The following is a 57671-nucleotide window of genomic DNA, read 5'->3' as shown; positions in this document are numbered from 1 at the left end:
TTATCAATTCCATGGCTTCGCTGCCATAAGGAGGCACCCTGACGACCAAACTGCCTCAACAACTCTCGATAGTCACTGTTTTTAATGTCCTCACATCGATAAAAACCGGCTTGGTGGAGCTTCTCAAGACTCACCTTCCCCACGCCAGGAATATTCTCTAACGGAAGACTATCGATAACCTCTTGGACTTTCTCTGGCGGAATCACAAACTGACCGTTGGGCTTGTTCATGTCTGACGCGACCTTGGCAAGAAACTTAATCGGAGCAATGCCCGCCGATGCCGTCAACCCAAGTTCACTCCAGATATCACGGCGAATTGACTCTGCGATCAACGTTGCGGAGCCACGGCAAGCTGTCGAGTCCGTGACATCGAGGTATGCTTCATCCAATGAGAGAGGTTCAATGATAGGCGTATAACGCTCAAAAATAGCACGAATCTGCTGAGAGACTTGCTTGTATACATGCATTCTACCGGGCACAACCAACAAATGAGGACAGAGTTGCAGCGCGCGCGCCGTTGACATTGCACTGCGAACACCATATTTACGCGCATCATAATTACAGGTGCTAATCACTCCACGCTGCTTTTCATGTCCGCCAACAGCGAGTGCAATGCCACGGTAACTGGGGTTATCTCTCATCTCTACGGCAGCATAAAAACAATCCATATCGACATGAATAATTTTTCTAATTCGATCTGACATAGCCATCAAAGCACTGTTCAAAAAAACAGTATAAATCAAATCTACCTGAAGAGAAATGGGCGTGTTTAAGCGAACGTCAATCTCGAAGCATTACGTCCAATTGATCGACCAATTCGGCCCAATCTGCATCTTCTTCGATGGCTTGTTTTAGAAAGTTCGCCTGTGACATCGTCCAAAAGCTAGCTTCATGTAAAGGCGCAGAATCTCTTTTGTGTCGATGTTGATTAATAAAATCTTTCATTTCTTGAGGAGAGCTACCGAGGCCCAGTTGTTGAAATAGCTCAGCCATACCATGTTGATGCATTTCCATACTACTTTCTCCCTACGTTAGCTAAACATAATTATATAACTAAGACAGGAATAATGATGTGATGTTAACGGATGCGTGTCAAACATTTGAGTAGTTGTTCTACTTTTGGTTGACATGTGTTTTTTGATGGCGATAAGTTTAATTTTAGTTATCATTGATTTTAAACAATTAATTTTGGGGACTGCGCTTGAGTAATAAGATTCTGGTTGTTGAAGATAGTCGTGCATTTAAAAACTTTCTTTGCCAAACAATAAGCCAAGTTGGTTATGAGGTCATCGCAGCGGAAAGCTACGCGGAGGCAAAGAACTTGTTATCTTCAGCACAGGACCTCTTCTGTGCGGTTTTAGACTATTGTTTACCGGATGCTCAAGATGGCGAGATTATTGACCTCGTTTTGGAACATGGTCATCGTGTCATTGTTTTAACGGCTCGATTTCAAGAAGACACTCGCGAAAAGATGCTTGCAAAAGGTGTCCTCGACTATATTTTGAAAGACAGCATGGCGTCCGTTTCCTATCTATTACCACTCCTCAAGCGACTAACCAACAATCAACAACACAAATGTTTAGTCGTTGATGATTCACACACCGTAAGAAGACACATTGCCCAACTTTTGGAGCATCAATATATTCAGACGTTGGAAGCTGACAATGGGCAAAAAGCCCTAGAGCTTGTCGAGCAAAATCCAGATATCACTCTCGTTTTAACCGACCATGATATGCCCGTTAAAGATGGCATTACTATGGTGCGTGAATTACGTCGGAAGTGGGATAAAAATCAATTAGCCATTCTCGGCTTGTCGGGTAGTAACTCTAAGACCATGACGGCTAGGTTTCTAAAAGCAGGGGCCAATGACTTTTTATACAAGCCATTTAATCAAGAAGAATTTTTTTGCCGTATTCACCAACTGTTAGATATCAAAGACGCAACATCTGAACTGTTTAAAATGGCCAATCAAGATGCGCTAACGGGCTTATGGAACCGCCGCTTTCTGTTTGAGCAACCCCATGTAGAAAACGCTCAAAGAAACATCGCGATGCTTGATATCGATTTCTTTAAGCAAGTAAATGATACACACGGACATGAGGGCGGCGATGCAGTGTTAGTCATGATAGCGAATATTCTAAAAATCTATTTTCCAAATGATATTGTCGCTAGGCTTGGTGGCGAGGAGTTTTGTATTCAAGCCAGTGGCGACTATGACGGCTTTCTAACACGCTTAGAACAAATGAGACAGCGCATAGAAAAAACGCCAATAACTTATTTGGACAAAAACATTCTTGTGACCGCGAGTATTGGTGTAAGCAACATCGAGGGGGAGCTGGAACAACAAATAAAAGTGGCGGATGAGCGACTTTACATGGCCAAAGAGAACGGACGTAACCAAATCATTTCTTCGTCCTAATGACTATCAGTGTGGTCTTGCTCTGTAACATGAGAGAAAGAAACAACAAAACACGGTATTGGGCTCTTTCTCGGACATCTGAGCTTTGGTTAGCTGCCTAAAAATAAAGCTCAGCAGAACGCTGAGCTTTATCACTTTCTTAGTACGATTAACCAATACTAAGCAATTCTATCTTTTTCCCACGCCGCCAATTTCTCAGCACGCGCAGCCTCGCGCGCTTCACGTTTTTTACGCGCATCGCAGGGTTCTGGACAATTACACACTTTTTCGATGCCAACTGCCCCTAAGCCACCACAGCTACCTTTCACGACTTTCTTTTGGAAAATGTATCCGACAGCCATTGCAGTGATTACCGCGACAAACACAGCAAAGGTAATTAGAAATGTATTCATAAAAACATGCTCACTTCTGTTGTTATTTCTTCATGAATGGCTTGTATGCTTCCGAAGCCAACTCTTTAAAACCATCTTCCGTTTTCACAATCATGAAAACAGGAATATTATTTTCGTTCGCAATTGCCATGCCTTTGTCTTCACCTAGCACCATAAGACCAGTTGCAAGACCATCAGCAGTCATCGACGATTTATCTAATACCGTTACAGACACCACTTTATGATGAATTGGTTTGCCTGTTCGTGGATTAATAATATGAGAGTATCTCACACCATTACTCTCAAAGTAATTACGATAGTCACCACTTGTTGCAATTGCCATGTCGCCTGGTTCAATAATTTCTTGAATTGAACGTTCATCAACGGTCGGTTTTTCAATTGCGATACGCCAAGGCACACCTTCACGATTGACACCTTTGAGACGCATTTCACCGCCAACTTCGACCATAAAGTTCTGTACCCCTTCAGATTGAAGGTAGTCAGCAACCACGTCAACCCCCCAACCTTTCGCAATCGTCGATAGGTCGACGTACAAGTTAGGAAGGTCTTTGGACAGTGTATTACCATCAACAGATAGGTGGTGAATACCGGTATTTGCTTTGCGAGCAGCGAGTTCTTCATCGGTTGGAACTACATCTGGACGAGCTTCTGGACCAAACCCCCACAGGTTAACTAGAGGGCCGACCGTCACATCCAATGCACCTAAAGTAAGACCGTTAAGGCGAATTGCTTCTTTCACTACCGTTGCAGTTTGTGTCGAAACTGTAAATGGCTCGCTCGTTTGATGCTGATTAAAACGACTTAACTCTGAGTCGTCACGATAGGTCGACATTTGGTCATTAACCTCTTCCAATAAGCGATCAATTTCTGTCTGCATCGCTTTTGGCGTTGGAATACCATCTTGCTCGATATACTTGATGTTGTAAGAAGTCCCCATGGTAGGGCCACTTAAATGAATTTGATCGGCAGGCTGCTCACAGCCAGCCAAAATCAATAGAGAAGCAAATGCAACAAGCCACTTTTTCACTTGTTAACTCCCAATGTTGTTGAATTGATATGGGAAATAGGATCAATCCTTTCAATCCGATTACCTATATCAACTGTTGAGTATCAGTTTTATGTCTATAAAAAATAATGGCTAGCTCTCTTGGAGAGCTAGCCATAGATTCAATCACTTGGAGGAATTAACCACCGAAGTCATCTAGTAGGATGTTTTCATCCTCTACACCTAGATCTTTTAGCATGCCGATTACAGCAGCGTTCATCATAGGTGGACCACACATGTAGTATTCACAGTCTTCTGGCGCTTCGTGATCACGTAGGTAGTTCTCGTAAAGAACGTTGTGAATAAAGCCAGTGTAACCATCCCAGTTATCTTCTGGAAGTGGATCAGACAGTGCACAGTGCCATACGAAGTTGTCATTCTCAGCTTGTAGCATATCGAAGTCTTCTACGTAGAACATTTCACGCTTAGAACGTGCGCCGTACCAGAAAGACATCTTACGCTTAGAGTGCAGACGCTTAAGTTGGTCGAAGATGTGTGAGCGCATTGGAGCCATACCAGCACCACCACCAACGAATACCATTTCTGCATCTGTATCTTTCGCAAAGAACTCACCAAATGGACCAGAAATAGTACACTTGTCGCCTTCTTTTAGAGACCAGATGTACGAAGACATGATGCCTGGTGGTACGTCTGGGTTGTTCGGCGGCGGAGTTGCGATACGAACGTTAAGCATGATGATACCGTGCTCTTCTGGGTAGTTAGCCATAGAGTATGCACGAATGGTCTCTTCATTAACTTTAGACTCGTAACGGAAAAGGTTGAACTTCTCCCAGTCTTCACGGTATTCCTCAGGAATATCGTAGTCTGCGTATTTCACGTGGTGAGCAGGAGCTTCAATCTGGATGTAACCACCAGCACGGAAAGGTACTGATTCGCCATCTGGAATTTGTAGCTTAAGCTCTTTGATGAATGTCGCTTTGTTATCGTTAGAGATAACAGTACATTCCCACTTCTTAACGCCGAAGATTTCTTCAGGAAGCTCGATATCCATGTCAGTTTTCATTGCAACCTGACACGCTAGACGCTCACCTTCACGCGCTTCACCTTTAGTAATATGGTCAAGCTCGGTTGGTAGGATGTCGCCACCACCTGATTTAACTTTTACGCGACACTGACCACATGAGCCACCGCCACCACAAGCAGAAGATACGAATACGCCAGCACCTGCTAGAGCACTCAGTAGCTTACCACCTGGTTGTGTAACGATCGCCAGAGAAGGGTCATCGTTCACAGAAATTGTAATGTCACCTGTTGGTACAAGCTTAGACTTAGCGAAAAGAATCACTAGTACTAGTGCTAGTACGATCAGAGTAAACATCACTACACCAAGAATAATGTCCATTGACTATTCCTTAATTGTTGCGGTTTACCCGACTTACAGTTGAACACCAGAGAAAGACATAAAGCCTAACGCCATAAGACCTACAGTGATAAATGTGATACCAAGACCACGTAGACCTGGAGGTACGTCAGAGTACTTCATCTTCTCACGGATACCTGCAAGAGCAACGATTGCTAGCATCCAGCCCACACCAGAGCCGAAACCGTAAACGATCGATTCAGCAAAGTTGTAGTCACGTTGTACCATGAAAGATACACCACCGAAGATTGCACAGTTTACTGTGATCAGCGGTAGGAAGATGCCTAGCGCGTTGTACAAAGGTGGGAAGAAACGGTCTAGGACCATCTCTAGAATCTGTACAAGTGCTGCAATTACACCGATAAAGGTGATGAAGTTTAGGAAGCTAAGGTCCACGCCCTCAACTAACGCGTTCTCTCTCAGAACTAGGTTGTATACCAGGTTGTTCACAGGAACAGCGATAGTCAGAACTACCACAACTGCAACACCTAGGCCGAAAGAGGTCTTAACCTTCTTAGATACGGCAAGGAAAGTACACATACCTAGGAAGAAAGACAGAGCCATGTTTTCGATGAAAATCGATTTAACTAACAGACTAATGTAATGTTCCATGACGTCCTTACTCCTTCGCTTCTACTTGTTCTGGTTTCAGAATACGGATTACCCAGATAAGGAAGCCGATTAGGAAGAATGCTGATGGTGCTAGTAGCATTAGGCCGTTAGGCTGGTACCAACCACCGTTGCTCACTAGAGGTAGAACTTCTAGACCAAATAGTTTGCCTGAGCCAAATAGCTCACGGAAGAAACCTACAGTGATAAGAACGAAGCCGTAACCTAGACCGTTACCAATACCGTCAATAAGAGATGGTACTGGCGCAGACTTCATTGCGAATGCTTCAGCACGACCCATTACGATACAGTTAGTGATAATCAGACCAACGAATACAGATAACTGTTTAGAGATATCGTATAGGTAAGCTTTTAGCACTTGGTCTACCACGATTACTAACGATGCGATGATTGCCATCTGAACGATGATACGCACACTGTTAGGAATGTGGTTACGGATCAATGAAACAGAGAAGTTAGACAACGCAGTTACAAATGTTACCGCTAGTGTCATTACAAAAGCTGTTTCTAGTTTAGTTGTTACTGCAAGAGCAGAACATACACCAAGAACTTGTAGCGCGATTGGGTTGTTATCCAACACTGGCGCTAGGATGCTCTTTTTAACGTTTTGTGCACTAGACATTAGTTAAGTTCTCCGTCACGAACTTTTGCTAGGAAAGGACCAAAGCCCATATCACCTAACCAGAAGTCAAATGTGTGTTGAACACCATTACTAGTGAGCGTCGCTCCTGATAGGCCATCAACACCGTGCTCAGAACCTTGCGGTGCGCCGCCTTTCACGACCTTAATCGCTGGCTGGTGATCTTCATTGTACAATTTCTTGCCAATGAATTGATCGCGCCATGAAGGGTTCTCTACTTCACCACCAAGTCCAGGAGTTTCACCTTGCTCGTAGTAAGTAATAGCAGACACAGTGTTACCATCAGTTTCAACGGCTACAAAGGCATACATCATCGACCATAGTCCTTTACCGTGCATAGGCAGGATAACTTTTTGGACTTCATCTTGATCTTTTACAAGGTACACCACTGCTGTATTCGCGCGACGACGGATATCAGCTACGTCTTCTTCTGGTGTCAATGCGATTGAACGTTCTGCATCTTTTGATGCTTCACGTTGATCGTACGTAGATGCATTACCCTCAGTAAAGTTACCTGTTTCAAGGTCTACTAGACGAGGTTCGATGTACTCAGCAAATAGCTCTGGTACTTTCTTACCGTTTGCGTCAATGCCTGCAACTTCAACGATCTTTGATTGCTTATCTAGGACAGCGTTAGCTTTTTGCTTATCACGCAGACCTACTGCTGCTGTTGATACGATGATTGAACAAACAAGGCTCAACCCGATAACAACACCCAGCGTCTTTTTAATGCTGTCGTTATTACTTGCCATAGCGTGCTAGTCTCCGCTTGATGTTCTTCTCAATCACTACATGGTCGAACAGAGGTGCGAATAGGTTCGCGAATAGAATCGCCAGCATCATACCTTCTGGGTACGCTGGGTTAACTACACGGATCATCACACACATTGCACCAATCAGGATGCCGTACCACCATTTACCTTTGCTAGTAAATGACGCTGATACTGGGTCCGTTGCCATGAAGAACATACCGAATGCAAAACCACCTAGAACTAGGTGCCAGTGCCATGGCATATTAAACATTGGATTAGTGTCAGAACCGATCACGTTAAACAGAGTCGATACTGCGATCATACCGATCATCACACCCGCAATGATGCGCCATGAAGCGATTCGCATGTAAACGATCATCGCTGCACCGATCATTAGAGCTAGAGTCGATACTTCACCAATAGAGCCAGGGATGTTACCGATGAACGCGTCCATCCAAGTGATAGGAGCGCCAGTTACTGTGTTAACTAGAGCACCGTTACCACCTTGAGCCCATTGGCTAAGAGCAGTTGCACCAGAGAAGCCGTCAGCTGCAGTCCATACTACGTCACCCGAAATTTGTGCTGGGTAAGCGAAGAATAGAAATGCACGACCTGCAAGTGCAGGGTTAAGGAAGTTACGACCTGTACCACCGAAGATCTCTTTTGCTACAACAACACCAAATGTGATACCTAGTGCCGCTTGCCATAGAGGTAGCGTTGGTGGAACGATAAGTGCGAATAAGATAGAAGTTACAAAGAAACCTTCGTTAACTTCGTGTTTACGCACCATACAGAACAACACTTCCCAGAAGCCACCAACAATAAATACTGTTGCGTAGATTGGCAGGAAGTAAGTCGCACCTAGTAGCATCTTACTGCCAACACCCGCTTCCGCACCGATAGTGCCGCCAAGCATTTCTGTTAGCCAGTAGTGCCAGTTACCTGCGATAACTGTCGCTAGTTGGTCACCAGCGTACATGTGGTTAAGTGCTGCAATAGCTTGGCCACCTGCGTTGTACATACCCCAGAACATTGCTGGGAATACCGCAAACCAAACCATGATCATGATACGTTTTAGGTCAACGCTATCACGAACGTGCGAGCTTTTATTTGTTACGATACCTGGGGTGTAAAAAACTGTTGCTACAGCTTCGTACAGGGCAAACCATTTTTCGTGTTTGCCACCAGGCTCAAAATGATGCTCGATGTCTTCAAGAAACTTTTTAAGAGCCATGAAAATTACCCTTCCTTCTCGATAGTATCTAGGCATTCACGAAGTAACGTACCGTACTCGTACTTACCTGGACATACAAAGGTACACAATGCTAGATCTTCTTCATCCAGTTCAAGCGCACCCAGTGCTTGAGCACTGTCTGTGTCGCCGGCACATAGATCACGAAGCAGCAAAGTAGGCTCCATATCTAGAGGCATTACGCGTTCGTAGTTGCCAATTGGAACCATTGAACGATCACTACCATTGGTCGTCGTTGTCATATTGAACAACTGACCTTTGAATACGTGACCAAGGAAAGAGCGAGTTACCGAGAACTTATTCTTACCAGGCATTGCCCAGCCAAATAGTTCTTTTTCACGGCCTTCACGTAATACAGAAACCTGTTGATGGTAACGGCCAAGGTATGCGTGTGGACCAGTTGCATGTGTACCTGTTAGTACTGAACCAGAGATCACACGAACTTCGCCAGGCATCAGCTCGTTATCTGTTAGGTCATCTAAGCTTGCACCCATTACGGTACGAACTAGACGAGGGTTATTCACAACTGGGCCAGCTAGAGACACAACACGATCTGTGCATAGCTCACCAGTTAGGAACAGCTTACCGAACGCGATAACGTCTTGGTAGTTGATGCTCCATGCCACATTCTCTGCATTTACTGGGTATAGGAAATGCATGTGGGTGCCAGCAAGACCTGCTGGGTGAGGGCCATCGAAGACGTGTTCTTCTACGTTAGACTGTGAAGAGCGTGGCAAGCTAGTGCCAGATTTACATACGTAAACCTTGCCTTCTGTCAGGGCTGAAAGAATGTCTAGACCAGCAATGAATGCTTCTTGTTGCTCATTAATGATCAACTCAGGCTTAGCTGCTAGTGGATTAGTATCCATTGCAGTTACGAAAATAGCCTTAGTAGAAGACTCGATTGCAGGAACCTTGCTGAACGGACGAGTACGTAAAGCGGTCCATAAGCCAGAGTCAACCAACTGAGTCTTGATCACTTCACGATCTAGACCTGAAAGTTGAGCGGCTTCGAACTTATCAAATGTCACCTGCTCTTCACCTGCCACTTCAATCACTACAGATTGAAGGACACGTTTAGCGCCACGGTTAACTTCGATCACTTTACCGGCTGCTGGTGCAGTAAATTTCACGCCTGGGTTCTTTTTATCTTCAAAAAGAACTTGCGCTTTTTTCACTTCATCACCAACGCGGACATGCATGGTAGGTCGCATGCCAACGTACTCTTCGCCAAGCAAGGCGACTTTTTTGATGGTCTTACCATCATTAATCACCTGGGATGGAGTTCCTGCGATAGGAAGATCCAAGCCCTTCTTTATTGTAATCATACGCACTTGCACTACTTTTATCGGGAAAAAGATTCTTTTGATTGCGTAACTTTTAGACACGACATCAGTGTCCGGTTTTGATGTTGTTTTAAACATCAAAATCGCAACATCCTATTAAAAATCTCGTCACAAGGAATACGCGAGATTTATCAGGTGCCGTAGTCTAGCATTTTTTAGGAACTTGATGCCATGATCAATCATTAGAATAGAGGGGTTATTTCGGTAGAATCAGGTCTAAAAGGTCAAAGAATAGTCATAACTTTGACCCATCGCACAAATGCCATATTCCATACATATCTTATGGAAAAGTGATATTCATCGCCTGAAATATTCTGCAATTTCCATTCATTTGTTGAAACACTGTTAACAAATTTTTTAACCAGAATTTGTTCCACGTTAACGTCCCTTAAGAATGTAAAACGAAAAAAGATGGCCTTAAGCCACCTTTTCTCTGCACCTTTATATCTTGCGTTTTTAGTGACCACCACCCATACACATCGGGCTATCAGGGGCGCCATCTTGTTCACGCTTCCACTCTTCATCAGTGTATGTATGAATAGCTAATGCATGAATGTGGTTGTCCAGTTCATCTGCCAAAATTTGATGAACTTGACGATGGCGCCCAATCAAACGCTGTCCCGCGAACGAATCACTCACAACAATCACTTTGAAATGACTCTCTGAGCCTGGTGGCACATTATGCATGTAGCTCTCATTAATGACTTTGAGATAGCTGGGTTGCAGCTCACTGTGTAGTTTCTTCTCTATGATTTCTTGGATCATATTCGTTCCTCATTGATGCGAATTCCATAAGTATATACCTAAGTAAAGCAGACATGCATCACTCAAACGTCACTCTCATTATTGACGCACTTTGTAGACATATTGTCTCAAGGCGCTCGACTCCATGAACATGCCTAGAGAGCAGCCATCACTGAACTCGTAAAATTTGACAGCTTTTTGTATCTCGACACGTCATCATTTGCGACAATAACACTTAATTTCTAAATCAACTTACATTTAGCTATGAAAACCGAACTGAACCTTCACGAGCGAAGCTTAACACTTCATCGTTTCCCAAAACGTAGTAACGAAACGCTACAAGCGTGGGATGCCGGTGATGAGTATCTTATTAATCATGTTGAAGAGCTTGCTTTGCCAGACAATCAAAACATCCTCGTGATTAATGACAGCTTTGGTGCCCTCTCCTGCTGGTTTTCGGAAAAGCACCATGTAACGCTAATGAGTGATTCATTCATCTCACATAAAGGTGCACAGCAAAATCTCGAGCAAAACCAGTGCAATAAAGTAGCGTTTGCCACCACGATGGACCTCGTTCCTGCCAATATTGATCTCGTCTTGCTGCAACTGCCCAAAAGTAACCGCCATCTAGTGTGGATACTAAGCCAATTAAGAAAGGCGCTACCGGCTTCCTGCCCCGTCATTGCAGTCAATAAAGCGAAAGACATTCATACTTCGACGCTAAAACTGTTTGAAAAATACTTAGGCGAAACAAAAACATCTTTGGCCTGGAAAAAGCACAGATTGGTGTTTTCTCAAGCAACAGTTGAGCCTCCGATTGAAGTAATGCCTTTCACGACTTGGCGCGTTGATGGCGAAGATATCGAACTCAAGAACATGCCAAATGTCTATTCAGGAGAAAGTTTAGATTTAGGTGCACGCTTTATGCTGCAGCACCTGCCTCAAGACCCTTCGATAGACAATGTCATCGACCTCGGCTGCGGCAATGGTGTTCTGTCTGTTAAATTTGGTCAGTTGAATCCAAATGCTCGGCTAACATGTGTTGATGAAAGTTTTATGGCGCTTGAATCAGCAAAACAGAACCTACGCGACAACCTTGGTGAAAATAGAGACATACAGTGCATAGCGAACAATTGCTTGGACGGTTTTAAACACAGCAGCAGCTCTATGGTTATGTGTAATCCACCGTTTCATCAACAACAGGCAATCACCGATCATATTGCTTGGCAAATGTTCTGCGATGCTAAACAAGTATTAAGTGAAAATGGCCGTTTACTGGTTATCGGAAATCGTCACCTCGGGTACGACGCAAAACTTAAGCGTCTGTTTGGCGATAAAAATGTGAAACTTATCGCTTCCAACAATAAGTTTGTGATTTTACAGGCTACAAAAAATCCTGCTAAATTAAGCGCAAAATAAGCTTTAGCAAAATAGTTAAAAGGAATAATAAAATGAGAAAATTGGTACTTGCGGCTTCGGTTGCGTTGCTTGCTGCGTGTTCAGCCCCTCAACAACCTCAGCTGAACCTGATGCCAGAAAGCACATTGAGCACCAATCCAATTGTTCAAGGCAAGACTTACAGTTTGACCAGCAAAGATGTACGTGCAGCGCAGTACGTGGCGTTGGTGGATAACGGCCGTTCGAACATTCTTCCTCTTCATGCTAAACAGAATTTACGTATTGCGTTAGAAGAAGCATTAGAGAAGCAATTCTCATCTCAAGGTTTCCATGCGGATCTAAACAGCAACAACGCGATTGAATTGAGCGTTCAAGAAGCGTTGGTCAACGTGAAGCATTCGGTGATGGAAAATGAGATGGATGCTAAAGTTGTGCTGGAAATCACAGCAGAGACACCTGAGGGCAAGCTAGTCAAAACTTATACAGGTACAGCAAAGCGATCTGGCACATTGAGTGCTTCTGATGCCGATATTGAAGAGACATTGAATGATGTGGTGACATTGACGCTTAAAGAGATTGCCAATGACCCTGAGCTTCGTCAATACATGCAGGAGCGTTTCTAATGTTACGCAAAGCGATTCTGTCTTTAGCACTACTCAGCTGCAGCGTTTGGGCTGGACCAAAAGTAGCGTTTGAAACGACACTTGGTTCATTTACGGTTGAGTTAAACGAAGAGAAAGCACCTATCACTGTCGCTAATTTTCTAAAATATGTAGAAGATGGGAGCTACGAGGGTACTATTTTTCATCGTATTATCCCAGGCTTCATGGCACAAGGTGGCGGCTTTAACCAAGATATGCAGATGGTGAAAACATACGCGCCAATCAAAAACGAAGGAAATAATGGTCTAAACAATGACCGTGCTACCATCGCCATGGCACGAACCAATGCACCAAACTCTGCAACTCGTCAGTTTTTCGTCAACTTAGTCGACAATGACTTTCTCAACTATGGCGCTCGACCACCAGGTTATGCTGTATTTGGTGAGGTTACTGAGGGGTTCGACGTTATCCAGAAAATGGCTCAGCAGCCGACCACGACGGTAGGCCGAATGCGTGATGTACCAGAGACGCAAATCGTCATCACCAAAGCTACACTACTTAAATAGCCAAAACGATAAGCCCTTTGAATAATCGAAGGGCTTTCTCTTTCAACGGCTTAATTTTATTGGATTGATTTATGTCTTCATTACCTTCCATCACTTGGTTGGAAACGGTAAAAAGTTACCTCGATAAACGACTCATGTGGGTTTTCATGCTGGGCTGCTCTAGCGGCTTTCCGTGGGTTCTTATCGGTTCAAACATGTCAGGTTGGCTAAAAGATGCCGGCTTGACCCTCTCCGCAATTGGCTATTTTGGTAGCGTTTTTGCGGTCTATGCGATCAACTTTCTGTGGGCACCTCTGGTTGACCGCGTGAAGCTGCCAGTCCTCTTTAGACTGCTGGGGCAAAGACGTAGCTGGATTTTCTTTTGTCAAAGTATCGTACTCGTCGCTACCCTATTTATTGCCGGTGTTAATCCAGCGGAAAACTTGGTGTTTGCGTCACTACTCGCCTTGTGCATTGCAACGGCTTCAGCGACACAAGACATCGCAATTGATGCTTTTCGTATTGATACTTTCCCAAAGTCAGAAGAGTCTAAACTGCCTCAAGCTTCTGCAATGGCGGTCATTGGCTGGTGGACAGGTTATTCACTACCGGGTTATTTAGCGTTTGTTAATGCTGACAGTGTCGGTTGGAATGGTGTGTACTACGGGATGGCGGTGATAGTCGGCATTCTAATGGTCTTTACGATTTTAGTCGGTGAACCGAAGACTCAACGCGAACAACTTCAGTCTGCCGCTGAACAACGCCACAAAGAAGTGGTTGGTTCAAAAGTCGTAGCTTGGTTTACCGTGACTGTTGTAGAACCTTTCCTTGATTTCTTTAATCGCAATGGCGTCCGTGTCGCGATTACTCTGTTGCTGTTCGTTTTCCTATTTAAAATTGGCGAAGCGTTTTTGGGCAGGATGTCGATCGCGTTCTATAAAGATATTGGTTTTAGCAATGAACAAATTGGCTATTACTCCAAACTGATCGGTTGGGGAGCCACCATCTTCTTTACTTTTGTCGGAAGCATGTTCAACGTTAGGTTTGGTATTGTACGTGGATTAATGATCGGCGGTATTGCGATGTCTGCCAGTAACTTGATGTTTGCTTGGATTGCTTCGGTAGGCCCAAACGAGCACTTGTACTTAGCCACGATTATTGTCGATAACTTTACGACTGCTTTCTCAACTGTCGCTTTTGTTTCATTTTTGACGATTCTAACCGGGCAAGCATTTTCGGCAACTCAGTATGCGTTGCTTGCCTCTCTAGGAAACTTCGGACGGACGACTCTTGCTTCTTTCAGTGGCGAGCTAGTGGATTATCTTAATGATTGGAGCACATTCTTCGTGCTTACCGCTGTCATGGTCGTGCCAAGCTTGATTATGTTGTACTCGCTACGACATTACTTTGATGCTCTATTGGAAAAAGCACGTCACAAACATTAACGAAACATATAAAAAACCACCGAATTCGGTGGTTTTTGTTTTGCGAGATATAAGATAAGAGGTCTATGGGTATAACCCTTTACCAAACATATTAAATATACGTGCCACGCCTTGAGTAAAGATCATCGGCTCAGTCAATACGGTTAAACACAAGCAGTCTTCTCCGGCCTTAGTGTAAGGGCTGTGCTTCACTGATGCGTCTCTAATCATCAAATCGCCTTCTTCATATTGGCCATCCTCGTCACTAAATCCACCATGTAGGATCAATGTAGACTCCAGGCCTTTGTGCGTATGTTGAGGAATTTGCACATCTTCCCCGATGTACATTAAGCTGACACGAGCGTCTTCCCCTAGGTCAATCTGAGCACTGAAAACCTTGCCTCCGTAACTTCTCCATGACCCTACGAGGTCAGAGAAACGCGCTAGAGTTTTAGGAAGAGCGAAACTTTTTCCTGCCACATTAACAGCAGCAGAGTCGCGGATCACGATGTTATCAGTCGCTGGCTCCGCGTTGATGATGTCATTAAACATGTCGTCAAATTCAGAAACATACTCAGAAGGTATGTCACTTACGATGTTCGCTTGACTTGCTTCGACTTGGTTCACATAAGCTCGGCACTTGGTGCATGTTTCTAAATGGGTTGCGACCACAAGACCAGAAACTGCATCAATGCTTCCCGAAGCGTATGCTTCTAACAAGCTGTTATCTGGGTGTTTGTTCATAGTTGCTCCGTATGCATTGAATGCCTTAGCTTTTCTACTGCAAGCCTCAGCCTGGATTTTACGGTACCGAGGGGTATATCAAATAATTCCGCGACCTGTTGATGGGGTAGCTCTTCAAGATATACCGCTTGTAAAACATCTCTCTGGTTTTTCGGTAATATATCTAAAAACTTAACCACCTGTTCTTTCAACATATCTTGTTCTGGTGAATAGTGATCAACAAGATCAGGTGGATAATACTCTGACGGCCAAATGTCATCAGAATGAATGTGTAATTCCTTACCTTTCTGTTTTCTCAGCAAATCAAAACAAAGGTTTCGGATTATGGTATATATCCAAGTCGATAACGCGCTCTTTTCACCATCATAGAGGTGCGCTTTCTGCCAAACTGTCGCCATGGTCTCTTGCACCATCTCCATAGCAACTTGCTCATTACCAACATGTTTGTAAGCGAATTGCTTCAGCTTGGGTGCGTAAAAACGGAATACAAAAGCGAACGCGTCTTTGTCTCGAGCCTTCACTTTATCCATGTAATCGTTCCAATCACTGCGCCCCAGTTTTTTCGGGCTATCACTCATCATAATCGGCCTTAATTTGTGGGAGGAGTTTCCTCCTCCCATTCGTCCTAATCGGTCACGTCATCGACCAACAAGTTGAAACCACCGTTGTTCCCATCATCAATGGCAACGACTTGGTACACAACACCGTTCATTACATTGACTGGTGCTGAGTCAACCGCAACAATACTTGGGTTACCAGCCACTGTTACCGTTACATAATATGTACCTTCAGCGACATATAATCCTTGTACACTATTTTTATACGCAAAATTAGCAATAGTTGGATCACTTCCATCTATTCCTGCACTCGTAGTGAGGTAAATATCCACCATTTCCGCTATAGGATTAGCCGCCGCGTGTGTCACATTCAATGTCGCGCTAGTCGCCACAGCGCGTCTCATATCTTCAACAACCAGAGCTTCGATATCAATCGCTGGGCTAACAACACCGACTGCATAAACACTGTAATCCATTCCACCTGCAACCATTAACCCGTCAACATCTATGATCGGATTGGTTGTTGTGCCATCCACGTAAACGTCAATATCGTAATCGCCAGCAGCAAGATCCAAATAACCACGAATCTCTTTGAACGCTAAGTCGGCAAGAGGAGCGAAGGCCGCCCCGTTAACGTTGACATCGACGACTGGCGCTCCATCGACAAGGTGTCCGACTCTTACTTCAGCTTGGCTGCCCATATCTTCAATTATAGAAGAGCCCGAACCGTCCAACACCAAGAGTTTGACAGGTGACGTGCTATTCGAATCTCCTGTGCCGATAGCGGCAATCGTCAAGTTGGAGTTAGCCGCAAGAGATACTTTGCCCGAGTCAAAAGCAACGCTGTCTCCTACGGCAAGTCGAACTTGATACTCACCAACTGGGATGTTCAATACGTCGGTAGAAGCTTTGTAAGCAAGGTTAGTTATTGGAGTCGCGCTAGCAAGAGCAACACCTGGCTCAGTGACATAAAGATCAACAGCAGGAACGCCTGAAGCTGCATGAACAACTTGAACATCTAGACTATTGGCATCAGCCATTGAATCGGCGCTGCGAGTCACAACTAAAGGCTCAACTGGGTTTGGCGAACCATCGGCATCGCCAACAACGAACACGTTATAATTGAGGTCGGAATCAAGATCTAGTTCTGTTTTAGGTATTACGGTCGCGGTTTCATTACCTGGGAGCTGAACATCGACCTGAATCGAATTCATCCCCTCTCGCAATTTAACGTAGCCAGATCCCACACCATAATCAACATTCGTTAATGATGGTTTATCGTTGATCCACACATTTGCAAGCGGCGCATCAGAAGACGCGTGCACTGCTTGTAAATTGGAATACTCGATAGTGTCACTGTCGGAGCCACACGCCGCCAGTCCTAATGTCGCAACAATAGTTAGCGCAGCTTTATTAAATCCTTTCATATCCTTGCCTCTTTGTTAGTCGGGGCTTCTATGGCTTCTGTCAGAAATTGCAACGCAGGAATACAGTCCTCTGCGCCGACTAGCTGTTCGAACAGATTGCAGTCTAGGGGTAGTAACTCAAGCCAACGCTGAGTAACCCAAGCAGAGTCATCGTAAAAACGATGCTGGTAGAGGCTTCCAAGTTGAGGAAACTCTTCATAAACATGGGATAACTGCTGGCTTAAAAAGAAGAAATCTGGTGAGTTGTCTAGATGTTGCCAATTGTCTAACCATTCAACCTCTGCATGACGTAAGCCATCCGCATCTGCACGGACGCGTTTGACAACAAAACGTTGCTCACCAGCAACTGTAATACCAAGAAGGCCATCACTGAGTGTTTCAAAATCAACGATCCTGACCAAAGTTCCGATAGATGAAACGTTACCCACGTCTTTAGGGTCACCTTCACTTCCTACTAGGCAAACTCCAAAGCCCACATTTTGTAGGCTGCATTCCTTTACCATTCGCTTATATCGTGGCTCAAAAATGCGCAGATTCATTTTACCTTCAGGGAGTACAACTGAAGTGAGTGGGAATAACATGACTTCTTTCATTCAAACGTCCTCTTTGATTCACGGATACATACGAATCCCTTATCACTCCGATCACTAACGATTTATGTTGGTTAATCGACTGGCTTAAAAAGTCATAAAATCGCTTACGCAAACGATCCAAATCACATATTTATTGCAATCAAATGCAACAAACAAAAAGTTCCGTAAATAAAGATAATTTCGTGACACAACTCACCAAAAACGTTCAATTTTGCACCCTTTATCACTTTCATTTGGGATTTTTATCGCTATTATTCCCGCCAATTGGAAAGCGCAGCATAGATTGCGTGTTCTGAATCATTACAAACATAGAGAGTCCCCTTATGCGTAAATCACTTTTAGCTCTTAGCCTTCTAGCGGCTACTTCAGCTCCAGTTATGGCGGCAGATTACTCTGACGGCGATATCCACAAAAACGATTACAAGTGGATGCAGTTCAACTACATGTACTCAATTGATGAAATGCCACGAGTTAAAGGCGCTGACGACAACGCTCACGATTACCTAGAAATGGAATTTGGCGGTCGCTCTGGTATTTTCGACCTATACGGTTACGTAGACGTATTTAACCTAGCGACTAAAGATAACCAAGATAAGTCAATTGAGAACGGCGCTCCTGACAAGATGTTCATGAAATTTGCACCACGTATGTCTCTAGATGCCGTAACTGGTAAAGACCTATCTTTCGGTCCAGTTCAAGAGCTATACATTGCATCTCTAATGGAATGGGGCGGTAACAACGGTGGTGTAAACAACCAGAAAATCGGTTTAGGTTCTGATGTAATGGTTCCTTGGTTAGGTAAAATCGGCCTAAACCTGTACAGCACTTACGATGGCAACAACAAAGGTTGGAACGGTTTCCAAATCTCGACTAACTGGTTCAAACCATTCTACTTCTTCGACAATGGTTCATTCATTTCTTACCAAGGTTACATTGATTACCAATTCGGTATGGATGATGATGCTGGTAACAAATTTGGTACTACCGCGTCAAACGGTGGTGCAATGTTCAACGGCATTTACTGGCACTCAGATCGCTTCGCGGTTGGTTACGGCCTGAAAGCATACAAAGAAGTATATGGCGTAAAAGACGGTCTACAAGTCGCTCCAGGTGTTGAGCTAGAATCGACTGGTGTAAGCCACTACCTAGCTGTAACTTACAAGTTCTAATTGAACCACTAAGTTTGCTCAAAAATGGCGCCTTTCGGCGCCATTTTTATTTGCTTTCCTTTTTTCCCTCATTATCCTTGCAGCAAACCTTTTTAATGAGAGCGTTTGGTGAATATCCTTATCCTCGGTCCAGGTGCGGTGGGCTCACTCTGGGCAACAAAATTTCAGCTTGCCGGACACAATGTTTCATTGTGGGGAAGAAGTTCAGAGAGACAACAATCACTTCAGTTGGATGACACACCCGCAACCGCATTCAGTAATCAAGATATTTCCTCCGTAAATAAAGCGGATCTCATTTTGATCACGGTAAAAGCTTGGCAAGTGGAAGACGCCATTCAGCCTTTGCTTCCTCATATCAATACAGACACGATTATCATGCTGATGCACAATGGTATGGGTACTGCCTCTGCCGTGGAGAAGGTTGTGCCAAACAATCCGATAGTGCTCGCAACAACGACGCACGGCGCATACAAACCAGATAACCAACACGTATCGCATACCGGTCACGGAACAACGCAAGCGGGTGGTTATAATGACAAAGGAATGCAGTGCGCTTTTCTGCAAGATGTTATGCATCATGCTCTTCCAGAGGTCATTTGGAATCCACACATCCAATCTGCGTTATGGACTAAGTTAGCAATTAACTGCGCGATTAACCCACTGACTGCGATTCACCAGTGTAAGAATGGTGAGCTTGCGCAGCCCGAGTTTAAGATACAACTCGAAAGCATCACTCAAGAACTGGTTGAAGTAATGAGTAAAGAAGGTATTGCTATCGAGTTTCGCTCTCTTTTCGATACGGTAATGCAAGTGGTGAACGCCACAGCTGAGAACTATTCTTCAATGAGGCAAGACGTATTCCATCAACGTCGAACGGAAATTGATTTTATAACCGGATACTTGTTAAAGGCTGCCGAGAAACATCGTATCAATACGCCTGAGAATTTAAAACTTTACCAACGCATCAAACAAATAGAACAAAGCTGGACAGAACAATGAGTAAGAAAATCTTAGTGCCAATAGCTCCAGGCACCGAAGAAATGGAAGCCGTCACCGTTATCGACATGATGGTTCGCGCGGGTTATGACGTTACAGTAGCGAGTGCTGCTTTTGATGGCTCATTGACGATGAAAGCTTCTCGCGGAGTCACACTAACTGCCGATTGTAAGCTAGTCGATATCGCTGATGATGAGTTTGACGCCATAGCGCTTTCTGGTGGTGTTGGTGGTGCAGAAATTTTTCGTGATAGCACGGTGATGATAGAAATCCTTAAGCAGCACATCTACGAGGGAAAATTGGTCGCTGCTATCTGCGCAGCACCGGCGTTGGTATTGCAACACCATGATCTTTTCCCACAATCACTGATGACCTGTCACCCGAGCTTTCAGTCACATATCCCGGAAGAGAAGTGGCGCAGCAAACGCGTGACCTTTGATATCAACCACAACCTGATCACCAGTCAAGGTCCGGGTACAGCTTTAGAGTTCGCGATGGAAGTAATCATTCAACTCTCAGGTAAAAAACACGCATGGTCAGTTGCTGAACCAATGATCCCTCTGCCTACTCTGCACTACCACAAGCTTGGTGAAGAATAATGTTTGACGTAAATGCTGTACGCGAGCAATTTCCTGCTCTAAACCAATCCGTCAACGATACGCCCTTAGTGTATCTAGATAGCGCAGCGACAACGCAAAAACCGCAATGTGTGATTAATGTCATCAGTCATTACTACAGTGCGCAAAATGCCAATGTTCACCGTGGCAGCCATAGTTTAACGGCTAATGCCACCAGCCAATTTGAAGCGGCACGAGAACGAGTGGCAAGCTTTATTGGTGCAAACAGCTCTAAAGAGATCATTTGGACACGGGGCGCAACCGAAGCACTGAACTTAATTGCTCAAACCTACGCCCGTAGCACGTTACAACCAGGTGATGAGATCTTGATTAGCGAGATGGAGCACCACGCCAACATCGTGCCCTGGCAAATCGTGGCAGAGCAAACGGGTGCTAAAGTCATTAAAGTTCCGATGACATCAGATTGCCAGTTCGACATCAGTGCATTTGAGGCGCTTCTGTCTGACCGCTGTAAAATTGTTGCTTGCGCGCAAATAACCAACGTAACAGGCACACGCCAACCTATAGAAAAAATCACTGAACTGGCGCACAACGTTGGCGCGGTTATTGTAGTTGATGGCGCGCAAGGCATCGTACATGAGCAACTTGATTTATCGGCATCAGATATCGATTTCTACGTTTTCTCAGGTCACAAACTTTATGCACCAGCAGGCATTGGGGTTTTATACGGCAAGCTTGAACTTTTGGAAGCCATGCCACCATGGCACGGCGGCGGTAAAATGGTTGAACGCGTTTCTTTCGAAAAAACGACGTTTTCTGCACTTCCTGGAAAATTTGAAGCGGGCACACCAAACGTTGCGGGCGCGATTGCTCTAGCGAAAGCCATTGAGTGGTACCAAGGTTTTGACCATCACGAAGTAGAGACTCATCTCCATGCGCTTCAGGATAAGGCCTACCAAGCACTAAGCGCTTTGGATGACATCCATATTCTAGGCTATCAACCGAATGCCTCTGTACTGACCTTCGTAATGGACGGCGTTCATCACCAAGATATTGCGACGCTGCTCGATCAACAAGGCATTGCGGTACGAGCAGGACACCACTGCGCTCACCCATTGATGGATGCGCTAAATGTGAAAGGCACGGTACGCGTCTCTTTTGGTATTTATAACACGACGAGCGATGTGGAAAGACTCATCGCCGCCGTTGAAAAAGCCGTCGACATGCTATAACGCCAACGGTTTGATTTGGAGTAACCAACAAGGTTACTCCATCTGCCTATCCAGAGTCGCCACGCAATTTCTGCCATTTCTTTTCGCAGCATAAAGCGCTTTATCTGCATGCGCATACAAACGTTTGGTGGTTTCATTTCTGCCTATTTCCACCACGCCTACACTCACCGTGACCGGAATTTCAATCTTTTCAAATTCGAACTGACAATTTTGAATGTGGGAACGTACTTCCTCTCCTACCTCTTTCGCCGCCGACAGAGAAGTTTCTGGCAAAATAATCGCAAACTCCTCCCCTCCGACTCTTGCGAAAATTTCGTCTTTGACGAGTAAGTGAGAAACCAAATCAGCTAACGTCTCTAAGACATAATCCCCCGCATCATGACCACGTTTATCATTGATGACTTTAAAAAAGTCCAAATCAAACAATAACAACGCGGAGTGATAGTTCGGCTCTTGAGCTTTAATGACCTCTTCTGTGAGCTTTTCGAAAAAGACACGTCGATTGTAGATATTGGTAAGAGCATCAATTTGGCTTTGATGGCGAAGAAGGGTTTCAACTCGGTGGCGATTGGAGATGTTGCGTGTAAGAATAAGGACAACGCGACGACCTCGGTATTTTATAGCGAGTGGGCAGATCTTGCCTTCGTAGTATAGGTCGCCTCTTGGCCCACTGTTAGCATCTATTCCCTGAATGCTGTCGGCGCACATCTTGTACTCGATCGTCACAATACTGTCTTGTTTCAGTGATCGACTGATCTGCTCGATAAACCAGTCAGCTTTATCTTTCTCGAGTACGCTGTGCAGCGTCTCACCTATCAAATTACTTCCATCGTGATAGGCTTTTTTATCTGTTCCTCCAAAAACATCAATATAGATACCATCTTCACTCAGAATAAAAGTGGGGTCTGGCATTCCGGATAACACGTCTTGCGCATGTTCCAAGGTGAATTGCATATAGGGAGGTTCCTAGCATTTGTATCTAAGTAACCCAATCGCTTCCAAGTGTGTTTCCACATTGGGGAATAGGAGCGAATGGGGCATATGTCTATTATCTAATATAGACAAATTTTAAATACAATTGAGTTTATAAAAACCAAGTGGGCAATATAATGAACCAGGATCAATAGAATGGTTAATTAACGCTAAAATAGTCGACCACTTGCATACTTTTTATCCATATGCAAAAAATATCTCAACTCAGATACAAAAAACGCCAAACAGTTAGGCTATTCGGCGTTTTTTAAGAGTTGGGAAAATGACTCGTTACACGGCGATTTGCTTAATCTGCTCTACAATAGCTTTCAAGCCATTACCACGTGACGGGCTTAAATGGGAGACAAGCCCCAGCTGATCAAAATAAGCATCAATATCAAATGCTTGAATTTGATCGGCCGTTTTACCGTCATAAGCAGCCATTACCAAGGCAATCAATCCACGGACGATACGCGCATCGGAGTCCGCACAAAAATGCCAAACGCCATCTTGCTCTTTGCTCACTAACCACACCAAGCTTTCACAACCCGAAACGGTAACTTGTTCTGATTTCAGCTCTTCTGGCATTTGTGGCAGCTTTTTACCCCACTGAATAACCTGACGGTAACGATCTTCCCAGCCTTGAAATTGCTGCATAGTCGCTACAATGTCTTCGCTGGTGATATCTGTACCAAATGGAGAAACGGGAAAATCTGTCATGATGCGCTCTTCTTCTAGTTTACTTCTTATATTTTGAAATCAACTTCTCAACGATTCGCGATACCGCGACAAAGCCAAACGTTGCAGTTACAACAGTCGCCGCACCAAAACCGCTAGCACAATCCATACGTTTTGGGCCTTCCGCTGTCGACTTCACACCACACACTGAACCGTCTGCTTGAGGATACTTCAGCTGCTCGGTTGAAAACACGCAATCAATACCAAACTTACGAGCCGGATTCTTAGGGAAGTTATGATGACGACGCAAGGTGTCTTTGATTTTCTTCGCTAGAGGATCTTGGATCGTTTTCGTTAAATCAGCGACCATGATCTGCGTGGGGTCAACCTGACCACCAGCGCCCCCCGTGGTGATCACTTTGATCTTGTTGCTGCGGCAATACGCCAACAAAGACGCCTTCGCTTTTACGCTGTCAATCGCATCTAGCACGTAATCAAACTCTTTGCTTAAGTACTCATGTTGATTGTCTGGCGTGATGAAATCATCAATCAGATTGACTTTACACTCTGGGTTGATCAATTTGACACGCTCGGCCATAACTTCAATTTTGCTTTGGCCAACGGTGCCCGTCATCGCATGAATTTGGCGGTTAATATTCGTGACACAAACATCGTCCATATCAATCAGAGTCAACTCACCGATCCCCGTACGAGCCAGCGCTTCCACCGCCCATGAACCTACGCCACCAATACCAATCACACAAACGTGTGCAGCGCGAAGAATGTCTACTTCACTGTTGCCATAAAGACGACGAGTGCCGCCAAAGCGTTGATTGTAGCTGTCAGATGCTGGGGTATCGAGTTCACGCATATTGAAGTCCAGATGATCGATAGAAAAACAAAGAGTGCGATTTATACGCACTCTTTGATGAAATGTCTAGATAAGAGAGTGTTCCTCTTTCTTGGGTCGCTATTGTAGCTTTTCTGGCGGTAAAGCCCAAGGCGCTTGAGTTGGTGAGTTTTCCAGCCCAAGTTTCCAAACTCGACCAAAATGCTTGTAGTGCCCTGCTTCCGTTCCTGCTCTCGCACCAATGCCATGATACAGATCCAAATGGTTCTGTTTTACAGCACCACCAGTGTCTAAAACGATCAGCATTCGCAGTTGATGCGCACCACTCCACGTACCATCGGCATTCAGCAGTGGCACTTCCGCCAAGATTGGAGTCCCCATTGGTAAGATAGAACGGTCACCCGCGACCGCGGCCATTGGCAACAAAGGAATACCAGCCGATCCCGTTACTGGCGCTTCCGCTTTTGGCGCAAAGAAGACGTAAGAAGGGTTTTGCTCCAACAACTCGCGTACTGTTGCGTCGTCGTTGTCCATTACCCATTCTTTAATCGCTTTGAGAGACATTTTTTCACGCGGCACTTCACCACGTTCAATCAAAATGCGGCCAATACTAACGTAAGCTTTATTATTTTTCCCTGCGTACGCGAAATACTCCAACGTATCATCATCTTCAAAATGCACATAGCCACTGCCCTGCACTTCCATCATAAACGGGTCAATACGGTTAGGTGCATAACCTAGCACTAAACCTTGGCCATCTAATGCCCCGTTGTAGATCTCCGCGCGAGTCGGACAATCTGATGAGCAGTTTGGCTTGCCATAAACTGGGTACTTAAAAATGTCGTTTGGTGTATGACGCAGTTCCATCACGGGAGAAAAGTATCCGGTAAACAGCACATTACCTTTTTTATCACCACCACCCAATTGCGCGGCTTGAATGCCAAACGCACTCAACGCACTGGTATCTCCGCTCTGTTGCGCCCACTCACTTAATCGTTGATATAGCGGTTGGTATATCTTCGCCATGGATGGTGACTTTATCACCACTTGCTCAGCTTGCTTGTTAAATTCAGTAAAATCGCGTGGTTTGTTAGACTCAACCACATCCACTTGATTGAGGATCTGAGGAAACTCACCATCAAGATATTGCTGAGCACGATCATTTTGTTGAGCACAGCCAAAGAGTAGGCTCAAAGAGATAATAGGAAGGAGTTTTTTTAACACGTGTCTTTTCCGTAAAAGAGAATAGCAAAAGAATGGCAAACAAATGCATACGGTGCAATTGAAAAGCAACGACAAAATGTTTCAACGCTAAGCCAATCCGTTTACTCGTTGTGAATTCATTCAGTTAATGCAACATGATAGCAGCGGAAGAATTACGGAATTGTCCGGATTATGTTTGAAAGTAAGATTTACTGATTGAGAGATGAAATTGTGATCATCCATGTGACTCACAGACGCAAGAGATCTCTGCTTAACAGACAAAGATAAAAACGACTATCTTACCGCAATCCTTGCACGCCCCTCTAAACGGAATACAGGTAGATAATGTGCATTGGCATTCAGCTTCATTTCTGCATGCTGCTTACCAACAAAATTGAAGTGCCGCTCATTTGAACCCACTCGATACGAAAACGAATCCCCATCGAATTCAAAACTGGTCGCCACTGTAGAACCATTTACGGTAACACCGCGCTCACTCAACACAAATTCTTCACGAGCATAAGGCGCAACATCTTGCTCAACCCAGCGACCATAAATTGTCGATTTGGGAATGGGCGGATTAATGGTTCGAGTAATCAAATCACTATACAGCATGCACACGACAACGGTTCCAACTATCGCTATAAGCATGAGAGAACGCTCTAGCCACTTACGAAGCATTGATTTAGGTGACGTTTTTGACAGATTGGAAGCAGTGATCGCAGCATTCTTATTAACAGCAGAAGACATGAGGTTCACGTATTGAGGAAAGACGCACCCATTGTAACCTTCCCTTTTAACGGGACCAAGAACCTACCTCAATATGTTTGTGCTTTATTCCAAAATTTCGCCTTGCCACTCAATGAATAAAAAGGCATTATTTTAACATAATTAGACAAAGGGATGACTGTAGTGAAAATTCGTAGTACTGCTCTCGTAAAAGGATTCCGTCAATCAACACCTTATGTCAATGCTCACCGCGGAAAAACCATGGTGATCATGCTGGGCGGAGAAGCCGTCGCACACAAAAATTTTGGCAATATTATTAATGATATCGCACTCATGCACAGCCTCGGAATCAAAGTCGTGGTGGTGTATGGTGCACGTCCTCAAATTAATCAGCTGCTAGAAAAACAAGACCTCACTACGCCTTACCACAAAAATATCCGCATTACGGATGAATCGGCTTTATCTGTTGTTATGCAAGCTGCCGGACAACTTCAGCTTGCGATTACTGCGCGCCTATCAATGAGCCTCAACAATACTCCGATGGCAGGTACCCAGCTCAATGTCGTTAGCGGAAACTACATCATTGCCCAACCACTCGGCGTTGATGATGGTGTGGACTATTGCCATAGTGGACGTATTCGCCGCATTGACACCGACGCGATTAATCGCACTCTTGATCAAGGTTCAATTGTTCTGCTAGGTCCCATTGCTAGCTCTGTGACTGGCGAGTGCTTCAATTTATTATCGGAAGAAGTCGCCACCCAACTAGCGATAAAGCTGGGTGCGGATAAGCTGATTGGTTTTTGCTCCGAACAAGGTGTCATTGATGACAACGGCAATGCTGTCGCCGAGTTACTACCAATTGAGGCGGAGCATGTCATCAAAACGCTTTCTGAAAATACGTCTCCTGACCTAGATTACAACACTGGGACACTGCGCTTTCTTAAAGGCTCTATTGCCGCTTGCCGTGCCGGAGTACCTCGTAGCCACTTGATCAGTTATAAAGTAGATGGCGCCTTAATTCAGGAGTTGTTCTCTTTCGACGGTATCGGTACCCAAGTTGTTATGGCGAGTGCTGAACAAGTGAGGCAAGCTAATATTGACGATATTGGCGGTATCTTAGACCTCATTCGCCCTTTAGAAGAACAAGGTGTACTCGTTAGGCGCTCTCGAGAGCAGCTAGAGCAAGAGATAGGAAAATTTACCATCATCGAAAAAGACGGCTTGATTATTGGCTGTGCTGCCCTTTATCCATACCCAGAGGAACGTAAAGCTGAGATGGCTTGCGTAGCGATTCACCCTGACTATCGTGATGGAAACCGAGGTTTGTTACTGCTCAACTACATGAAACATCGTTCTAAATCCGAAACCATTGATCAGATTTTTGTCCTCACGACACACAGTTTGCATTGGTTTAGAGAGCAAGGTTTTTACGAAGTCAGTGTCGACTATTTGCCTGGAGCCAAACAAGGGTTATATAACTTCCAGCGTAAGTCCAAAATCTTAGCGTTAGATTTATAGCTTAACCTTAAATCAGGGAGCGAAACTTAACGTTCCACTATACCAACTAACCTCAAAGGGCAGGATTTAGTTCATTAACGCTCAACCCTGCACATCGAGCTTGTTTAGGAACGAGTTTGTTTAGGAGTAAGGCCACACATAACCCCTACTCCGGACTAGCGGGTCATCATGTAAACCCAACTTAGATATGCGCAAACCATTGCTTGATTTTTGTTCCAATTTTATCTTTTAAATATACATTTGGTTGGCTATACTCTGCTCGCTAGTGATTGGTTTTTAACCAATACGAATGGATCTAGGTGATGTAATGTAGCCTTCACCCTAAAATACTGGGCAATTGAAAAACTAGTTAGCTCCGTATTGCACACCAAGGACAGTTGTTAATCTGACTTTAAATAAGCCGAGACGAGCACTGTTATGAGAACAATCATTTGTAATTCGCTTCAAAGCTTCTGGGATATGGCTGACAATCAGTTTTTAGAAGGCCTAGACGTCCACTGTGTTTTCCCCGTAAATGACGCTATCCGAGATTTTATTCTTGCTTATCAACAGCAATACAAAATACGCAGCGTGTCTTTTACCAATGCGTTTGCAAAACATGCATAAAAGAAGACCGAGCCATAAGCTCGGTCTTCTTTTACGTACGTAATCAATTCAAAACAAAATCATAGCTAACAAAGATGCAAAAATAGTGACTACGATAAAGATTAAAATAGTCCAGTACACTAGCCCAATACTTATGAACCACTTTGGGCAAACTCTACGAATATCTGTTAGCTTTCTTTTTTTGGCCAACTTAGGAAATGCAACTGCGGCAACAAGAGCTAATCCATGTATTAAGGCCCCAAAGTGAAATCCAGAAACTAAAGCAAGCTCAATATCTGTATAGTGCTCACTAGTATACGCATAGTGCTTTACTTTTTGCGGCGTGATAACAATAAGCAAAATACCTACTATCAGGTACCAAAAAACTAACAAAGCACCTGCAACAAAAAATGTAATAAAAGAAACTTCTAATAACTGCAAACTTCACCGACCTTCTATTCCAGCTCTCAAGTAATAGACATCCAAACCACCATTGAGGCTAAAGTGATCATAGCTAGCAGCAATAAAACGCTTATATAAATACGGCAAAGTCCGATGAATAGACCGGAGCAAACTTGATGAATATCAGCAAAGCCCCTTCTCCTCGCTAAAGTTGGTAAAGCGACCGCCGCTACTAAGCCTACACCATGTACTAAAGCACCAAAGTGAAAACCCGAGACTAAAGCTAACTCTACTTCTGAATAATGTTTCGGATTAAAAGCAAACCGCTTCACCTTTGGCGGTATAAAAAATATAAAAATTGCTCCGATAATAACGAACCATAAAAACGCTACTCCTCCGGCGATAAAGAAGGTTAGAAAGGACGAGTCGAGCAAAGTCATATTCAGTTGCCTTTTATATGCGAATGAGAAAGGAGAAATATACCTTTAAGGAAGAACCTTACTCAATAGCAATCCATTTTTCATGAAAACGAAATGGCGGATATAAGACCCGCCACAAAGAATCATCTTCGAAAATGTCACAATCACAAGTAAAAACTAATTCGTAAGCCGCTGTACTAATCCACTCGCACGAGTCGTTTTCACCTTAATGCCTCGCTTCAGAACATTGAGCTCGGCATAAAGAGCTAAACGCTTTTTCGCGCGGGTAATGCCTGTGTAAATCAACTCACGGGTTAATATCGGACTAAAGTCTGGTGGTAAAATCATCATGGTGTAATCAAATTCACTGCCTTGCGATTTATGGATAGTCATGGCGTAAGCCGTTTCATGTTCAGGTACTCGGCTTGGCAAGACCGATTTCACACTGCCGTCAGGTAACTCGAAAAAGACTTTCAAACGCGGTTCTTCTTCACTGTCATCTCGCATGCAAATACCAATATCACCGTTATACAAACCTAAACCGTGATCATTACGCGTAACCATGACGGGTCTGCCGTGATACCAAATTTCATCCTGAACCTGAATGAACTTGCGCGCCGCGAGCGCTTTCTCGATGCGTTGGTTTAACCCAGCCACACCGAAGTCACCTTCACGGATCGCGCACAGCAGTCGGCATTGGTTGAAGGTATCTAACACCGCTTTGGCTTTGTGCGTTAGCGACTCTGGCTCTCCGGTTTTAGGATCAGTTTCCTGTTGTCCAATGCGTTTGAGGTAACGACCGTATTCCTGCACCAACGTCTGCATCATTTGATTGTAATGTTGACTACTTAGTGCGAAATGTTCGATATCGGAAAAGTCACGCGCCAAGACGTTATCTACGCTCGCAGCAGAACCTGAGTTAACCGCTTTTGCCAACTGACCAATGCCTGAGCGAGCGTCAAATCGGTAGCTCTTTTGCAGCATACATAAACTATCAGCAATGCTAGATGCACTGTTACCCGTATGGGCTAAAGTATCGAAGCCCGTCAGTTTTGCGATGGCTGACGCCTGCTCTTTGCCATAACCCAACGCATGGAACGAACAGATATCACCCAACACTGCCCCTGCTTCAACTGAGGCAAGTTGATCTTTATCACCTAGCAAAATCAGCCGCGCATGTTTCGGTAAGGCATCGACCACTTTATACATCATTGGTAAATCGACCATCGACGCTTCGTCGATAACCAAAATATCCAAATGCAGTGGATTTTGCTTGTTGTGACGAAATTCTGCGCTATTAGGAATCGCACCCAGCAACCGATGTAAGGTACTCGATTCAGTCGGAATTTTGGCTTTTAGCTCCGGAGAAACTGGCAGCTCTTGCACCGCTTTACCAATGGACTCGGTTAATCGCGCCGCCGCTTTCCCCGTCGGGGCCACCAGCTTGATGGTTAGATTTTTCTCTTGCGTCGCCTGTTCAATCAAAGCAGCAAGCAATTTGGTTACTGTCGTCGTTTTACCCGTACCAGGGCCACCAGAAATCACAGCAAATCGACGAGTTAACGCAACCGCCGCCGCGACTTTTTGCCAGTTCACACAAGCTGAGAGTGGCACGAGTTCATCCAGTATTTGCAAATCTTGAACCTTGCGCGCATTGCTAAGCACGGAATCAATGGCGTGCCAATCCAACGATTCGCTTGCGACCACATCAAGGTGGTCACACACCAATTGCTGACGCAACACTTGGTTGCTGCTTCCCGCTTCTACTGCTTTGCCCAACGCGTTAAACAGAAAATGGTATTGGCGTGCGAACAGATGGTTGAGCAACTCCGATAATCGCGCAAACTCTTGTGGTTGCAAGTTAACTGCGGCGCCCAGCTGATTGAGCTTTTCCGCCAGTGTCACTTCATAATGCCAATAGCGATGCAGATACAGACGCTCACCATCGAACATTAAAGGCAAGGCTTCTCCTTGCGCGCCGACCACGCTGGAATTTTGTAATACTTGAATCCAGTCTATGCCTTGCAACTGTGTGTTAAGCGCCAATGCCGACTCACCAAACAGCCCTAGCTTACTGGCTAAATCCGTAGTTTGCCCTTGTGCATCGCACAGAGACAGACAGATATGTCCTTTACCAAGCTCACTACTGACAACACCAGCGATAAACGCCAGTGCTTGGCTGTCCGACTGTTCATCATGCGTTTGAGAATCAATAAAACAGGCGAATTGGTAGTCGAGCTGACGAATAGCACCTTTGTGCGCCAAGCGTTCCAACACTACCAATAGGCTATCTTGGTCAGAATGAAGATTGTGATTTGTCGTCATTAAAGTAGCTCCATCTGCCCGGCTTGAGTTGAGCGCGTTTCAAGTACTTGACCATCAATCAAACGATCCATCTCTTGTAAGAACTCGAAAGTTGGTTTCGCGGCAAAAATGCCGTGGTCACTCTGCCCATCCATGCCGCGCAAGAACAAGTAATACACGCCACCAAAGTGCTGTTCATAATCATAATTGGCCAATCGGCTGCGTAGGAAACGATGCAGGGCTAACGCATAAATCTGGTACTGCAAATCGTAGCGGTGATCTGCCATCGCCGATTTCAGAGCCTCACCATGATAGTGCGTCACATCGTCGCCAAGATGATTCGATTTCCAGTCAAGCACGTAGTATTTACCTTGATGTTCAAACACCAAGTCGATAAAACCTTTGAGCATGCCTTGCACGGTTTGGAAACCTAAATCCCCCGCTTTCGCCGACAACGGATCGTGACGTTGAATGACTCGGTTTAACGCCGGTGCAGACAAAACTTCAATCGGCAGCAAAAATTCCATCTCCACCAAACGTTGCGACGGTGCTTTTTGATTCAGCAGCAAAGACTTACCATCCAACGGCGTTGCGAGTACGGTATCAATCAATTGCTGTAAAATAGGTAGCCACTCTTCATCGAGCTGTTCGCTTTCCATCAAGCCAAGGATGATTTGTGTATTCTCTTCCGTAGTGGCTGGCTGAGTAAATTCAACTTCCTCAAACAAGCTGTGCAGGAACGTACCCGGACGCGCACCACGAGGGAAGGTAAAAATAGAGCGCTCTGGCTCCACCAAATCCGCTTCGTCTTGCTCTTCAGATGAGTCGATATCAAAACCCGTAATCTCAATCGTGGCATCATGCTCGGCGTGATGAGAGCCTTGCTTGACCAAGCCAGAATAACTGGTGATGCGCCAGTTTCTGTCGATAGGGTTTTGCAGTTCTTTCGCACTAAGATCGTGTATTTCTTCTTGTGGCGCTACGTACTTATCTTCGAGTTGCTGCGGCGGATCGGCCACAACGACACAATCAAGCTCGTCTTGTTGCTTTGTTAAACCTTGGTGCAAATCGTTAATGCCACCTTCTTGACCATTTTGAATCAAATAGCCAATCGCACTGCGGTGTACACCAGTTGGCTCTTTGGTCGAACGGCCATTGCGCAACGGTGAGGCACCGATAAAACACGCATAAACAGCACGCGTTAGTGCCACGTATATCAAGCGTAAGTCTTCCGCCAAACGCTCTTTGTCCGCTTGCTTCATGGACGCATCGTTGCCAGTGATATCCAGTACCGTGCGGTCATTGGCTGCATCGTAATATTTGGCTTCACTGGCTTCTCGATAGCTGAACACAAACGGCAGAAATACGAGGTCATACTCCAAGCCTTTTGATTTGTGAATAGTTACGATCTGCACTAAGTTACGTTCCGATTCTAAACGTTGGATTTGGTCATCACTGCCACCCAAACCGTTTTCCGCATCACTGATAGACTGAGCGAGCCAACGCAGCAGACCGTGATCGCTATCCAGTTCATTACTGGCGTGTTGAAGCAGTTCACCAATGTGCATTAAATCGGTAAGTACTCGCTCACCATTTTCACCCTGTGAACTCGCACCTTCTTCTAGTAATCGCTCGGCAATATGGCGTTTGCTGATCACCGCGCGCAACATCGGCAGCACACCACGTTGAATCCAAAGTTTGCGATATTCTTTGAATTCGTTTACGGCGTTTTCCCACACCACTTCATCGTTATTAAGTGCATCCAAACTTGCTGCGTCGAGGGCAAACAGCTCAGAAGCAAGACTTGCACGCAGCGCACGGTCATTTTCTGGAGTCAGCACCGCTTGCAGCAAACGCTGTAGATCCTGCGCCACTGAACTGGTAAACACACTGTCTCGGTTAGACAGGTACACGCTGGCAATGCCTTGTTCAGCCAGCGCTTGTTTGATCATTCGACCTTCACTACCTGTTCGAACCAACACCGCGATATCGCCCGCTTGAACCGCTTTCTGTTTTTCGCCATTCACCAGACACGCTTGCCCCTGTTGAGCCTGCGTCAAAATAGTTTGGATTTGGCTTGCAGTCGCCTCTGCCATTCGAGTCAAATACTCGCCTTTTGGTAGCGGTTTATCGTCCGCTTCTTGCAACCAATAGGTCAGCGCGGGTTGCTTTTGGCCACCCATAGTCCAAATGCGTTTTTCGGCATTGGGACTGTACCTAACGGGTAAGAACGGAATATCCGAATCATAGATAAATGGACTGTCTGGCAAAGCAAATACTTGGTTTACCGCCTGCACCATATCTGCGCTAGAACGCCAGTTGGTTCCTAACGTGTAGTGGGCACTTACTTGGTTACGCGCTTTGATATAAGTGAAAATGTCTGCGCCACGAAAGCCATAAATCGCCTGCTTGGGGTCCCCGATCATAAACAAACCACATTCCGGGTTGTTCAGATAAATACGGCTGAAAATACTGTATTGAAGCGGGTCGGTATCTTGGAACTCGTCAATCATTGCGACAGGATACAAAGTACGAATACGCGCAGCTAAAAGCTTGCTTTCGTCCGTATCGATAGAAGCAGAAAGTTGTGTCAGCAAATCATCGAAAGAGAGCCACTGTTTTTGATTTTTCGCGTTAGCCAGCATCACACGACAATGTTCAATCGCATGAGCAAGCAGTGGCGCTTTTAAGCTGATTGGGTTGGCAAGAAATGTTTCAATGACTTCAAATACCGCATGCTGCGGCGCACTGCCTTTCGGTGTTTTTTCCAACAAGACGTTTTGCGCGAATTTCTCCAGCTTGTCTGGATAATCGTAACCTGTAGTTTCCGTTGCCGCCCAAGCGTTTACCGCCTCCAACCACGTCGGCAGAGACTTTTTGGTATAGCTACGTTTGTTAATATCTGAATCTGAAATTAGCGTTAAGAAGTCATCTTGGCTTTCTCGCCACTGTGCTTTTAATTCATCAATTTTTTTCAAATTTTCAGTATGAAGATCAGCCAAACTGCCTTTCATTGCTGGAACAGAAAGGCTTAACGGCGCACCAGTTAAGTAATTGCTGATGTCAGACAACAACGCAGATGGAGAGCCCCATAGCTGGCGAATTTCTCCAGCCAACGTAAATGGCAACGGGTAGAAATTGCGACGCCAGTAATCGGCTACAACTTGCGCTTTTAGGTGACTTTCATCGGTCACAAACTCGTTATTAAATCGGCTGCCAGATTCAAACGCATTTTGCGTTAGCATACGTTGGCAAAAACCGTGAATGGTGTAGACCGCCGCCTCGTCCATCTGACGCTCTGCCTGCAATAAAATTTCTGCGGCTTGCTTGTGATCGTCAAACTCATTAAGCAAAGGTTGGATCACCGGGTCGGAACTCTGTCCACGCGCAAACGCGATTCGCGCATCATGGATTCTTGCCCTGATACGATCGCGTAATTCCGCAGTTGCCGCTTCGGTAAAGGTTACGACCAGAATTTGGTCGACCGTAAGCGGTACGCGATGTCGAGTTTCCGCGCTGCCGTGACCAAGCAAAAGGCGCAGATATAAACCTGCAATAGTGAAGGTTTTACCTGTACCTGCTGATGCCTCGATTAACCTCGCACCATGCAGAGGAAACGTCATCGGTTCTAGTGGCGTTGGTTGAGGTTGCTCTGTGCGGTCTAATGTATGTAGAGGACACTCTGCACCTGACATTTGATCCATAACGCTGAATCTCTCCGGATTATTTACTAGGACGTATCACCTAATAAATGTGATCTATAGTTAAAAATTCTATTAATATGTTTAACAAGTTGGATAATTTAGAGCTTTGTGAGATCTTTCTCACGGTTATCCATAAGACATACCGTTAGTATGCGCCCCACGAGATAAGCCAAACCTTTTGGCGGCACAACTCAAATGAATTAAACAAAAGTATCATGGTCCCTCTGACCTTGTGGCCGTACAGCGAACGCCCTACAAAAAATAATGATTTTCTGGCGGCCACCCTACTCTTCCTTCTCTTTATCCAACTGTCTTTATTACGCTTTTACGTCATCAGCGTCTTGAACCGCTAAGCGCGCACCTTGCAAAACTAATGCTGTCAGCAAACGAACTTCTGAGGCCAACTCATCATTCCAAGCAGGCCAAATTCGAGAGATGTACGCATTATTGCCTTCGCCCGGGCTCATGAAGCCATCATTGAATGCGTCAGCCATTTTCTTCAAAGATTTCTCTTCGTCATCTACCCACTGACCGCGACTAAAGCCCGCTTCAACACAAGCCAACGCCGTTTTCGGGAAATAAGGCAAAGGCTTAGTCATGCCTTCGAAGAGTAAGCGAACTAATTCAGTCAGTAGCTGTTTGGCATACTGAGCATCGGCAATTTCTGGGTAGATCAAATGCAGCGCGCCTTCTTTACGATCGTAACCAATGATGTGGGTTTTCTTAGCATGACCCGACGCCGACATGGCAAGGTGATCGATCCACGCAGCAAGGTAATCCTGCGAGCGAATCTTACCGCTTCGATAGCGAATCAAACCGGATTGGTAGCATTGAGTTAGCCAACCTGTTAGGCGAACGTTTTTCTCTTCGCCTTCATTTCGCTCAAACAAGGAATCAAACGTCAGGTCGATTTCCAAATCGTCTTGAGGCGCACCAGATAAAAACGCCAGTTTATCCACCAGCTCTTCCGCCTGAACTCGGTTGGTTTCAAACTCGATATCACCAAACGCCCCCACCGGCAGTTTGCCTTGCGCGCGCTGTTGACTCATAAAGTGTTTAAGCACCTCTGTTTTTTTCTCTGGCTGCATCAATGTCGTTTCAAGCAAGGTTTCTAACAGCTCATCACGCATTTGATAGCTTTCCAAACCACCTAAAACAAAGGGTTCGTCGTCTTCCATCACCGGTAGCGGCGGTTCAAAGATTACTTTTAAACGACGATTGAAAAAATACTGCACAGGTAAGCGCCAGAAACGTTGCAACTCTACTAAGTCGAGCTCAAGTGGGAACGTCGCTCCTAACAGATAGTCGTCTAATGCCCGATTAAAATCACGACGAACATAGCCTTGCGATTGACTACTTTGAGTCAATGCCGCCGGAATCCACTCTTTCGCGTAGCTGGCGTGCATGCCTTGGAACGCCCTTGGGCTAAACGGCACCATGGCGTGGGTATTCACCAACGCATTTAATAAGTTGTCGCCAGACTCATCAACGGGCAACGCTTCATCACCACTTAAACAATAGTTTTGGTGACAGTATTCCATCAGCTCAGAAACCAGAACCGAAGGCACTCGCTCGGTGTTGTCTTGGATTGAACGGCCAACATAACTGATGTAGAGCGTTTGCTGTGCAGACAACATCGCTTCGAGGAATAGGTAACGGTCATCATCTCGGCGCGAACGGTCGCCCGGCTTGGTTCTTCCCGTCATCAAGTCAAAGCCTTCTGGCGGCATGGAGCGTGGGTACACGCCGTCATTCATCCCCAGTAGACAAACGGTTCTAAACGGAATAGAGCGCATCGGCATCAGAGTACAAAAGTTCACTTGACCAGCAAGGAAGCGCTGGCTGACTCGTGTGCCAGATAATTTGTTTTGAAGGTATTGGCTGATGATCGACGGCGATAACGCATCATCAAATGCGGCATCAGCTAATTGCTCTTTGAGTTGGCTGAGCGTATCGCGAATGGATTTGAGCGCCATTTCGCCTTCTAACTCAACAGAGAAGAAGTCATCCAGCAGTGAAACCAAAGTCTCTCGCCAACCATCGATAGTTTGAACATGAGAAAGTTTGCTTCGATAAGTGCTAATTTGTTGGATAAAGTGTGCCAACTTGCCCGCCAGCTCTGCGCCCATGCCTTGCACTTCGTTGTACGGAGACAAACTGCCTTGCTCGGTTTCAAACAAACCAGCGGATTCTGGCATCGCGTAGCCAAGCAACATTCGTTGAATACCAAATTGCCATGTGTTTTGACGAGTTTCCGGCAGTTCAAATTCGCGTCCGGTATTGGCATCCAACCCCCAGCGAATTCCCGATTCTTCAACCCATTGTTTGGCTTGTAAGAAATCATCTTCGCTGAGTTCAAAACGCTTTAATATCGCTGGAGTTTCCAGAAGTTCGAGTAGTTCTGATGCCAAACAGCGCGTATTGGGTAAGTTCACCAACTGCATAAATGCGGCCAGAATTGGGCTCTCTTGATCGGCGGTTCGGTCAGAAATCGAATAGGGAATAAAACGCTCACCCGGTGCGTTACCAAAGACCGCCTGAATCGCAGGGCTGTAAGCGTTGATGTCCGCGACCATCACGATAATATCGCGCGGTTTTAACGTTGGGTCAGCGTCGAACATCGCCAATAGTTGATCATGCAGCACTTCCACTTCACGCATCGGGCTGTGACAAGCGTGTAGGCTCAGTGATTTATCACCCAAGCTAACCACTTGTTTGTGATGACTGTTTTCAATCTGTTGGTCATCTTGATGTTCTTCAAGATTGAGAATATCCGCTTGCAATTGATGGAGCAGACTGTCGCGCTCAACATCAACAAAGGCTTCAATTTCATGAGATTCCAGCTGAGACAACAGATACATATTGTCGCGCCCGAGTTTACCCATGGATGCCAACAGACTGTTTCCGACCACATCGGTGTGCAGCTCATCGATCACATTATCTTCCAGTGATCCTTTCAGTTGCTCAGTTTCACCTTGCACTTCCGAGTGATCGTCCTGCCACACAACGTGCTGACGATGTTTCGCCGCCAAACGAGCCAGATATTTGCGATCTCGAACTTCACCCCAGTAATAACGACACGGGTTGGTGAACATCAGATGCACGTCGATATGCTCACCAATTGCTTTTAGCGCATCCATATAGCGAGGCGGCAACGAAGAAATACCAAAAACAAACAAACGCTTGGGTAAATGGTCAAAATTGCCGTTAAAACTCGCTAACGTGTCGATAAAGTGCTCATAAAGATTGGCACGGTGATATGGAGACTGCCCTAACGACACAGTGTGATCATACAACGCTTGCCATAAGATCGGCTGCCACGGATGCTCATCTTCCAGCTCTGGCACACTCTGCCCAGCTTCCCAACTTGCGATCCATTCCGGACGATACACCAAGTAACCATCGAAAATATCGGCAATTTTCTCAGCCAGCTGATACAGCTTAGAGTGGTCACTGTCATCTTTGAGGTACTGCGCTAACGGCGAAAACACCTCTTGGTTGAGAAGCCCCGGCAGCAGATGCATCAACTTCCACGTCATCGCTTCTTTGTTAAACGCACTGCGTTTTGGCACGTCTGGCAACACCTGCGTAAACATTTCCCAAATGAAAGTAGCAGGGAGCGGAAAATCAATGTTCGCGGCAACACCAAACTCTTTGGCCAATTCCATTTTTAGCCACTGGGACATGCCCGGACTTTGAACCAGAATTTGTTCTTTTTCGAACGGGTTTTCCAGCGGACTGATTCGAATCAGTTCGACAAGGAGTGATTTAAGAACGTCAACTTGGTTGGAGTGATAAACAGTAAACAAATTGGGAATACCGAGCGCCGATTGAAACTGTTAGCTAGCTTAGCACAGCCCCATTTAAACCCGCAGTGATCTCGCGTTCGGAAAAAACAAAAGGTTATATATCACTCAAATAGAGTATGAATCTTCTGAATTTTCACATGTCAATCAAGTCTGACACTTCCATACAAAATGTGACATTCGTCGCAACTATTCCATAATAAAAAACACTGTTTTATACTCCCTCTACCCATAATTTATAAACAAACAAAAAGTATGTTTCGCAAACTGTCTTCCAACAGCGCTTGGCTGATTGCTTTTTTTGCTTGCTTTGCAGTGTACCTGTCGATCGCTTGTTATCCTTTTGTGTTGTCTAACAATCAGAATGAACCGCTAACCTTGTTGCAAGGTTACTATTTGGTTTCGACTCAATATGGCTGGCTGGGCTTGATCGCTCTTCCATTTATGTTGTTGAGTTTATTGCTCTCTTTTCTACCGACTCGAGCATTCAAAGGTATCGTGATCGCTATCGCGATCTGTCTATTGATCATGTTTAAAGTCGATATCCTCGTTTTTCAGCAATACAAACTTCACATCAACGCCCTATTAATCCGTATGTTTTTCGAAGGTGGCGGTGATGTCTTCGATATTTCTTGGATGAGTTGGCTTATCTTCGTCAGTGAAGTTGCCGTTCTGGTGATCGGGCTCGCCTGTACCGTTTGGGTAAGTAATAAACTGGCACAAAGCCGAGCTAAGTTCGTTTTGATCAGCGTTTGGTTTGCTGTATTGCTTAGCACGCAGATGATTCATGCGTACAAAAACGCACTTTACGACGATGAAGTCAGTCAGTTTTCGAATAACTGGCCACTTTACTACCCGCTGACGGCTCGTAAATTTATTTACAAACACGACCTAGTGGATGAGAACATTGCATCGAAGAACCGCGTAGAGTTAACCAACATTGAACGTAGCTCACTCAACTACCCGCTTGCGCCGATTCAAGTGCAAAGCAAAGAGAAACAGCCCAATGTTTTGTTTATCTTGGTTGACGCGTGGCGCTACAGTGATGCGACGCCGGAAGTCATGCCAAATGTCAGCAAGTTCGCCGAAAAAACGGTGAATTTCACACAACATATGAGCGGCGGCAACTCAACTCAAGCGGGTATTTTCAGCCTATTTTACAGCTTGCCCGCAACCTACTGGGAAAGCTTTTACGCAAGCCAACGCCCTCCTGTGTTTATGGATACGCTGCAAGCAGAAGGCTACCGCATGGGCATTTTTGGCTCAGCACCGCTCACCAGCCCGCCACTCTCTCGCACGGTATTCAAAAAAGTGTCGGACTTGACCCTGAAACAAACTGGGGAAACAGCCGTCGAGCGCGATCAGCAGATAACAGACAAGTTCATCGAGTTCCAAAAGCAGGATAGCGACAAGCCGTACTTTGGTTTTCTGTTCTACGATGCCGCCCACGGTACGGTGTTTCCCGAGCCTGAATTTGCGAAATTCAAACCATACTGGGAACGCGTTGACCACATTTTGCTCAACAACGATTTTGACGCTTCGCTTTACCATAATCGATACAAAAACTCGTTGTACTACATCGATAGCTTGATTGGTGATGTGCTGAAAAACGTCGACTTAGACAATACCATTGTGGTGATTTCATCAGATCATGGTGAAGAGTTTAATGACCATAAGATGAACTATTGGGGCCACACGGGTAACTACAGTGACGTTCAAGTACATGTGCCTCTTTACGTGTACATGCCAAATCGTCAGCCAGAGCAAGTTGATTACCGCACGACCCATTTTGACGTCGTGCCAACCATGATGAATACGCTGTTTGACGTTCAAGGCACAACGAGTTCATACAGCGTTGGTCATAACTTGTTTGATAGCTCTGCCTCTCGCGATTGGTATATTGCAGGCAGCTACTACAACTATGCATTGGTCGGCAAAGAACTGATGCTTGTGGTCAACCCTGGCGGGCACTCTCAGCAACTGAATCGCCAGTTAAAAGTCGAGAAAGAACAGAAAGTTCCTGTCGATATCATTCGTCATTCTCTGGATGAGATGTCGCGATTTTACAAAAAAGGCTAGCGTCCAACATCGACGCCGATTGAAATAAAAAAGCCTCTTGGTTGTAAGACCAAGAGGCTTTTTCCTCTCTGCTATTTAAGCGTGATGAGCGTGCATCAAGCGTGGCTGAATCAATAAGTTGTTGATGTATTGTAAAGCCACATAAGAGACAACAAATGTTGCCACAATCAACTCAAGACCAGCTAAGCCTCGCACTTGTTGAACATAGTGCGCAGCCAATCCTTGCAACTCCATCCAATTCGCCATTTTAAACAGCGCCGTCGCACCGATCACCATCGGGAAGGTAAACGCTGCATAGCCAGGGCTGAATGGCAGTCTAAGCAATTTAAAGAACGCGAGATATATGATGGCTGTCATCAATACCGCGATACCAAATAGCATAGCGATGATCACTGGTGATGGTGTCGCAGTGACCGTTAAGTACCCTGCCAATGATAGACTTGCTGGCGCTGCCATGATTGCCATTGTTGGTTTCGCTGCATCCGGAATTTCATGGGTGAACATGAAACGGTAAATCATCATCGGCAACATGATCGCGTACGCCACCATACCAAACATCAATGCACCTTGTGCCACTGGTGCTAGCATCGGGTTGCCAGAGAAAGACACATCCGCAACGATGATACCCACAGGCGGTACAAACCAACTAGGAACCATGTGGTGCAATTCAAAATCTTTGGCGCGATGGTAAACAAAGCTCACCAAGAATACGATGTGCAAAACCACCGCAATCAGCCAAAGCGCATCGCCAGCTAATGGGTAAAAATGGCCGAGAGAGTTCGATACCACCATAGTGCCCATCGCAAATGTCGGAACCACGCTGCCCACAACCGGATGAGCAAGATCTTGTCTCAATAGATGATTATGTAGCAAAAACTTGGTTGCCAATATAGCCAACAATATGCTCGCGATACCCGCACTAATCCACTGTCCGTAGCCATGTAATTCGGCGAAGTTTTCCCAACTCCAGCCCAAGCTTGCAATACCAAGAGCCAAACCCGCCATTGGAGTTGGCGCTCCCATTACTTTTGCTTTTGTTCTTTGAATCATGATGACCTCAACCAGACTCACTCTTGATGAGACGTATAATACGCTTGCACTTCGTTCCGATATATCTAATTATTTAAAACAAACGTTCAGAATTACTTAACGGTGGGGTATGGCAAGTCACATTTCTCTTAAACAACTGAAAGTGTTTACGACGATCACGCAGCACAAAACGCTCACAGCGGCTTCTGATAGTCTCTTTTTATCGAAAGCCGCAGTGAGCATGGCACTCTCAGAATTAGAAAAGCAGATCGGCCATCACTTATTTGATCGTGTTAATAACCGACTGATTTTGAACCAAGAAGGTCAAAAACTACTGCCACTGGCGGATGAATTACTCAACCGAGCCAAGGACATCGAGAGCATTTTCGATGGTGACCAAGCGCTATCGGGCCAACTTCGCATTGGTGCCAGCGACACCATTGGCAACCAAGTCGCGCCCTATTTGCTTAGCGAATTTCGTCAGCAAACGAACCATCGTTCTCAAAGTCTGTTCATTTCTAACTCCGCACAAATCTGCGACATGCTGACCGATTACGAGTTAGACATAGCCCTCATTGAAGGCAAAACACTTCACCCTGAATTGCAGTCTACCCAGTTTAGCGAAGATGAAATGTGCGTGATTTGCGCGCCCAATTCCCCAGCCGCGCACGAAGGGCCAGTAAACTTAACCGAGCTAGAAAACAGTGAATGGATATTGCGAGAGGCAGGCTCTGGTTCACGCGAATTTTTTATGCGCGTTGTCGCGCCGCGCTTGGAACATTGGCATGAAGCTTTTCAGCTCAATACCACCGAAGCGTTGATCAACTCAGTATCGGCAGGGTTAGGCTTGGGCTGTTTGTCACGTTTGTCTGCAGAACCTGCTATTCGTGACGGCCGCGTAAAACTGCTCGACATGCCTTTAGATATGAAACGTCGCTTCTGGTTACTGGTTCATAAAGAGAAATATCAAAGCCCATTGCTCAAAACGTTTATCGAATTTTGCCAAGATTGGGAGCGACCAACAAACCTTCCTTTGGCGGACAAATCCGCAAAGTGAAACCAAGATAGTTTAAATGCTAGTCAGTTAGTTGTACGTGTCTCTCATTCTGAGGCTTGTCGCTAGACTTGATTGGTCAAAAACTGTATAAAAAGCCAGTATCAATACACCAAATTAGGGGACCAACCATGGCTGTAATCGTCAAGTACGTGGTAGAACGCAATGGAGAAGAGAAAATGACTTTTACCTCTAAAGCGGAAGCTGACGCATACGACAAAATGCTGGATATGGCAGACGAGTTATTCTCACTGCTGGGTAAAAGTGAACTTCTAGAAGACGAAGGTAAGCAAGAAGATCTTGCAATGTTCCTTGCGCAAAACAAAGAAGAAGTGCTTTACGCTCTTGGTGCAAAACGTAAACCTGCACCAAAAAAAGCAAAGAAGCTTGAAGCTGTTGAAGAAGATAGCGACCAAGAAGACGCTGCATAAGCCTCTCATTTGTTTAGAAAAAACGTCGCATTATGCGGCGTTTTTTTATTCCTGAAGTTAAACACTCTCTACTTCATAAAAACTAACCCCGGTAAACTCGTTTTTAGTCACTAGATTTAAAAAGCTATTGTCGGTATTTGAAGTATAGATGCTTATTGGAGAACCACTTAATTTGAAGAGCCTCGGGGTTGAAACTTTAGCACGATCAATAACAAAACGCTTATATGGTCTAGTTCTATGAACTCTGCCATTTGGCTTGTAGTTTATCTCGCACAGTTCAGTATGTAATGCATCCAATTTAGAAGTCACATTAAGTGCATACCAAATGGAGTTATCCACATTTACAGGTAGGAATTCACAACAATCTCCGAGCGTATCTTTGAACAAGCTAGCAATATCATGGCGAACTACGTACGTACAGCTACCCCAGGCAGCAATCATTGGTTTTATTAAGTCATCGGAATCATCATGCCGGAGCCAATCAAGTGTCAATGGTTGCCAAGTTGATATTTTTGAAGCTCCATCGAATATTGGTAAAACTTCATTATTCACGTCGTCTAAACCCAATAGGCTCGTGTGCTCTAGATATAAATATTTATCCACATCTGGCTGAATACCAAATACCTTAGTAAAAGTTTGTTTTTTAAACTGCAATTTCATTCGCCCTTATTTTTCTGGTTATTGGAAACATGCCCATTTTCAAGTCGTCTCCAATATCCTCTAAAACCTCAACGATATCTTCTCTATCTGCATCCTGAGCAATCGTATTTTCAAGTAAATGTTCAACGTTCAAATAGTAAAATGAAGTATGGATACAGGAGTGAGAATAAGCTTCAACCATTTGCGAATGGGGCACATGTTTATTCCATCTTGGTAAAAATACACCATTTTCCGCACTATCTATATCGATTCGAAATGCTGATAGCCTCATTCTGGACTTTGCAGCTCTAATGTCTTTCCATGATACAATATGATGAGCAGCTACATTCTTAGGACGACATTGCCCTGTTTTTTTAAGGATGTTTTTGGCCAAGCGATAACTATGGGCCTTATTATGCTCCCACCTTATATGTTGATTAAGTAAAAGATCATCTTTGGATATCACCCCTCTCTTATACTTAATAGAATCTATCACTGAACCTGCATAAAATATTTGAAATTGCGAAGCTTGCTTGGAAGCGAATAACTTATCACCAGTCACATTAAACAAATCTCTTTCCAGCTCAGACGTTGTAACCGTAACGACTTTTTTACCCATACTGATCTCATTGAAAATGCTTAAAAACGTAGATCAACCTTAATATGAATCAATATGAATATAAAGAATTATTTATCTCAAAACCGAGCCGCCTCAAGCTTGCGCCAAATTTATTTGAACTTATACGACACCTTGTTCTAAACAATTAAAAACATACCTCTGTATCTCGAAAGAACTCGCCAGAATAGGAAAACGCCCTTTCTTTCTAGAGCCGAGACAAGAAACTGCCTTCTATCGTTTCAGCAAAACTCCCCCAATAGACCACCTCGTAGCCACATTTCTCATCAGACAAACATATCTCTAAAAAGACAAAAGGTATCCATCTACGGACTTTCTCCATTTCCCCTCTTTAAACTCCCCAACACTCTCTTTATGATGACTGACAACTTAATTATTTCTTGTCAGTGAACAGACGAGACACAAGACTCAACACATGGAGATCAACTATGGCTTTCTTCTCTCTAGCCTTTGGTACGGCAACTAAAAACCGCGACGGCAAAATCATCGAAGCGTTTTTCCCAAACCCAGTTCTTAACCCAAGCGAAGCGCTTGTTAACGCACTAGCAGCAGTAGCAGGTTACGAGCAAGGCAACCAAGCTATCGAGATCTCTGCAGCACAAAGCGCAGAACTGGCAGCAGCATTTGAAGCAAACGGCGATGCGGCAAACGCATCTTTCGCAGCAAAAGCAGCAGAATCAGCACAACCACTTGTACTGGTTATCCTTGCAACTGACGAACAACCACAAAGCGTTGCTGAAGGCTTCCTAAAGCTTCAACTTATCTCTAACCGCCTAGTTCAACCACACGGCACGGTACTAGACGGCATCTTCGGTCTACTGCACAACATCGCATGGACTAACGAAGGTCCAATCGATCTACCTGAACTAGCAGAGCGTCAAATCGAAGCTCGCCTAGCGGGTCGTGCACTAAGCGTAGATTGCGTAGACAAGTTCCCTAAAATGGTGGACTACGTGGTACCAACTGGCGTTCGTATCGCTGATACTTCTCGCGTACGTCTTGGCGCACACGTTGGCGAAGGCACAACAGTAATGCACGAAGGCTTCATCAACTTCAACGCGGGTACAACAGGCGTAAGCATGGTTGAAGGTCGTATCTCTGCTGGCGTAGTGGTTGGTAACGGCTCTGACATCGGCGGCGGCGCATCTATCATGGGTACGCTATCTGGCGGCGGTAAAGTTGTGGTTTCTATCGGTGAAAACTCGCTACTAGGCGCGAACGCAGGTCTTGGTTTCCCAATGGGTGACCGTTGTACTATCGAATCAGGTCTGTACGTAACTGCTGGTTCTAAAGTACGCATGCTAGATTCTGACGGTCAAGAAGTCGAAGTGGTGAAAGCACGCGATCTTGCTGGAGTTTCTGACCTACTGTTCCGTCGTAACTCTGTAACAGGTCAAATCGAATGTCTTGCTAACAAGAGCGCGGTTGAACTGAACAGCGAACTGCATAAAAACAACTAATAAATAGTTAAGAAAAATCCCCCAGCAGGAAACTGTTGGGGGATTTTTTAGCTTAAAGAAAAATGCGTGATTACTGATTTAAAAAGCTGACCGCTTTATCTGGGAAATCAGTAAACAAACCATCCACTTTTACTTGGTTGTAGTACACATCCATCATGCCTTCAAAGCTGTCAGTGTACGCTGGAATGCGTCCTGGATCGGCGCGGAACGTGTATGGATGCACTTGCAAGCCAGCGTCTTTTGCAGCCTTCATCAACGGCTTGATGATGATATTGTCTTTGGTTGACTTATCATCCACCAGCATCGGCTTCCAAGGTCCAATTCCTTCCGCGTAACTCGCTACTTTCTTCATTCCGTCGGCTTCGAACATCCAGTCATAACTGTATGGTGTTGCCTTGTCGCCTTTGTACACCATAGTTTCGTTCCAGTCCGTGTAAGCCATAAGCTGAACGAGCTTTAAGTCCATGTCCATTGCAGGCATGAGTTCACTGTTGATGCGTTGAAGTTCATTCGCATCAAAACACTGAAGGTAGACTTTGTCGTCTTGAGAGCCGTAACCGTACTGCTTCAAGACTTTAAGTACTGCTTTAGAAATGTCCTTACCTTCATGACGATGGAACCAAGGCGCTTTAATTTCTGGGTAAATACCGATGTCATAACCCAGCGTTTTGTTTAAGCCTTGGATCAGCTCAATCTCTTCAGCAAACGTCGGCACGGTGAAATCAGATTTCCACATAGGGAATCGGGTTGGATAGCCCGCTACTTTGTTGCCTTTGTCATCGATATTAAAGCCTTCAGTTACTCGCAAGGATTTGATTTCCGCCAGAGTGAAATCAATCGCATAATAACGACCATCTTTACGTGCACGATCAGGAAAACGCTCCGCAACATCCGTTACGCGATCGAGATAATGGTCATGCAACACGACCAACTGGTCATCTTTCGTCATTACCACATCTTGCTCTATGTAGTCAGGTTTCATTGCGTAAGCAAGTGCTTTGGCTTCTAGCGTGTGCTCAGGCAAGTAGCCCGATGCACCACGATGCGCAATGACAAGCGGCTTCGCAATCGCACCAGCAGAGAGGCTAAGTGCTAAAAAAGTAAGACATACTGACTTTGTTTTCATTGTTATTTCCTTGATAAAGCGAAGAGGCAGTATTCCACTGCCTCTTTAAATAAATATTACGCTAGCGCTTCCTTCTCACGCTCTTTTTGCTCGTGGTGCGCACGTTCACCTAAGAAGGCGTACATCAAACACACGATAGAAGTAATACAAGAACCCACTAAGATGATAAAGCCACCATCCCAGCCAAAGTGGTCTACGGTGTAGCCCAAAATCGCGTTTGCGGCAACTGCCCCACCCAGGTATCCAAACAAACCAGTAAGACCAGCGGCAGTACCTGCGGCTTTCTTCGGAGCGAGTTCAAGTGCGTACAAACCGATCAGCATAACCGGACCATAGATTAGGAAGCCAATTGCAATAAGCGCCATCATATCTACTGTTGGGTTGCCTGCAGGGTTAAACCAATAAACCATCACTGCAACTGTCACTAACACCATAAATAAGATACCAGCAGGTGCACGACGACCTTTGAACAATTTGTCAGAGATCCAACCACACAATAGTGTTCCTGGAATGCCAGCCCATTCGTATAAGAAATAAGCCCATGACGATTTATCTACCGAGAAATCCTTCGCTTCTTTTAGGTAAACAGGTGCCCAGTCCAGTACGCCGTAACGAATTAGGTAAACAAATGCGTTTGCAATTGCAATCGACCAAAGAAGTTTGTTGTTGAAGACGTATTTGAAGAAGATTTCCTTCGCTGTCATTTCTTGTTCATGGGACTTGTCATAGTCATCTGGGTAATCGTCTTTGTATTCTTCAATAGGAGGCAGACCACAAGACTGAGGGGTATCGCGAACCGTCATCCAAACAAACACAGCAACCAACGTGGCGAAAAATGCAGGAACATAAAATGCAGTGCGCCAATCATCATTAAATGCCCACAGGCCAAGAATAAATAGTGGACCAATCAAACCGCCACCCACGTTGTGCGCCACGTTCCAAACCGAAACGATCTCACCACGCTCTTTACGTGACCACCAGTGCACCATGGTTCGGCCACAAGCAGGCCACCCCATCCCTTGGAACCAACCGTTTAAGAAAAGCAAAATGAACATCGCAGTGACGCTACCAGTCGCCCATGGCATAAAGCCAAAGCAAAACATCACTAATGCAGACATCAATAGGCCGCCACTAAGGAAATAGCGAGGGTTGGAGCGGTCTGAAACGCTGCCCATTAGAAACTTAGAGAGACCATATGCAATGGAAACAGCTGCCAAGGCGACACCTAAGTCTCCGCGGCTAAAGCCTTGCTCGATAAGATAAGGCATCGCCAAACTGAAGTTTTTACGAACTAGATAGTAACCGGCGTAGCCAACAAAGATACCGATAAAGAGTTGCCAACGGAGGCGAGAGTAGGTGCTATCGATGCTGCCAGGGGACAGACGATCAATGTGCGCCTTAGGTTTGAATATTCCAAACATAGGAACCTCATTATTTTGTATGCGATGGTAAAAACACAAAAGGAGCGAACGAAACAAAATAAATCTTCGTTCGAAAGTTCATGAATTGTATGGAGTTAGGATTTTATTTCTGTGACAAATGTTGCACATGGATTAAATATAAGTAAATACAGTAAATTATATGAGCATTAATTAGATCATCGTTCAACTTTACTCAAGATTCGTTAATATGAAACTGATATTCAAACCTCTCACTTGAGCATTCCAATTCGAAACCTTTGAAACAAAGGCTCGAATTAGAACATAAACTAACCGTAAAAAGGGCGATTTACGCCTGCCCTACTCGCTCCGAACCAACTAATAACTAAAAAGCTGAAAAACGATCACGTTTAGCATCAAACGAAATAAAAAAAACAATTTTTATTTGAATACAAGCCGAAGCAATGATTCACAAACACAAGACATTAACAGCGTTTATTCTCTTCTCAACTCATCCTATTGGTACCAATGGGATGACGATTTTTTCTAAAAGTCCAAACATGACAGCGTATTTTTTATATCACTGCTATCCCTTGATACATTTGACATTCCGCTACTCCTTTAGGGTTAATTGCTACACAAGTTCTGTGCAATAAGTCTCCAAGCACGTAGCAGCTTCACAAAACTCCTCTTACCAGTTGTGCATTCTTTTTCACATCGGTAATTTGAGCGCTCTCAACACTGGCCTCGTGACAAATAAATTATTTTCGTTGTGTTCTTTTCCGGTTAAAAGATGCGCCATTTAACAAAAACGAAGACTTTGATTAACAAATTTATGCTCAAACGCTCATTTTTAACGCTCGTTTGTTTTCGCAAACGTTTATATATGCACAATAGTATCGTGCTAGACAGGCAAAAATGATCAAAGGACTTTTAACATGACAACGAACAAACACCCCTCTCTGCTTGGAGAATGTTTGGCCGAGTTTATCGGTACAGGACTACTTATTTTCTTCGGCGTAGGCTGTGTTGCAGCCTTAGTTCTAACAGGCGCATCATTTGGACAATGGGAAATCAGTATTGTATGGGGCTTCGGTGTCGCCATCGCTATTTACTGTACGGCTGGCGTCTCTGGTGCACACATCAACCCTGCCGTTACCATCGCACTTGCTATGTTCCATGGTTTTGATAAGGCGAAAGTGGTGCCATACATTATCGCTCAAATGCTTGGGGCATTCTGTTCTGCTGCATTGGTATACAGCTTATACAGCAACCTTTTCACCGACTACGAAATCGCTCATAACTTCGTTCGCAGCAGCCAAGATGCACTAGCAACTGCTGGTATCTTCTCAACCTATCCGCATGCCTCCCTCTCTTTCTTTGGTGCTTTTGCTGTGGAATTCGTTATCACTGCTGTGCTGATGTTTGCGATTCTGGCTCTGGGCGATGAAAATAACGGCGCGGCACGTGGCGCAATGAACCCTCTATTGATCGGTATTTTGATTGCCGTCATCGGTGGTTCACTTGGCCCACTAACAGGCTTTGCGATGAACCCTGCTCGTGACTTTGGACCGAAGCTGTTCGCTTACTTCGCAGGTTGGGATTACGCTCTGACAGGTGCTCAAGACATTCCTTACTTTATCGTGCCTTTACTTGCTCCGATTGCAGGTGCGTGTTTTGGTGGTTGGTTGTATCCAAAAGCGATTGCAGCTTACCTTCCACAACAAGGCCACGGTTGTACGATTCCAAACCAATGTGAGACGGAAGAAGAAACAGAAGAAGCTAGAGCTTAAAACTGACGTAACTCGAACATTTACTAAAATATAAATAACGAAACAAAAGGATTCTTACCATGACTGAGCAAAAATACATTGTTGCCCTAGACCAAGGTACAACAAGCTCTCGCGCAGTGATTCTTGATCATGATGCGAACATCGTAAGCGTCGCGCAACGCGAATTTACTCAGATTTATCCAGAAGCTGGTTGGGTTGAACATGATCCAATGGAGATCTGGGCAACACAAAGCTCTACCTTAGTAGAAGCTCTAGCTAAGTCTGGTATCCGTAGCGACCAATTAGCGGCTATCGGTATTACTAACCAGCGTGAAACGACCATCGTCTGGAATAAAGAAACAGGTAAACCCGTTTACAATGCGATCGTATGGCAATGTCGCCGTACTGCTGATATCTGTGAAGATTTAAAAGCACGCGGTCTCGAAAACTATGTACGTGACAACACTGGTTTGGTGCTTGACCCTTACTTCTCAGGTACCAAAGTTAAATGGATTCTGGACAATGTTGAAGGCGCACGAGAAGACGCAGAAGCAGGTAAGCTGTTGTTTGGTACTGTCGATACTTGGTTAGTTTGGAAGATGACTCAAGGTCGCGTTCACGTAACCGACTACACTAACGCATCGCGTACCATGCTGTTTAACATCAACGATCTATGTTGGGATCAAAAAATGTTAGATGAGCTTGGCATCCCAGCATCTATGATGCCAGAAGTGAAGCGCTCATCGGAAATTTACGGTAAAACCAACATCGGTGGTAAAGGCGGTACTCGTATTCCTATTTCTGGAATCGCAGGTGACCAACAAGCGGCGCTTTACGGCCAAATGTGTGTTGAAGCGGGTCAAGCGAAAAACACTTACGGTACGGGTTGTTTCTTGCTAATGAATACGGGCCAAGAAAAAGTCACTTCGACACATGGTCTTCTAACAACTTTGGCTTGTGGTCCTGCAGGCGAACCAGCTTATGCACTTGAAGGTGCCGTATTCATGGGTGGAGCTTCTATCCAATGGCTACGCGATGAATTGAAAATCCTAAACGGTGCAGAAGACTCTGAATACTTCGCGACAAAAGTGGATACATCAAACGGCGTTTATGTCGTGCCTGCATTTACTGGTTTAGGCGCTCCATACTGGGATGCCTACGCACGTGGCACGATTGTCGGCCTTACTCGCGGTGTGAATTCAAACCATATCATCCGTGCAACATTGGAAGGCATCGCTTATCAAACTCGTGACGTACTGGATGCGATGCAAGCTGACTCAGGCATTAAGCTTGCGAACCTTCGCGTCGATGGTGGTGCAGTAGCGAACAACTTCCTCATGCAATTCCAATCCGATGTATTGAACACAGAAGTACACCGCCCTCAAGTAACTGAGGTTACCGCTCTTGGTGCAGCCTACCTTGCCGGCCTTGCAGTTGGTTACTGGGATAACATTGATGAGTTGCAGAATAAAGCGGTACTTGATCGCACCTTTGAGCCACACGATGATGAAGAAAAACGCAATCGTCGTTACAAGGGCTGGAAACGTGCAGTGAAATGTGCACAAACCTGGTCTGAACTTCACGACGAAGAAGATTAATCTCATCTCCATAAGAAAAAAAGAGCGCCATTTGTGCGCTCTTTTTGCGCTTTATCCCCGATTCCTGAACTCGCTTACTTCTCACAACGAGCAAATTCGAGCACAATAGAGCTTCGAATTTGAAGCATTGGCCGTTACCAATGCACAAGGGAGTGGTAAGTGAAGCAAATACCTCGACACCAGCAGATTGTTGAGCTGGTGAAAAAACAAGGCTATGTCAGCACGGATGAGTTGGTAGAAAGATTCAATGTCAGCCCACAAACCATCCGACGCGATCTCAATGAACTCGCCGATGACAACAAAATTCGTCGTTATCACGGTGGAGCCACTATTCCTCTCAGTTCTGAAAACACATCTTACAACACGCGTAAAGCGCTCAACTTCAATGAAAAAGATGTCATTGCAGACGAGGTAGTCAAACACATTCCAGATGGTGCCACACTATTCATCGATATCGGCACCACACCAGAAGCAGTTGCGCGAGCGCTCAATAAAAATCATAAACAGTTGCGTGTTGTCACCAACAACATCAATGTTGCGACCATTCTTTTCCCTAACCCTGAAATCAAAGTCATCTTAGCGGGTGGAGAAGTCCGCAGCAGAGACGGCGGTATTGTTGGCGAGGCTACCCTCGATTTCGTTAAACAGTTCCGTCTCGACTTTGGTATTCTCGGCATTAGCGGTATCGACTTCGATGGCTCGCTATTAGACTTTGATTACCACGAAGTCCGGGTCAAACAAGCGATCATTGACAATAGCCGTAGTGTATTTCTTGCCGTAGACCACACCAAGTTCGGGCGCAATGCTATGGTGAAACTAGGCAATATTGCACAGCTCAACATGATCTTTACCAATAAGCAGCCACCAGAAGAAATCTTGTCAATTTTGAAGGAAGCTTCTATCCCACTTGAAGTGGTTGAAGCTAACGAATCAAACTCCGAAAACGAGTAACGTCAATCGTATAATTCCCCCTCAAATGACCTCTGTCTTAATTAGACAGAGGTTTTTTTGTGTCTAAATCACACAAAACGCTCACAAACGAAAATAATAGATGATCACAAACGAAACCTGAGCTAGGATTGCATTATGTTCTAAAATGCTCGTTCGCTCACCAAGAGGTCAAATTTATGAGTATACAAAATAATGCTTCCACTACTAGCTCATCCACTACCTTAGACTTGATCGTAATCGGTGGCGGCATTAACGGAGCTGGTATTGCAGCAGACGCAGCTGGCCGAGGTTTGAGTGTTGGCTTATACGAAGCAAATGACTTCGCATCTGCGACTTCTTCAGCAAGTTCTAAACTGATACACGGCGGTTTACGCTACCTTGAACACTACGAGTTTCGTTTAGTTTCGGAAGCGCTCGCAGAGCGTGAGGTTATTCTTCGTAAAGCACCACACGTCGCACTACCAATGCGTTTCCGTTTACCGCATCGCCCATTCCTACGCCCAGCTTGGATGATTCGTTGTGGCCTTTTCCTTTACGATAACTTGGGTAAACGTACGACGCTGCAAGGCAGTAAAACCGTCAACCTTGCGAAATCTGGCTTGCTAAAACCAGAAATGAAAACGGGTTTCGAATACTCTGACTGTTGGGTTGATGATGCACGTTTAGTATTACTGAACGTTCTTGCGGCTCGCGAAAACCATGCTGAAGTGCGTAACTACTGCCGCGTGGAAAAAGCACACCGTGAAGGTGGTATCTGGCATGTTACTATTCACGATGTGATGACAGACCAACGTTTCGAACGTAAAGCGAAAGCGTTAGTCAATGCTGCGGGGCCTTGGGTAAAACAGTTCTTTGATGATGGATTAGAGCAAGCCTCTCCTCGTAACATTCGCTTAATCAAAGGCTCGCACATCGTTGTTCCTCGTATCCACAACGAACCGCAAGCCTACATTCTTCAAAACAAAGACAATCGCATCGTATTTATGATTCCTTACTTAGATAAGTTCTCAATCATTGGTACAACAGATGTGGAATACAAAGGTGACCCACGTGAAGTGTCGATCTCAGATGACGAAGTCGATTACCTCATTGATATCGTAAACCAACACTTTGTCCACCAGTTGACTCGCGAAGATGTAGTTTGGACATACAGCGGTGTTCGTCCTTTATGTGACGATGAATCTGACTCTCCGCAAGCAATCACACGAGACTACACGCTAGAGCTCGATGCGGAATACGACCATGCACCTCTGCTTTCTGTTTTTGGTGGTAAGTTAACGACCTACCGTAAGTTAGGTGAAGCAGCAATGAAGAAACTTGCTCCGTTCCTACCTGAAATGGGTAAAGACTGGACGGCCAACCAAACCCTTCCTGGTGGTAACTTCAGCTGTAGTCGTGAACAATTAGCTAAGCAAATTCACGCTAAATACACTTGGGCGCCAGAAGCATTGATTCTTCGTTATGTCACACAGTTTGGTACCCAAACCTGGAACTTAATGGAAGGCACAACAAGTGAAGCTGACTTAGGACAAACGTTCTCGGCACAAGCAGGTGGTGTTTACCAACGTGAGATCGATTACTTAATGAACCATGAAATGGCAATGACCGATGAAGACATTTTATGGCGCCGTACTAAGCTTGGTCTTTACATGAACGAGGAAGAAAAACAGGCCTTAACGGACTATTTAAAGAAAAAGCTACAACAGAAAGTGGTTAATCTTTCTCAAGTTGGCTAACAGCTCCCCTCCCTCCTTCCCCCACAATAAAGCCTGCTTAGTTGCAGGCTTTTTGTTTTGTTGTTTAAGCACAACACCTTGGTGCGCTCCACTCGATTGCAAATAAGAACAACTATTCATAGACATTTGGCGTTAAATACAATCATACTCATTTGAAAAATAATGCATCAATGACTTCAGAGTACCGTACTCAGAGTATTGCCTCTGTATGGCAATGCAATTCTCGCGAAAGAAGTATCTTGAGGTTATTTTGGTATCGGCTCAAACAAGGAAAAGAAAATGGGTTTTATGATTGAACATTGGGACTTCTCAACCCCAGAAGCAACTCAACAATCCACCACGGCAGAGCAAATTCAAGCTAAGCATTGGTACCATTGCGAACGGCTGCATCCTGATATTCGTGGTTGGCTGGAGCAGAACCAAGTGCCTCGTGCAACGGTTGATCATCTATTAGCCGACGAAAGCCGACCATCTTTCCATCCTTTAGATGACGAGAACTTCATGTTGATTTTACGAGGCGTCAATATGAACGGCAATGCATCACCAGAAGATATGCTTAGTATTCGAATTCTCTACTTTCAAGGCGCACTCATTTCAACTCGTAAAATTCCATCACGCGCGATCATGGAGATTCGCCAAGCATTAGCGGAACACAAAGGCCCAAAAAGTCTTGCCAGTTTACTTCATCAGATCATTGAAGGATTAAACAGTAAAATAGACATTTACCTTGATACAATTGAAGAAACACTAAACCAGTTCGACGTGAATGATGAGTCGACGTACAAACATATGGCGACTCAAAAAGCACTGATTTCTATCAAGCGTTTTATTCGCCCTCAGCAGTACGCTATCCGTGATCTTGTGGAGTCAGAATCAGAATTGATTGCTTTGAGACCTCATCAATATCGCTTCGCACACAATAATATTACGCGCATAAATGAAACACTTGAGTTTTATCTTGGAGAAGTGGCACTTTTCCAAGAAGAGATCAAACATCATCGTGATGAGAAAACCAATAAAAACAGTTACCTGTTTACTTTGGTAGCAACGATTTTTCTACCAACCAGCTTCTTAACAGGTTTACTCGGTATCAATGTTGGTGGAATGCCAGGCGTGGATTCCACCATGGCATTCACCTGGTTCTGCATCGCCTTAATTGTCATTTTTGGTCTAGAGTGGTGGCTATTTAAACGCTTGGGACTCACGAATAAAGCGGACGACGAAGACGAATAAACACTAAACCTATAAAGAACAAAAACCAAAAGAGGAGCACGCGGCTCCTCTTTTCTCTACTCACATTAGAATCTTATCCGGGGTGACCATCCACACGAGGGGTCACAAGCATCACACCAAAGCGCCACACAAATAGCCCAAACGCAACAATCCATAATCCGCCGCTGATATCAATCCACAGTATCATGTTCGCTGGATCAAAGATCACGGCGAAACTGCGAACCAAAGCTGCCGCGGTAATCGCTGCAAACGCAAGGCTCATGTTTGGCCCTTTGTAGATCATGCGACCAGTATGTCCCATCGTCACCCGTGTAATCATCGCTAAAATCAAACCGCCTAACGCACCTATCGCAAACAGGTGAATGAGGTTATGGCTGGCAAATGCATCTCCCCAGACGCCTCGCAAAATTAAGCTTAGTGGTAAACACAAATACGCAGCATGCAGCGACCACACTAAAGGCTCGCTCAGGGTTAACCAAGGTTTCCAGCGAACGAAACGCACCAACTGAGCAACACCTGCAAATAGCATCAAAGGACTACCTAGTTCTGCAAACGTCACAGGGAAAAAGCTCAGCACAAATAGCATTACCAATGGCAAGTTCGCGAACCACTCTAACCAAGCCAATGGTTGCGCTTTTTCGAAATTAAATCGACGCGCAGTAAAAAATGGAATCACACGTCCGCCCATCACTGACAACAGCAAGGTAAACCACCACAGCATTGCTTGCCACACCGCTGAAGAGCTAAACGGCGGCATACCTTTTATCGTTGCGTAGCTTGCAAAGTTCGCAAAGATGGCTAAAAGAAACAGTGGAACGAAAAACAAATTACGCCAACCTTTGGCTCGATACACACGAATGCCCACCTCATAGGCGACAAACAGTAAAAATACCGCTTCGATACTGCTGGTTAACCATAACGGTGCTTGTGTCCAAAGCAATATGCGGGGCACTAACCACAAGCCAAATAAAGCCAGAAGCATGTAATGCTTGGTACCATTAATGCCAGTCCAGTTTTGTACCGCGGTCAGTACAAAGCCAACTACAATGGCCATCGAAAAACCGAACAACATTTCATGTACGTGCCACCACAATGCAGGCACGGCTAATGCGTTTGGCTGTCCGCCTTGGAACATCCACACCCACAACGCAATCGCAACAATGGCGTAAATCGACCCAAACAGAAAAAACGGCCGAAAGCCTAATCGCAGCCATGCGGGGATTTTTTCTTCTACTTTTTTATCGGTGATATTCAGCATTATCTTGCCCTCAAGCGTCTCTCGATGCTGGTTAACTCAACTACATATTGATGCTACCATAAACATGTATAAAAAATACATGTTTATAATTAAGATTATACTTAAGAGGTAAAGTTGTGCTTCAGATGCGGGTTAGGTATAAACATGAGAGGCACAACTATCAGTTAAGGGATGCAACGACAATGTACATATTTGGCTATGGCAGTTTGATTAATTCTGCGTCACGTAAATTAACCGGACAAACGGGAGA

General features: G+C 45.0%; 52 protein-coding genes (2 of these 52 cut by a window edge). 21 read left to right on the top strand and 31 right to left on the bottom strand.

Annotated features, from left to right (window positions below; translation table 11 throughout):
• Positions 1-704, bottom strand: the 5' portion of a protein-coding gene (dinB, locus tag R8N46_RS14610) for a DNA polymerase IV (protein ID WP_025998728.1). Its footprint begins 361 nt before the window's first position; the window shows 704 of its 1065 coding nt (coding positions 1-704); it begins with the start codon at positions 702-704; the stop codon falls past the left edge of the window.
• Between the two features lie 76 nt (positions 705-780).
• Positions 781-1014: a DUF2789 domain-containing protein gene (locus R8N46_RS14605; protein ID WP_005380277.1), complete on the bottom strand. Its 234-nt coding sequence runs from the start codon at positions 1012-1014 to the stop codon at positions 781-783.
• A gap of 187 nt (positions 1015-1201) precedes the next feature.
• Between R8N46_RS14605 and R8N46_RS14600 the strand changes: the two genes are divergently transcribed.
• Complete coding sequence (locus R8N46_RS14600) at positions 1202-2419, top strand: response regulator (protein ID WP_171345836.1); 1218 nt, start codon at positions 1202-1204, stop codon at positions 2417-2419.
• A 158-nt stretch (positions 2420-2577) separates the two neighbouring features.
• Here R8N46_RS14600 and nqrM read toward each other — a convergent pair whose 3' ends face one another.
• The 9 genes from nqrM to bolA all read right to left on the bottom strand — a co-directional run bounded on the left by nqrM (position 2578) and on the right by bolA (position 10622).
• Complete coding sequence (gene nqrM, locus R8N46_RS14595; RefSeq protein ID WP_005380273.1) at positions 2578-2811, bottom strand: (Na+)-NQR maturation NqrM; 234 nt, start codon at positions 2809-2811, stop codon at positions 2578-2580.
• A 22-nt stretch (positions 2812-2833) separates the two neighbouring features.
• A complete protein-coding gene (locus tag R8N46_RS14590; protein WP_005380272.1) occupies positions 2834-3838 on the bottom strand; it encodes an FAD:protein FMN transferase in 1005 nt (334 codons plus the stop codon).
• A gap of 157 nt (positions 3839-3995) precedes the next feature.
• Positions 3996-5219, bottom strand: a complete 1224-nt coding sequence (gene nqrF, locus R8N46_RS14585) for an NADH:ubiquinone reductase (Na(+)-transporting) subunit F (RefSeq protein ID WP_005380271.1) — start codon at positions 5217-5219, stop codon at positions 3996-3998.
• A 33-nt stretch (positions 5220-5252) separates the two neighbouring features.
• Positions 5253-5849: an NADH:ubiquinone reductase (Na(+)-transporting) subunit E gene (gene nqrE, locus R8N46_RS14580; protein WP_005380270.1), complete on the bottom strand. Its 597-nt coding sequence runs from the start codon at positions 5847-5849 to the stop codon at positions 5253-5255.
• Positions 5850-5856: 7 nt separating this feature from the next.
• Positions 5857-6489, bottom strand: a complete 633-nt coding sequence (locus R8N46_RS14575; protein WP_005380269.1) for an NADH:ubiquinone reductase (Na(+)-transporting) subunit D — start codon at positions 6487-6489, stop codon at positions 5857-5859.
• The gene (locus tag R8N46_RS14570) at positions 6489-7259 is read right to left on the bottom strand and encodes a Na(+)-translocating NADH-quinone reductase subunit C (protein WP_005380267.1); all 771 of its coding nucleotides are present in this window, start codon (positions 7257-7259) and stop codon (positions 6489-6491) included. Before R8N46_RS14570 ends, R8N46_RS14575 begins: the two co-directional genes overlap by 1 nt.
• On the bottom strand, positions 7249-8493 hold the full coding sequence (locus R8N46_RS14565; RefSeq protein WP_005380265.1) for an NADH:ubiquinone reductase (Na(+)-transporting) subunit B: 1245 nt from the start codon (positions 8491-8493) through the stop codon (positions 7249-7251). The genes R8N46_RS14570 and R8N46_RS14565 overlap by 11 nt, the downstream gene beginning before the upstream one ends.
• Positions 8494-8498: 5 nt before the next feature.
• Positions 8499-9839 (bottom strand): Na(+)-translocating NADH-quinone reductase subunit A, encoded by a 1341-nt coding sequence (locus R8N46_RS14560; protein ID WP_005380264.1) that lies wholly within the window; start codon positions 9837-9839, stop codon positions 8499-8501.
• A 474-nt stretch (positions 9840-10313) separates the two neighbouring features.
• Positions 10314-10622 (bottom strand): transcriptional regulator BolA, encoded by a 309-nt coding sequence (bolA, locus tag R8N46_RS14555; RefSeq protein ID WP_005380262.1) that lies wholly within the window; start codon positions 10620-10622, stop codon positions 10314-10316.
• A 243-nt stretch (positions 10623-10865) separates the two neighbouring features.
• On the opposite strand from bolA, the gene R8N46_RS14550 reads away from it, so the two are divergent.
• From R8N46_RS14550 to R8N46_RS14535, 4 genes are all read left to right on the top strand, one after another.
• A complete protein-coding gene (locus R8N46_RS14550; RefSeq protein WP_005385302.1) occupies positions 10866-12020 on the top strand; it encodes a methyltransferase in 1155 nt (384 codons plus the stop codon).
• Positions 12021-12052: 32 nt separating this feature from the next.
• Entirely contained in the window at positions 12053-12622 is a 570-nt protein-coding gene (locus R8N46_RS14545; RefSeq protein ID WP_005380259.1) for a YajG family lipoprotein, read from the top strand.
• Positions 12622-13167: a peptidylprolyl isomerase gene (locus R8N46_RS14540; protein WP_005380258.1), complete on the top strand. Its 546-nt coding sequence runs from the start codon at positions 12622-12624 to the stop codon at positions 13165-13167. The genes R8N46_RS14545 and R8N46_RS14540 overlap by 1 nt, the downstream gene beginning before the upstream one ends.
• Before the next feature lie 71 nt (positions 13168-13238).
• Entirely contained in the window at positions 13239-14591 is a 1353-nt protein-coding gene (locus R8N46_RS14535) for an AmpG family muropeptide MFS transporter (RefSeq protein ID WP_005380257.1), read from the top strand.
• Between the two features lie 63 nt (positions 14592-14654).
• Here the strand turns inward: R8N46_RS14535 and R8N46_RS14530 are convergent, their stop codons facing one another.
• From R8N46_RS14530 to R8N46_RS14515, 4 genes are read right to left on the bottom strand one after another with little or no spacing between them, the layout of a single operon-like run.
• Positions 14655-15314, bottom strand: a complete 660-nt coding sequence (locus R8N46_RS14530) for a ChrR family anti-sigma-E factor (RefSeq protein ID WP_005380256.1) — start codon at positions 15312-15314, stop codon at positions 14655-14657.
• Positions 15311-15895, bottom strand: coding sequence for an RNA polymerase sigma factor (locus R8N46_RS14525; RefSeq protein WP_005380255.1), 585 nt, complete (start codon positions 15893-15895; stop codon positions 15311-15313). Before R8N46_RS14525 ends, R8N46_RS14530 begins: the two co-directional genes overlap by 4 nt.
• A gap of 44 nt (positions 15896-15939) precedes the next feature.
• Positions 15940-17298 carry a DUF4397 domain-containing protein gene (locus R8N46_RS14520; RefSeq protein ID WP_213972454.1) on the bottom strand — a complete coding sequence of 453 codons (1359 nt, stop codon included), beginning with the start codon at positions 17296-17298 and terminating at the stop codon, positions 15940-15942.
• The gene (locus R8N46_RS14515; RefSeq protein ID WP_017636020.1) at positions 17295-17891 is read right to left on the bottom strand and encodes an LON peptidase substrate-binding domain-containing protein; all 597 of its coding nucleotides are present in this window, start codon (positions 17889-17891) and stop codon (positions 17295-17297) included. Before R8N46_RS14515 ends, R8N46_RS14520 begins: the two co-directional genes overlap by 4 nt.
• Positions 17892-18214: 323 nt before the next feature.
• Between R8N46_RS14515 and R8N46_RS14510 the strand changes: the two genes are divergently transcribed.
• The 4 genes from R8N46_RS14510 to csdA all read left to right on the top strand — a co-directional run bounded on the left by R8N46_RS14510 (position 18215) and on the right by csdA (position 21866).
• A complete protein-coding gene (locus tag R8N46_RS14510) occupies positions 18215-19060 on the top strand; it encodes an outer membrane protein OmpK (RefSeq protein ID WP_005391741.1) in 846 nt (281 codons plus the stop codon).
• Positions 19061-19168: 108 nt separating this feature from the next.
• Positions 19169-20059, top strand: a complete 891-nt coding sequence (gene panE, locus R8N46_RS14505) for a 2-dehydropantoate 2-reductase (RefSeq protein ID WP_213912250.1) — start codon at positions 19169-19171, stop codon at positions 20057-20059.
• On the top strand, positions 20056-20655 hold the full coding sequence (locus tag R8N46_RS14500) for a DJ-1 family glyoxalase III (protein WP_006742560.1): 600 nt from the start codon (positions 20056-20058) through the stop codon (positions 20653-20655). Before panE ends, R8N46_RS14500 begins: the two co-directional genes overlap by 4 nt.
• Positions 20655-21866, top strand: a complete 1212-nt coding sequence (gene csdA / locus R8N46_RS14495; RefSeq protein ID WP_025768229.1) for a cysteine desulfurase CsdA — start codon at positions 20655-20657, stop codon at positions 21864-21866. Before R8N46_RS14500 ends, csdA begins: the two co-directional genes overlap by 1 nt.
• Before the next feature lie 33 nt (positions 21867-21899).
• Here csdA and R8N46_RS14490 read toward each other — a convergent pair whose 3' ends face one another.
• The 5 genes from R8N46_RS14490 to R8N46_RS14470 all read right to left on the bottom strand — a co-directional run bounded on the left by R8N46_RS14490 (position 21900) and on the right by R8N46_RS14470 (position 26319).
• Entirely contained in the window at positions 21900-22820 is a 921-nt protein-coding gene (locus R8N46_RS14490) for a GGDEF domain-containing protein (RefSeq protein WP_115386260.1), read from the bottom strand.
• A gap of 309 nt (positions 22821-23129) precedes the next feature.
• Entirely contained in the window at positions 23130-23558 is a 429-nt protein-coding gene (gene csdE / locus R8N46_RS14485; protein WP_005380244.1) for a cysteine desulfurase sulfur acceptor subunit CsdE, read from the bottom strand.
• Positions 23559-23577: 19 nt separating this feature from the next.
• Positions 23578-24387: a tRNA cyclic N6-threonylcarbamoyladenosine(37) synthase TcdA gene (tcdA, locus tag R8N46_RS14480; RefSeq protein WP_005380241.1), complete on the bottom strand. Its 810-nt coding sequence runs from the start codon at positions 24385-24387 to the stop codon at positions 23578-23580.
• Positions 24388-24486: 99 nt separating this feature from the next.
• Positions 24487-25590, bottom strand: coding sequence for a murein transglycosylase A (mltA, locus tag R8N46_RS14475; RefSeq protein ID WP_005391723.1), 1104 nt, complete (start codon positions 25588-25590; stop codon positions 24487-24489).
• Positions 25591-25863: 273 nt separating this feature from the next.
• Positions 25864-26319 carry a DUF2850 domain-containing protein gene (locus tag R8N46_RS14470; protein ID WP_115386261.1) on the bottom strand — a complete coding sequence of 152 codons (456 nt, stop codon included), beginning with the start codon at positions 26317-26319 and terminating at the stop codon, positions 25864-25866.
• A 162-nt stretch (positions 26320-26481) separates the two neighbouring features.
• On the opposite strand from R8N46_RS14470, the gene argA reads away from it, so the two are divergent.
• Positions 26482-27819 carry an amino-acid N-acetyltransferase gene (gene argA / locus R8N46_RS14465; RefSeq protein WP_012841478.1) on the top strand — a complete coding sequence of 446 codons (1338 nt, stop codon included), beginning with the start codon at positions 26482-26484 and terminating at the stop codon, positions 27817-27819.
• Between the two features lie 417 nt (positions 27820-28236).
• The gene (locus R8N46_RS14460; RefSeq protein WP_005380230.1) at positions 28237-28425 is read left to right on the top strand and encodes a hypothetical protein; all 189 of its coding nucleotides are present in this window, start codon (positions 28237-28239) and stop codon (positions 28423-28425) included.
• 48 nt (positions 28426-28473) lie between these two features.
• Here R8N46_RS14460 and R8N46_RS14455 read toward each other — a convergent pair whose 3' ends face one another.
• The 5 genes from R8N46_RS14455 to recC form a co-directional block, all read right to left on the bottom strand.
• Positions 28474-28845 (bottom strand): hypothetical protein, encoded by a 372-nt coding sequence (locus R8N46_RS14455; protein ID WP_031780957.1) that lies wholly within the window; start codon positions 28843-28845, stop codon positions 28474-28476.
• 26 nt (positions 28846-28871) lie between these two features.
• On the bottom strand, positions 28872-29246 hold the full coding sequence (locus R8N46_RS14450) for a hypothetical protein (RefSeq protein ID WP_020841197.1): 375 nt from the start codon (positions 29244-29246) through the stop codon (positions 28872-28874).
• Positions 29247-29402: 156 nt separating this feature from the next.
• The gene (gene recD, locus R8N46_RS14445; protein WP_213972455.1) at positions 29403-31550 is read right to left on the bottom strand and encodes an exodeoxyribonuclease V subunit alpha; all 2148 of its coding nucleotides are present in this window, start codon (positions 31548-31550) and stop codon (positions 29403-29405) included.
• Positions 31550-35224 (bottom strand): exodeoxyribonuclease V subunit beta, encoded by a 3675-nt coding sequence (gene recB, locus R8N46_RS14440; protein ID WP_213972466.1) that lies wholly within the window; start codon positions 35222-35224, stop codon positions 31550-31552. The genes recD and recB overlap by 1 nt, the downstream gene beginning before the upstream one ends.
• Positions 35225-35550: 326 nt before the next feature.
• Positions 35551-39042 (bottom strand): exodeoxyribonuclease V subunit gamma, encoded by a 3492-nt coding sequence (recC, locus tag R8N46_RS14435; protein WP_213972456.1) that lies wholly within the window; start codon positions 39040-39042, stop codon positions 35551-35553.
• 252 nt (positions 39043-39294) lie between these two features.
• Here recC and R8N46_RS14430 point away from each other — a divergent pair, with 252 nt between their 5' ends.
• Positions 39295-41118, top strand: a complete 1824-nt coding sequence (locus tag R8N46_RS14430) for a DUF3413 domain-containing protein (RefSeq protein ID WP_213972457.1) — start codon at positions 39295-39297, stop codon at positions 41116-41118.
• A 75-nt stretch (positions 41119-41193) separates the two neighbouring features.
• Here the strand turns inward: R8N46_RS14430 and R8N46_RS14425 are convergent, their stop codons facing one another.
• The gene (locus R8N46_RS14425) at positions 41194-42168 is read right to left on the bottom strand and encodes a TDT family transporter (RefSeq protein ID WP_017636010.1); all 975 of its coding nucleotides are present in this window, start codon (positions 42166-42168) and stop codon (positions 41194-41196) included.
• 109 nt (positions 42169-42277) lie between these two features.
• Between R8N46_RS14425 and R8N46_RS14420 the strand changes: the two genes are divergently transcribed.
• Positions 42278-43204: a LysR substrate-binding domain-containing protein gene (locus R8N46_RS14420; protein WP_017636009.1), complete on the top strand. Its 927-nt coding sequence runs from the start codon at positions 42278-42280 to the stop codon at positions 43202-43204.
• 128 nt (positions 43205-43332) lie between these two features.
• Positions 43333-43632 carry a YebG family protein gene (locus R8N46_RS14415; RefSeq protein ID WP_054700491.1) on the top strand — a complete coding sequence of 100 codons (300 nt, stop codon included), beginning with the start codon at positions 43333-43335 and terminating at the stop codon, positions 43630-43632.
• A gap of 57 nt (positions 43633-43689) precedes the next feature.
• Here R8N46_RS14415 and R8N46_RS14410 read toward each other — a convergent pair whose 3' ends face one another.
• Complete coding sequence (locus tag R8N46_RS14410) at positions 43690-44286, bottom strand: hypothetical protein (protein WP_136976869.1); 597 nt, start codon at positions 44284-44286, stop codon at positions 43690-43692.
• The gene (locus R8N46_RS14405; RefSeq protein WP_033905557.1) at positions 44276-44890 is read right to left on the bottom strand and encodes an AHH domain-containing protein; all 615 of its coding nucleotides are present in this window, start codon (positions 44888-44890) and stop codon (positions 44276-44278) included. The genes R8N46_RS14410 and R8N46_RS14405 overlap by 11 nt, the downstream gene beginning before the upstream one ends.
• 446 nt (positions 44891-45336) lie before the next feature.
• Between R8N46_RS14405 and dapD the strand changes: the two genes are divergently transcribed.
• Positions 45337-46368, top strand: coding sequence for a 2,3,4,5-tetrahydropyridine-2,6-dicarboxylate N-succinyltransferase (dapD, locus tag R8N46_RS14400; protein WP_025768219.1), 1032 nt, complete (start codon positions 45337-45339; stop codon positions 46366-46368).
• Between the two features lie 70 nt (positions 46369-46438).
• On the opposite strand, the gene glpQ is transcribed toward dapD, so the two are convergent.
• A complete protein-coding gene (glpQ, locus tag R8N46_RS14395) occupies positions 46439-47494 on the bottom strand; it encodes a glycerophosphodiester phosphodiesterase (RefSeq protein ID WP_025768218.1) in 1056 nt (351 codons plus the stop codon).
• A 56-nt stretch (positions 47495-47550) separates the two neighbouring features.
• Positions 47551-48915, bottom strand: coding sequence for a glycerol-3-phosphate transporter (glpT, locus tag R8N46_RS14390; RefSeq protein ID WP_005380199.1), 1365 nt, complete (start codon positions 48913-48915; stop codon positions 47551-47553).
• A gap of 896 nt (positions 48916-49811) precedes the next feature.
• On the opposite strand from glpT, the gene R8N46_RS14385 reads away from it, so the two are divergent.
• The 5 genes from R8N46_RS14385 (at position 49812) to R8N46_RS14365 (ending at position 56163) form a co-directional block, all read left to right on the top strand.
• Complete coding sequence (locus R8N46_RS14385) at positions 49812-50666, top strand: MIP/aquaporin family protein (RefSeq protein ID WP_213972458.1); 855 nt, start codon at positions 49812-49814, stop codon at positions 50664-50666.
• 59 nt (positions 50667-50725) lie between these two features.
• Entirely contained in the window at positions 50726-52243 is a 1518-nt protein-coding gene (glpK, locus tag R8N46_RS14380) for a glycerol kinase GlpK (RefSeq protein WP_115386267.1), read from the top strand.
• A gap of 159 nt (positions 52244-52402) precedes the next feature.
• Positions 52403-53194 carry a DeoR/GlpR family transcriptional regulator gene (locus R8N46_RS14375; RefSeq protein ID WP_005380192.1) on the top strand — a complete coding sequence of 264 codons (792 nt, stop codon included), beginning with the start codon at positions 52403-52405 and terminating at the stop codon, positions 53192-53194.
• 176 nt (positions 53195-53370) lie between these two features.
• Positions 53371-54930, top strand: coding sequence for a glycerol-3-phosphate dehydrogenase (gene glpD / locus R8N46_RS14370; protein WP_017636005.1), 1560 nt, complete (start codon positions 53371-53373; stop codon positions 54928-54930).
• 279 nt (positions 54931-55209) lie between these two features.
• The gene (locus R8N46_RS14365) at positions 55210-56163 is read left to right on the top strand and encodes a CorA family divalent cation transporter (protein ID WP_005380188.1); all 954 of its coding nucleotides are present in this window, start codon (positions 55210-55212) and stop codon (positions 56161-56163) included.
• Between the two features lie 73 nt (positions 56164-56236).
• Here the strand turns inward: R8N46_RS14365 and R8N46_RS14360 are convergent, their stop codons facing one another.
• Positions 56237-57421 (bottom strand): NnrS family protein, encoded by a 1185-nt coding sequence (locus R8N46_RS14360; protein ID WP_115386268.1) that lies wholly within the window; start codon positions 57419-57421, stop codon positions 56237-56239.
• A gap of 182 nt (positions 57422-57603) precedes the next feature.
• Between R8N46_RS14360 and R8N46_RS14355 the strand changes: the two genes are divergently transcribed.
• Positions 57604-57671, top strand: the beginning of a protein-coding gene (locus R8N46_RS14355; protein WP_042521366.1) for a gamma-glutamylcyclotransferase family protein. 484 nt of this gene lie beyond the right edge of the window; the window shows 68 of its 552 coding nt (coding positions 1-68); its start codon is at positions 57604-57606; its stop codon lies beyond the right edge, outside the window.

It is taken from the genome of Vibrio sp. 1874 (assembly GCF_033344395.1).
Taxonomy (GTDB): Bacteria; Pseudomonadota; Gammaproteobacteria; order Enterobacterales; family Vibrionaceae; genus Vibrio; species Vibrio alginolyticus.
The sequence above is the reverse complement of the archived record's forward strand: the minus strand, read 5'-3'. Positions and strand labels throughout refer to the sequence as shown.

Excerpts from the sequence above, each read along its gene's own strand:
- glpQ (WP_025768218.1), bottom strand. The coding sequence starts at position 47,494 with ATGAAAACAAAGTCAGTATGTCTTACTTTTTTAGCACTTAGCCTCTCT.
- csdA (WP_025768229.1), top strand. The coding sequence starts at position 20,655 with ATGTTTGACGTAAATGCTGTACGCGAGCAATTTCCTGCTCTAAACCAA.
- glpT (WP_005380199.1), bottom strand. The coding sequence starts at position 48,915 with ATGTTTGGAATATTCAAACCTAAGGCGCACATTGATCGTCTGTCCCCT.
- R8N46_RS14550 (WP_005385302.1), top strand. The coding sequence starts at position 10,866 with ATGAAAACCGAACTGAACCTTCACGAGCGAAGCTTAACACTTCATCGT.
- R8N46_RS14470 (WP_115386261.1), bottom strand. The coding sequence starts at position 26,319 with ATGTCTTCTGCTGTTAATAAGAATGCTGCGATCACTGCTTCCAATCTG.
- R8N46_RS14575 (WP_005380269.1), bottom strand. The coding sequence starts at position 6,489 with ATGTCTAGTGCACAAAACGTTAAAAAGAGCATCCTAGCGCCAGTGTTG.
- R8N46_RS14535 (WP_005380257.1), top strand. The coding sequence starts at position 13,239 with ATGTCTTCATTACCTTCCATCACTTGGTTGGAAACGGTAAAAAGTTAC.
- R8N46_RS14490 (WP_115386260.1), bottom strand. The coding sequence starts at position 22,820 with ATGCAATTCACCTTGGAACATGCGCAAGACGTGTTATCCGGAATGCCA.
- recB (WP_213972466.1), bottom strand. The coding sequence starts at position 35,224 with ATGTCAGGTGCAGAGTGTCCTCTACATACATTAGACCGCACAGAGCAA.
- R8N46_RS14405 (WP_033905557.1), bottom strand. The coding sequence starts at position 44,890 with ATGGGTAAAAAAGTCGTTACGGTTACAACGTCTGAGCTGGAAAGAGAT.
- bolA (WP_005380262.1), bottom strand. The coding sequence starts at position 10,622 with ATGATCCAAGAAATCATAGAGAAGAAACTACACAGTGAGCTGCAACCC.
- R8N46_RS14545 (WP_005380259.1), top strand. The coding sequence starts at position 12,053 with ATGAGAAAATTGGTACTTGCGGCTTCGGTTGCGTTGCTTGCTGCGTGT.
- glpK (WP_115386267.1), top strand. The coding sequence starts at position 50,726 with ATGACTGAGCAAAAATACATTGTTGCCCTAGACCAAGGTACAACAAGC.
- R8N46_RS14510 (WP_005391741.1), top strand. The coding sequence starts at position 18,215 with ATGCGTAAATCACTTTTAGCTCTTAGCCTTCTAGCGGCTACTTCAGCT.
- R8N46_RS14565 (WP_005380265.1), bottom strand. The coding sequence starts at position 8,493 with ATGGCTCTTAAAAAGTTTCTTGAAGACATCGAGCATCATTTTGAGCCT.
- R8N46_RS14540 (WP_005380258.1), top strand. The coding sequence starts at position 12,622 with ATGTTACGCAAAGCGATTCTGTCTTTAGCACTACTCAGCTGCAGCGTT.
- recD (WP_213972455.1), bottom strand. The coding sequence starts at position 31,550 with ATGACGACAAATCACAATCTTCATTCTGACCAAGATAGCCTATTGGTA.
- R8N46_RS14415 (WP_054700491.1), top strand. The coding sequence starts at position 43,333 with ATGGCTGTAATCGTCAAGTACGTGGTAGAACGCAATGGAGAAGAGAAA.
- nqrF (WP_005380271.1), bottom strand. The coding sequence starts at position 5,219 with ATGGACATTATTCTTGGTGTAGTGATGTTTACTCTGATCGTACTAGCA.
- R8N46_RS14430 (WP_213972457.1), top strand. The coding sequence starts at position 39,295 with ATGTTTCGCAAACTGTCTTCCAACAGCGCTTGGCTGATTGCTTTTTTT.
- R8N46_RS14520 (WP_213972454.1), bottom strand. The coding sequence starts at position 17,298 with ATGAAAGGATTTAATAAAGCTGCGCTAACTATTGTTGCGACATTAGGA.
- csdE (WP_005380244.1), bottom strand. The coding sequence starts at position 23,558 with ATGACAGATTTTCCCGTTTCTCCATTTGGTACAGATATCACCAGCGAA.
- R8N46_RS14460 (WP_005380230.1), top strand. The coding sequence starts at position 28,237 with ATGAGAACAATCATTTGTAATTCGCTTCAAAGCTTCTGGGATATGGCT.
- tcdA (WP_005380241.1), bottom strand. The coding sequence starts at position 24,387 with ATGCGTGAACTCGATACCCCAGCATCTGACAGCTACAATCAACGCTTT.
- R8N46_RS14450 (WP_020841197.1), bottom strand. The coding sequence starts at position 29,246 with ATGACTTTGCTCGACTCGTCCTTTCTAACCTTCTTTATCGCCGGAGGA.
- nqrM (WP_005380273.1), bottom strand. The coding sequence starts at position 2,811 with ATGAATACATTTCTAATTACCTTTGCTGTGTTTGTCGCGGTAATCACT.
- R8N46_RS14560 (WP_005380264.1), bottom strand. The coding sequence starts at position 9,839 with ATGATTACAATAAAGAAGGGCTTGGATCTTCCTATCGCAGGAACTCCA.
- R8N46_RS14515 (WP_017636020.1), bottom strand. The coding sequence starts at position 17,891 with ATGAAAGAAGTCATGTTATTCCCACTCACTTCAGTTGTACTCCCTGAA.
- R8N46_RS14500 (WP_006742560.1), top strand. The coding sequence starts at position 20,056 with ATGAGTAAGAAAATCTTAGTGCCAATAGCTCCAGGCACCGAAGAAATG.
- R8N46_RS14530 (WP_005380256.1), bottom strand. The coding sequence starts at position 15,314 with ATGAACAAACACCCAGATAACAGCTTGTTAGAAGCATACGCTTCGGGA.
- glpD (WP_017636005.1), top strand. The coding sequence starts at position 53,371 with ATGAGTATACAAAATAATGCTTCCACTACTAGCTCATCCACTACCTTA.
- R8N46_RS14570 (WP_005380267.1), bottom strand. The coding sequence starts at position 7,259 with ATGGCAAGTAATAACGACAGCATTAAAAAGACGCTGGGTGTTGTTATC.
- R8N46_RS14425 (WP_017636010.1), bottom strand. The coding sequence starts at position 42,168 with ATGATTCAAAGAACAAAAGCAAAAGTAATGGGAGCGCCAACTCCAATG.
- R8N46_RS14525 (WP_005380255.1), bottom strand. The coding sequence starts at position 15,895 with ATGATGAGTGATAGCCCGAAAAAACTGGGGCGCAGTGATTGGAACGAT.
- R8N46_RS14385 (WP_213972458.1), top strand. The coding sequence starts at position 49,812 with ATGACAACGAACAAACACCCCTCTCTGCTTGGAGAATGTTTGGCCGAG.
- nqrE (WP_005380270.1), bottom strand. The coding sequence starts at position 5,849 with ATGGAACATTACATTAGTCTGTTAGTTAAATCGATTTTCATCGAAAAC.
- R8N46_RS14365 (WP_005380188.1), top strand. The coding sequence starts at position 55,210 with ATGGGTTTTATGATTGAACATTGGGACTTCTCAACCCCAGAAGCAACT.
- R8N46_RS14360 (WP_115386268.1), bottom strand. The coding sequence starts at position 57,421 with ATGCTGAATATCACCGATAAAAAAGTAGAAGAAAAAATCCCCGCATGG.
- dapD (WP_025768219.1), top strand. The coding sequence starts at position 45,337 with ATGGCTTTCTTCTCTCTAGCCTTTGGTACGGCAACTAAAAACCGCGAC.
- R8N46_RS14605 (WP_005380277.1), bottom strand. The coding sequence starts at position 1,014 with ATGGAAATGCATCAACATGGTATGGCTGAGCTATTTCAACAACTGGGC.
- R8N46_RS14420 (WP_017636009.1), top strand. The coding sequence starts at position 42,278 with ATGGCAAGTCACATTTCTCTTAAACAACTGAAAGTGTTTACGACGATC.